The organism is Sphingopyxis sp. RIFCSPHIGHO2_12_FULL_65_19 (assembly GCF_001830555.1).
GTDB lineage: Bacteria > Pseudomonadota > Alphaproteobacteria > Sphingomonadales > Sphingomonadaceae > Sphingopyxis.
This window is the reverse complement of the sequence record NZ_MIAM01000023.1, coordinates 2,843-49,808: the sequence shown is the minus strand read 5'-3', so window position 1 is coordinate 49,808 and position 46,966 is coordinate 2,843. Positions and strand designations below refer to the sequence as shown.

General features: G+C 64.5%; 41 protein-coding genes and 1 pseudogene. 21 read left to right on the top strand and 21 right to left on the bottom strand.

The window, feature by feature from the left end; all coding sequences use genetic code 11:
- Nucleotides 1-8: 8 nt before the first annotated feature.
- From A3E77_RS06980 to A3E77_RS06970, 3 genes are all read right to left on the bottom strand, one after another.
- Nucleotides 9-1,298, bottom strand: coding sequence for an acyl-CoA dehydrogenase family protein (locus A3E77_RS06980; RefSeq protein ID WP_293644442.1), 1,290 nt, complete (start codon nt 1,296-1,298; stop codon nt 9-11).
- 110 nt (nt 1,299-1,408) lie between these two features.
- The gene (locus A3E77_RS06975; protein ID WP_293644440.1) at nt 1,409-2,869 is read right to left on the bottom strand and encodes an MFS transporter; all 1,461 of its coding nucleotides are present in this window, start codon (nt 2,867-2,869) and stop codon (nt 1,409-1,411) included.
- Entirely contained in the window at nt 2,866-3,738 is an 873-nt protein-coding gene (locus A3E77_RS06970; RefSeq protein ID WP_293644438.1) for an SDR family NAD(P)-dependent oxidoreductase, read from the bottom strand. The genes A3E77_RS06975 and A3E77_RS06970 overlap by 4 nt, the downstream gene beginning before the upstream one ends.
- A 171-nt stretch (nt 3,739-3,909) precedes the next feature.
- On the opposite strand from A3E77_RS06970, the gene A3E77_RS06965 reads away from it, so the two are divergent.
- The 4 genes from A3E77_RS06965 to A3E77_RS06950 all read left to right on the top strand — a co-directional run bounded on the left by A3E77_RS06965 (nt 3,910) and on the right by A3E77_RS06950 (nt 7,870).
- The gene (locus A3E77_RS06965) at nt 3,910-5,091 is read left to right on the top strand and encodes an acyl-CoA dehydrogenase family protein (protein WP_293644436.1); all 1,182 of its coding nucleotides are present in this window, start codon (nt 3,910-3,912) and stop codon (nt 5,089-5,091) included.
- Between the two features lie 3 nt (nt 5,092-5,094).
- The gene (locus A3E77_RS06960) at nt 5,095-6,213 is read left to right on the top strand and encodes an acyl-CoA dehydrogenase family protein (RefSeq protein WP_293644434.1); all 1,119 of its coding nucleotides are present in this window, start codon (nt 5,095-5,097) and stop codon (nt 6,211-6,213) included.
- A 154-nt stretch (nt 6,214-6,367) separates the two neighbouring features.
- Nucleotides 6,368-7,171, top strand: coding sequence for an SDR family oxidoreductase (locus tag A3E77_RS06955; RefSeq protein ID WP_293644432.1), 804 nt, complete (start codon nt 6,368-6,370; stop codon nt 7,169-7,171).
- Nucleotides 7,172-7,351: 180 nt separating this feature from the next.
- The gene (locus tag A3E77_RS06950; protein WP_293644430.1) at nt 7,352-7,870 is read left to right on the top strand and encodes a hypothetical protein; all 519 of its coding nucleotides are present in this window, start codon (nt 7,352-7,354) and stop codon (nt 7,868-7,870) included.
- Nucleotides 7,871-8,063: 193 nt separating this feature from the next.
- On the opposite strand, the gene ppc is transcribed toward A3E77_RS06950, so the two are convergent.
- From ppc to A3E77_RS06935, 3 genes are all read right to left on the bottom strand, one after another.
- The gene (gene ppc, locus A3E77_RS06945; protein WP_293644428.1) at nt 8,064-10,742 is read right to left on the bottom strand and encodes a phosphoenolpyruvate carboxylase; all 2,679 of its coding nucleotides are present in this window, start codon (nt 10,740-10,742) and stop codon (nt 8,064-8,066) included.
- Nucleotides 10,743-10,807: 65 nt separating this feature from the next.
- Nucleotides 10,808-11,230, bottom strand: a complete 423-nt coding sequence (locus tag A3E77_RS06940; protein ID WP_293644426.1) for a YbaY family lipoprotein — start codon at nt 11,228-11,230, stop codon at nt 10,808-10,810.
- Between the two features lie 81 nt (nt 11,231-11,311).
- Nucleotides 11,312-11,878: an HNH endonuclease gene (locus tag A3E77_RS06935; protein ID WP_037553138.1), complete on the bottom strand. Its 567-nt coding sequence runs from the start codon at nt 11,876-11,878 to the stop codon at nt 11,312-11,314.
- Nucleotides 11,879-12,048: 170 nt separating this feature from the next.
- On the opposite strand from A3E77_RS06935, the gene gluQRS reads away from it, so the two are divergent.
- The 7 genes from gluQRS to A3E77_RS06900 all read left to right on the top strand — a co-directional run bounded on the left by gluQRS (nt 12,049) and on the right by A3E77_RS06900 (nt 17,626).
- Nucleotides 12,049-12,900: a tRNA glutamyl-Q(34) synthetase GluQRS gene (gluQRS, locus tag A3E77_RS06930; RefSeq protein ID WP_458574424.1), complete on the top strand. Its 852-nt coding sequence runs from the start codon at nt 12,049-12,051 to the stop codon at nt 12,898-12,900.
- Between the two features lie 9 nt (nt 12,901-12,909).
- Entirely contained in the window at nt 12,910-13,134 is a 225-nt protein-coding gene (locus A3E77_RS06925; protein ID WP_293644422.1) for an HIG1 domain-containing protein, read from the top strand.
- Between the two features lie 12 nt (nt 13,135-13,146).
- Nucleotides 13,147-13,728: a cob(I)yrinic acid a,c-diamide adenosyltransferase gene (locus A3E77_RS06920; protein ID WP_293644420.1), complete on the top strand. Its 582-nt coding sequence runs from the start codon at nt 13,147-13,149 to the stop codon at nt 13,726-13,728.
- Nucleotides 13,729-13,855: 127 nt separating this feature from the next.
- Nucleotides 13,856-15,121 carry an ergothioneine biosynthesis protein EgtB gene (gene egtB / locus A3E77_RS06915; RefSeq protein WP_293644418.1) on the top strand — a complete coding sequence of 422 codons (1,266 nt, stop codon included), beginning with the start codon at nt 13,856-13,858 and terminating at the stop codon, nt 15,119-15,121.
- A gap of 1 nt (nt 15,122) precedes the next feature.
- Nucleotides 15,123-16,109 (top strand): L-histidine N(alpha)-methyltransferase, encoded by a 987-nt coding sequence (gene egtD, locus A3E77_RS06910; RefSeq protein WP_293644416.1) that lies wholly within the window; start codon nt 15,123-15,125, stop codon nt 16,107-16,109.
- A gap of 86 nt (nt 16,110-16,195) precedes the next feature.
- Entirely contained in the window at nt 16,196-17,062 is an 867-nt protein-coding gene (locus A3E77_RS06905; RefSeq protein ID WP_293644414.1) for a 3-hydroxyacyl-CoA dehydrogenase NAD-binding domain-containing protein, read from the top strand.
- A gap of 69 nt (nt 17,063-17,131) precedes the next feature.
- Nucleotides 17,132-17,626, top strand: a complete 495-nt coding sequence (locus tag A3E77_RS06900; RefSeq protein ID WP_293644412.1) for a hypothetical protein — start codon at nt 17,132-17,134, stop codon at nt 17,624-17,626.
- Between the two features lie 24 nt (nt 17,627-17,650).
- On the opposite strand, the gene A3E77_RS06895 is transcribed toward A3E77_RS06900, so the two are convergent.
- The 3 genes from A3E77_RS06895 to A3E77_RS06885 form a co-directional block, all read right to left on the bottom strand.
- Nucleotides 17,651-17,974 carry an MliC family protein gene (locus A3E77_RS06895; RefSeq protein ID WP_293644410.1) on the bottom strand — a complete coding sequence of 108 codons (324 nt, stop codon included), beginning with the start codon at nt 17,972-17,974 and terminating at the stop codon, nt 17,651-17,653.
- A gap of 11 nt (nt 17,975-17,985) precedes the next feature.
- A complete protein-coding gene (locus A3E77_RS06890) occupies nt 17,986-18,603 on the bottom strand; it encodes a beta/gamma crystallin-related protein (protein ID WP_293644408.1) in 618 nt (205 codons plus the stop codon).
- A gap of 115 nt (nt 18,604-18,718) precedes the next feature.
- Nucleotides 18,719-20,059, bottom strand: a complete 1,341-nt coding sequence (locus tag A3E77_RS06885) for a NupC/NupG family nucleoside CNT transporter (RefSeq protein WP_293644406.1) — start codon at nt 20,057-20,059, stop codon at nt 18,719-18,721.
- A 115-nt stretch (nt 20,060-20,174) separates the two neighbouring features.
- Between A3E77_RS06885 and A3E77_RS06880 the strand changes: the two genes are divergently transcribed.
- Genes A3E77_RS06880 through A3E77_RS06855 form a run of 6 tightly spaced genes read left to right on the top strand, consistent with a single transcriptional unit; the run spans nt 20,175 to nt 24,320 of the window.
- Nucleotides 20,175-20,867 (top strand): queuosine precursor transporter, encoded by a 693-nt coding sequence (locus A3E77_RS06880; RefSeq protein WP_293644404.1) that lies wholly within the window; start codon nt 20,175-20,177, stop codon nt 20,865-20,867.
- On the top strand, nt 20,864-21,772 hold the full coding sequence (gene argB / locus A3E77_RS06875) for an acetylglutamate kinase (RefSeq protein WP_293644402.1): 909 nt from the start codon (nt 20,864-20,866) through the stop codon (nt 21,770-21,772). The genes A3E77_RS06880 and argB overlap by 4 nt, the downstream gene beginning before the upstream one ends.
- A gap of 45 nt (nt 21,773-21,817) precedes the next feature.
- A complete protein-coding gene (locus tag A3E77_RS06870; protein ID WP_293644400.1) occupies nt 21,818-22,117 on the top strand; it encodes a YggT family protein in 300 nt (99 codons plus the stop codon).
- Nucleotides 22,118-23,023, top strand: a complete 906-nt coding sequence (gene folD, locus A3E77_RS06865; RefSeq protein ID WP_293644398.1) for a bifunctional methylenetetrahydrofolate dehydrogenase/methenyltetrahydrofolate cyclohydrolase FolD — start codon at nt 22,118-22,120, stop codon at nt 23,021-23,023.
- Entirely contained in the window at nt 23,023-23,697 is a 675-nt protein-coding gene (locus tag A3E77_RS06860; RefSeq protein ID WP_293644396.1) for a hypothetical protein, read from the top strand. Before folD ends, A3E77_RS06860 begins: the two co-directional genes overlap by 1 nt.
- Entirely contained in the window at nt 23,694-24,320 is a 627-nt protein-coding gene (locus A3E77_RS06855) for a MarC family protein (protein ID WP_293644394.1), read from the top strand. Before A3E77_RS06860 ends, A3E77_RS06855 begins: the two co-directional genes overlap by 4 nt.
- A 55-nt stretch (nt 24,321-24,375) precedes the next feature.
- Here the strand turns inward: A3E77_RS06855 and A3E77_RS06850 are convergent, their stop codons facing one another.
- Nucleotides 24,376-25,065, bottom strand: a complete 690-nt coding sequence (locus A3E77_RS06850) for an OmpA family protein (protein ID WP_293644392.1) — start codon at nt 25,063-25,065, stop codon at nt 24,376-24,378.
- A gap of 236 nt (nt 25,066-25,301) precedes the next feature.
- Here A3E77_RS06850 and A3E77_RS06845 point away from each other — a divergent pair, with 236 nt between their 5' ends.
- Nucleotides 25,302-26,624, top strand: coding sequence for a hemolysin family protein (locus A3E77_RS06845; RefSeq protein ID WP_293644390.1), 1,323 nt, complete (start codon nt 25,302-25,304; stop codon nt 26,622-26,624).
- 603 nt (nt 26,625-27,227) lie between these two features.
- Here A3E77_RS06845 and A3E77_RS06840 read toward each other — a convergent pair.
- Complete coding sequence (locus A3E77_RS06840) at nt 27,228-28,760, bottom strand: class I adenylate-forming enzyme family protein (RefSeq protein WP_293644388.1); 1,533 nt, start codon at nt 28,758-28,760, stop codon at nt 27,228-27,230.
- A gap of 102 nt (nt 28,761-28,862) precedes the next feature.
- Between A3E77_RS06840 and A3E77_RS06835 the strand changes: the two genes are divergently transcribed.
- A complete protein-coding gene (locus A3E77_RS06835) occupies nt 28,863-29,573 on the top strand; it encodes a response regulator transcription factor (protein ID WP_293644386.1) in 711 nt (236 codons plus the stop codon).
- Between the two features lie 539 nt (nt 29,574-30,112).
- Here the strand turns inward: A3E77_RS06835 and A3E77_RS06830 are convergent.
- From A3E77_RS06830 to A3E77_RS06810, 5 genes are all read right to left on the bottom strand, one after another.
- Nucleotides 30,113-32,917 (bottom strand): TonB-dependent receptor, encoded by a 2,805-nt coding sequence (locus A3E77_RS06830; protein WP_293644384.1) that lies wholly within the window; start codon nt 32,915-32,917, stop codon nt 30,113-30,115.
- A gap of 248 nt (nt 32,918-33,165) precedes the next feature.
- Complete coding sequence (locus A3E77_RS06825; RefSeq protein ID WP_293644382.1) at nt 33,166-35,970, bottom strand: TonB-dependent receptor; 2,805 nt, start codon at nt 35,968-35,970, stop codon at nt 33,166-33,168.
- A 159-nt stretch (nt 35,971-36,129) separates the two neighbouring features.
- Nucleotides 36,130-36,846 carry a ligase-associated DNA damage response endonuclease PdeM gene (gene pdeM, locus A3E77_RS06820; protein ID WP_293644380.1) on the bottom strand — a complete coding sequence of 239 codons (717 nt, stop codon included), beginning with the start codon at nt 36,844-36,846 and terminating at the stop codon, nt 36,130-36,132.
- 40 nt (nt 36,847-36,886) lie between these two features.
- Nucleotides 36,887-37,924 (bottom strand): retroviral-like aspartic protease family protein, encoded by a 1,038-nt coding sequence (locus tag A3E77_RS06815; RefSeq protein WP_293644378.1) that lies wholly within the window; start codon nt 37,922-37,924, stop codon nt 36,887-36,889.
- 69 nt (nt 37,925-37,993) lie between these two features.
- Complete coding sequence (locus A3E77_RS06810; RefSeq protein ID WP_293644376.1) at nt 37,994-40,414, bottom strand: ligase-associated DNA damage response DEXH box helicase; 2,421 nt, start codon at nt 40,412-40,414, stop codon at nt 37,994-37,996.
- A 53-nt stretch (nt 40,415-40,467) separates the two neighbouring features.
- On the opposite strand from A3E77_RS06810, the gene A3E77_RS06805 reads away from it, so the two are divergent.
- Nucleotides 40,468-41,397, top strand: coding sequence for a glutaminase (locus A3E77_RS06805; protein WP_293644374.1), 930 nt, complete (start codon nt 40,468-40,470; stop codon nt 41,395-41,397).
- A 2-nt stretch (nt 41,398-41,399) separates the two neighbouring features.
- Here A3E77_RS06805 and A3E77_RS06800 read toward each other — a convergent pair whose 3' ends face one another.
- Entirely contained in the window at nt 41,400-41,816 is a 417-nt protein-coding gene (locus A3E77_RS06800) for a septal ring lytic transglycosylase RlpA family protein (protein WP_293644372.1), read from the bottom strand.
- 132 nt (nt 41,817-41,948) lie between these two features.
- Nucleotides 41,949-44,525: a DNA topoisomerase (ATP-hydrolyzing) subunit B gene (gene gyrB, locus A3E77_RS06795; RefSeq protein ID WP_293644370.1), complete on the bottom strand. Its 2,577-nt coding sequence runs from the start codon at nt 44,523-44,525 to the stop codon at nt 41,949-41,951.
- A gap of 107 nt (nt 44,526-44,632) precedes the next feature.
- Between gyrB and A3E77_RS06790 the strand changes: the two genes are divergently transcribed.
- Nucleotides 44,633-45,067, top strand: coding sequence for a hypothetical protein (locus A3E77_RS06790; RefSeq protein WP_293644368.1), 435 nt, complete (start codon nt 44,633-44,635; stop codon nt 45,065-45,067).
- Between the two features lie 310 nt (nt 45,068-45,377).
- Here A3E77_RS06790 and A3E77_RS06785 read toward each other — a convergent pair whose 3' ends face one another.
- The 3 genes and pseudogenes from A3E77_RS06785 to A3E77_RS06775 form a co-directional block, all read right to left on the bottom strand.
- Nucleotides 45,378-45,887 (bottom strand): hypothetical protein, encoded by a 510-nt coding sequence (locus tag A3E77_RS06785; RefSeq protein WP_293644366.1) that lies wholly within the window; start codon nt 45,885-45,887, stop codon nt 45,378-45,380.
- 2 nt (nt 45,888-45,889) lie between these two features.
- Entirely contained in the window at nt 45,890-46,576 is a 687-nt protein-coding gene (locus A3E77_RS06780) for a nitroreductase (RefSeq protein ID WP_293644363.1), read from the bottom strand.
- Nucleotides 46,563-46,966 (bottom strand): annotated as a pseudogene (locus A3E77_RS06775) (RDD family protein); the annotation flags it as partial. The pseudogene A3E77_RS06775 and the gene A3E77_RS06780, both read right to left, overlap by 14 nt.

Here is a 46,966-nt window from a genome sequence, read left to right as displayed (position 1 = left end):
AGGGGAGCTTAACGCGAAACGCCGACGTCGCCCGACGAAAAGCCGGGATCGCTCGCCTCGCTATGCTTGGCGAACTCAATCCGCGCGATCGCGCGTTCATGGACCTCGTCGGGACCGTCGGCGAGCCGCAAAGTCCGTTGATGCGCATAGGCCTTGGCGAGCCCGAAATCTTCCGACACGCCGCCGCCGCCATGCGCCTGAATTGCGTCGTCGATGATCTTCAGTGCCATGTTCGGTGCCTGCACCTTGATCATCGCGATCTCGGCCGCCGCCGACTTGTTGCCGACCTTGTCCATCATGTCGGCGGCCTTCAGGCACAGCAGGCGCGTCATTTCGATGTCGATGCGCGCGCGCGCCAGGCGATGTTCCCAGATGCTGTATTCGGCGACCTTCTTGCCGAACGCGACGCGCGATTGCAGCCGCTTCGCCATCTTGGCGATCGCTTCCTCCGCGACGCCGATCGTGCGCATGCAATGATGGATTCGGCCCGGCCCAAGGCGCCCCTGCGCGATCTCGAAACCGCGCCCTTCGCCCAGCAGCATCGCCTCCTCGGCATTGACGCGCACATCCTTCAGCTCGATTTCCATATGGCCGTGCGGCGCGTCGTCATAACCGAAGACGGGCAGGTGGCGCAGGATGTTCACGCCCGGCGTATTCAGCGGCATCAGCACCATCGACTGCTGCGCGTGGCGCTTCGCCGCAAAATCGGTCTTGCCCATCACGATCGCGACCTCGCAGCGCGGATCGCCCGCGCCCGACGACCACCATTTGGTGCCGTTGATGACATAATCACTGCCGTCGCGCTCGATGCGCGTTTCGATGTTCGTCGCGTCGGACGAGGCGACGCGCGGCTCGGTCATCAGGAAGGCGGAACGAATCTCGCCGTTCATCAGGCGGCCGAGATATTTCTCTTTCTGCGCGCGCGTCCCGTAGCGGTGGAACACCTCCATATTGCCGGTGTCGGGCGCCGAGCAGTTGAACACTTCGCTCGCGAAACCGACGCGGCCCATTTCTTCGGCGCACAGCGCATATTCGAGGTTGGTAAGGCCGGGGCCCTCAAACTCGAACGTCTCGTCGACATGATGGTGCGCGGCCGACTTCGGCGGCATGAACAGGTTCCAGATGCCGGCCTCTTTCGCCTCGGCCTTCAGATCCTCGACGATCTGGATCACCTTCCAGCGATCGCCGGCCTTGTCCTGCTCATTATAGGTCGGGACGGCGGGGCGAACCTTGCGCTCGATGAAGTCGCGCACCCGGTCGCGCCAATAGACCTGCCGGTCGGTAAGATCGAAGTCCATCTGCGCTTCCTTTCCCTTTACGTTTACGTAAACCCTTGGACCGATTCGCTGGCCTTGCCAAGTCCCGCGGTCCGAAAATTACATCATCCCGCCGATTGGCGACATGATCGTTACGGATGCACCCCGCTCGCGTCGGGTTCGGCGCGCGCGGCATCGCCGAGCAACGCCAGCCGCGCCTCATGGTCGGCGCGCGAAATCGGAAAGCGCCGCATCACGATCAACCCCAACGTCCCGATGATCAGCACCGCGAGCGCATAGCCGAGTGCAAGATTGCCGAGCACGTCGCTGCCGACCTCGCCCGGCTTCGCATTCGCCGGAAAGGCCGCGAAGGACAGGATCAGTCCGGCGACGAAAATCCCGATGCCAGTGGCGCATTTCTGCATGAAGAAATAGCCCGCGAAGAAAAGTCCTTCGGAGCGACGTCCCGTCTCGCTCTGCGACGCCTCGACAACGTCGGCCATCATCGACGACGACAAGATCATCAGGATGATGGAGAAGCTGTTCGACACGAACACCAGCGCGAACATCGTCGCGACGCTGGGCTTGCCGGGCAGGCCGGGAAAGATGCCCTGGATCCACGCGAAATAGATGCCGCTGTTGACGAGCAGCGCGATCGCCCCCGCAAAAATCGCCCCGTCGCGTTTGCCAAGCCTTGCCGAGAGCGGCGCGACGAGCACGAAGGCCGCGATCATCGAGGCGAACAGCAGGAAGACATAGGCGACCATCTCGCCCTGCGTGAACTGCCAGAAAAAGCCGAGCAGATAATTGTTCATCGAAAAGGTGATGCCCTGATTGATAAAGCCGAACAGCGCCGCAAATATCAGCCACAGGAAGGCGCGGTTCGACAGCGTGTCGCGCATCTCGCCGAGCACCTGCCGCAACGTTGTTTTGGGCTTCACATCGGCGACGTTCGACACCGCGATGCGTTTATGCTGCCCCGCTGCCGAAACGAGCACCGCGCCGGCCATCATCAGCGCCCCGGCGAGCGCATAGGGGAAATAGCCCGCGGGATCGACAAGACCCTTGGCGCCGCCGAAGAAAACCCCATAGGCGAGCAACAGGATGAGCAGCCCACCGCCCCAGCCGAACAGGAAGCGATAGCGCATTACCGCCGTGCGCTCGTCATAATCGCCGGTCAGTTCGGGGACGATCGCGACCGATGGCACTTCGCAGCATGACACCAGCGACCGGACGATGATCGCAAAGCCGATCAGCCACGCAACCGTCATAGTGTCGCTCATCGCGGGCGGGCTCCACAGCAACATCCATGCAATTGCGAGCGGGACGGGAGCGAGATAGAGCCAGGGCAGGCGGCGCCCCCAGCGGCTGCGGGTGCGGTCTGTGAGTTCGCCGATCACCGGATCGACGAAGGCGTCGGCGATCAGCGCGACCATGATCGCGGCGCCGACGATGCCCGCGTCGAGCCCGATCACCTGGTTGTAGAAGAGCAGCAGGAAGGTCGAAAACCCGTTATCCTTGACGCCGTAAGCGATGCTGCCCAGCCCGTGGGTGGCCTTCAGCCAGACGGGCAGGCGCTCGGGGCGCGGAACCGCGACTGTCGCCGCGCTCACGCGGAGGCTCCGGCTTTCGCCGCTTCCTCCATCGCCAGCAGGGCGTCGAACATGCCGGGGGTTTCCTTGTCCCATGCGTGGCGCTGCCCGATCGTCAGCCCGCCGTCGACGAGCAGGTGGGTGCCGGTCATGAAGCTCGATTCCTCGCTCGCCAGATAAGCGACGGCATTCGCGATATCGTCCGGCTGGCCGCCGCGCGCGACGGGCTGCGCATTGGCGCTCATTTGCGCAATCACTTCATTCGCCTGCGTCTTCAGCTCGCCCGGCACCTCGAGCGAGGCGGTGAAGATATTGGTGTTGATGAAGCCGGGGCAGATGGCGTTCACGCGGATGCCATATTGCGCCAGATCGGTTGCCGCGACCTTGCTGAGGTGCAGTACCCCCGCCTTGGCGACGGCATAGGCGATCGGCGAATAGCCCGCGCCCAAGGCCGCGACGCTCGCGGTGTTGACGATCGACGCGCCCCCATTTTTCGTGGAGGGGCGGCCCTTCATATGCGGTGCGGCATAGCGGATGCCCATCGCAACAGACTTCAGGACAAGGTCCATCGTGCGGTCCCAGCCCTCGGGCGTGATCTCGTCGATCGGCGCGCGGTCGCCGCCCGCGGCGGCATTGTTGAACACGATATCGATCCCGCCCGCTTTTGCGGCCGCAGCATTCATCAGCGCTTCGATGTCCGACGGTTTCGTGACGTCGCAGCGGATGAAGTCGATCTTGCCGTTCGACTGTTCGGCGAGTGCGCGCCCACCTGCCTCGTCGATGTCGGCGGCGAAGACATGCGCGCCTTCGCCCGCCAGTTTCAAAACCGCTGCCTTGCCGATACCCGATGCCGCGCCGGTGACGACGGCAATCTTGCCTGCGAATCGCATGACCCATTCTCCCGTTTTCTTTTGCCACTTAGCTTAGGCGCCAAAGGGGGCGCGTCAACGGCGGCCTGACCGACGCTACGGCGCCGTAACGGCAGGTGCGCCCCTCCAAGTTGACGCTTGCGTAAAGCAGCGAAGCGGACGTAGGTTTGTGCGAGAAGAGGAGCCAAAAGGATGAGCGAACTGGACGCTTTCCGCACCGAGGTGCGCGAATGGCTGGAAGCCAATTGTCCCCCCGAAATGCGTGAGCCGATCCGCGACGAGGATGACGTCTGCTGGGGCGGGCGCAAATTCAAATTCAAGAATGATGCCCAGAAACAGTGGCTCGATGCCTGTGTGTCCAAGGGTTACACGGTGCCCGATTGGCCCAAAGCCTATGGCGGCGCCGGGCTGACCCCCGAACAGACCAAGATCCTCAAACAGGAAATGAAGCGCATCAAGGCGCGCTCGCCGCTGGACAGCTTCGGCATCTGGATGCTCGGCCCCGCGCTGCTGCAATTCGGCACCGAGGAACAGAAGGTCCATTATCTGAACCCGATCGCGCGCGGCGAAATCCGCTGGTGCCAGGGCTATTCGGAACCCGGTTCGGGCAGCGACCTCGTCAGCTTGCAAACCTTCGGCGAGGACAAGGGCGATCACTGGGTCGTCAACGGATCGAAGATCTGGACCAGCTATGCCGACAAGGCCGACTGGATTTTCTGTCTGGTCCGCACCGACAAGGCGAACAAATATCAGGGCATCACCTTCATGCTCTTCGACATGGAGAGCAAGGGCGTCACCACCAAGCCGATCCTGCTGATCAGCGGCAACAGCCCTTTCTGCGAAACCTTCTTCGACGATGTCGAAGTGCCGAAGACGCAGTTCGTCGGCGAGATCAACCGCGGCTGGGACGTCGCCAAATATCTGCTCGGTCACGAACGCGAGATGATCTCGGGCGGCGGGGCCGGCGGCGACATGGTCAGCATCGGCGGCGCTTTCGCCAAGGCGTTCGGCAAGAATGAAGCCGGCGAGCTCGACGATCCGATCCTGCGCGCCGAAATGGCGGCGTTTGACGTCGACGTCTTTGCCTATCGCGCGATGGGCGAACGCTTCATGGACATGTGGAAGACCGGCCGCGCGCATCCGGCCAGCTCGAACATGATGAAATATGTCGGGACCGAGCTCAACAAGCGCCGCCACGAACTCGTCATGTCGGGCGGCGGCAGCGAAGCGCTCGAATGGGACAGCGAAGAGACGAAGGGCGGCGCAAGGGCGCGCGGCTGGCTGCGCACCAAGGCCAATTCGATCGAAGGCGGAACGAGCGAAGTCATGCTCAACGTCATCGCCAAGCGTATCCTCGACCTGCCCGGAGCCTGACCCATGCCTTTGTACCACAATGACGACCAGGCGATGCTCAAGGACAGCGTGGCGCCCTTCGTCGCCGAACAGGCACCGGTGTCGCACCTGCGCAAGCTGCGCGACAGCGCCGACGCGACCGGATTCTCGCGCGACCTTTGGGCGCAATTCACCGAAATGGGCCTGCCCGGAATGCTCGTTCCCGAAGCCCACGGCGGGCTCGGCATGGGGCATATGGAGGCGGGCATCGTGCTCGAGGAAATCGGCCGCAATCTGACCCCGTCGCCCTTCCTGTCGACCGGCGTCGGCGCGGTCGCCGCGCTGGCAAAGGCGGGCGGCACACAGGCGGGGCGCTGGCTTCCGGCCATTGCGAGCGGCGAGGCAATCGTCGCGCTCGCGATCGACGAAGGCGCGAAGCACCGCCCCGACCGCATCGCGACGACGGCGACGCGCGCCGGCAACGGGTTTCGTCTGGACGGCAAGAAGAGCTTCGTCCTCCACGGCCATGTCGCCGACATGAGCATCGTCGCGGCCAAGACCGACGGCGGCATCACCCTGTTCGCGGTGCCGAAGGATGCCACGGGCGTCACCGCCGACCCGCGCCGCTTGGTGGACTCGAGCCTCGCGAGCCATGTCACCCTTGACGGCGTCGAAGTCGATGCCGACGCGGTGATCGGCGAAGTCGATGCTGGCGGCGACATCCTCGATGCGCTGCTCGCCGCCACCCGCACCGGCGCCGCCGCCGAAATGGTCGGCGTCGGGCAGGGCGCGATGGACATGACGGTCAATTACCTCAAGGAACGCAAGCAGTTCGGCAAGCTGATCGGCGAGTTCCAGGGCCTCCAGCACCGCGCCGCGCATCTCTATGGCGAAATGGAAGTCGCGCGCGCCACCGTGATGAAGGCGCAGCTGCTCTTGGACGAGGGCAACGAGGGCGCGAAGTTAATGGTCTCGGTCGCCAAGGCGAAGGCCGGCCGCGCCGCGAACCTCGCGGTGCGTGAGGGCGTCCAGATGCACGGCGGCATCGGCATGACCGACGAATATGACATCGGCCTCTATATGAAACGCGACCGCGCCTTGGCGGAATATATGGGCGATGTGCATTATCACATCGACCAGGTTGCGCGAATGAACGGCTATTGATCTGGTTACGCCCTCCCCTTCAGGGGAGGGCAGCGAGACTTGCCAGCTTGCTGGCTTAGTCGCAGCGGGTGGGGGCCAGAGGCCTTGCGCTACGCCGCGGGCCCCCACCCCCAACCCCTCCCCTGAAGGGGAGGGGCTTAGAAAGGATAACGCCATGAACCTCCAAGACATGTTCGGCCTCGACGGCCGCATCGCACTCGTCACCGGCGGATCGCGCGGCATCGGCAAGATGATCGTCGAGGGCTATCTCGCCGCGGGCGCCGCGCGTGTCTATATCTCGGCGCGCAAGACGCAGCAGATCGAAGAAGCCGTCGCCGATTTCGAGACGCGCTACCCCGGCAAGGTCATCGGCCTTCCCGTCGACCTGTCGACCGTCGAGGGCTGCCGCGCGCTCGCCAAGGAACTCGAAGCGCGCGAAGAACGCCTCGACATCCTCGTCAACAACGCCGGCGCCGCTTGGGGCGAACCCTTCGAGGGGTTTCCCGAGGCAGGCTGGGACAAGGTGATGGACATCAACGTCAAATCGCCCTTCTTCCTGACGCAGGCGCTGCACGGGCTGCTCAAGGCGGGCGGGACGCACGAACGGCCCGCGAAGGTTATCAACATCGGCTCGATCGACGGCCAGCGCCTCAACCCATGGGAAACCTACAGCTATCATGCGTCGAAGGCCGCGATCCTCTATTTGACCAAGCGCCTCGCCGCGCGGCTCGTCACCGATCATATCCTCGTCACCGCGATCGCGCCGGGCGCCTTCCAGTCGGACATGAACAAGGCCGCGCGCGACCATGGCGACGCGGTGGCAAAGAGCATCCCGGTGAAGCGCATCGGCGTGCCCGAGGATATGGCCGGCGCCGCGATCTTCCTTGCGTCGAAAGCGGGCGACTATGTCGTCGGCGACACGATCACCGTCGACGGCGGGCTGGTGCATGGGGACGTGCGGACCAGCATCGACGCGTAACACTAACTTCTCTCTCATCGTCACCCTCGAACGAGACATGTGGCTCGTTCGACTTGATCCGGGGTCCACAGCCGCGCTGGCGGAATGGGTGCCGGATCAAGTCCGGCATGACGATACAGGGAAATTGACTCACCCATCTCCAAGGTGTATTATATAACTAATGCACCAAGGAGATTTCCCATGCGCCTCGCTTTCCTGATCCCGCCGATGATGCTCCTCGCCGCTTGCGGGTCGGAGGAAAAGAAGACCGGCGAAGCGACCGAAGTGTCGATCAACGCCGAAGGCGACGGCGGCGGTATCCGGATCAAGGCCGATCAGGATGGCGGCAAGATCAAGATCGGCGGCGACGGCGCCGCGATCGACATCGACATTCCCGATTTCGTCGATCTCGATATCGAGAGCGATTTCGACATCGACGGGGTGAAACTTTATCCCGGCAGCAAAGTCACCAAGGTCGACGTGGATGCCAGCGACAAGAATGGCATCGACAAGGCGACGGTCAAACTCGGCTTTACGTCCCCGGCCGCGCCCAAAGTCGCGGCCGACTGGATGGCGGGCGAATTTGCCAAAAAGGGCGTCAAGGTTACGCGCAGCGGCGATACGCTTGCGGGCAAGGACAAGGACGGCGCCGATTTTCGCATAAACTTCGGCCCCGACGGCGCGAACGCCAAGGGCGAAGTGGTGATCACGAAGGTCTGAGGGGCAGCCCATCCTCCCCCTTGATGGGGGAGGCAGCGAGACTTGGAAGCTTGCTTCCTAGTCGCAGCGGTGGGGGTGCGCTCTCGCCCTGAAATGGTGGGTGCAAGGACGCACCCTCATCCCCATCCAACTCTGCCTGGCGCCAAAGGCGCAAGGCTTCGTATCCTTCCCCCATCAAGGGGGCGGGAAGCCCTTACCCGCTGTTCCTGAGCGCGGTCGCGATCGCGTTGATCGTCAGCTGGATGCCCTCGGCGATGCGCGGGTCGGTCTCGCCCGCCCGGTGCCGCTTCATCAGCTCGATCTGGAGCAGGTTGAGCGGCTCGATATAGGGCAGGCGCAGGCGGATCGACGCCTCGAGCGCCGGGTTCTTTTCCAGCAGCCGCGTCTGCCCGGTGATGTCGAGCAATCCGTCATGCGCGCGGTTCCATCCGTCGCGGATGCGACCAAAAATCGTGTCATGGCCGTCGACATGCGCGGCAAGCTCGGCGTAGCGCGCGGCGATTCCCATGTCCGATTTCGCCAGCACCATTTCCATATTGCCGAGCAATGCCGCAAAAAAGGGCCAGCTCGCCGCCATGTCGGCCAGCAGCGCCTTGTCCTCGAACGCGGCAAAACCTTCGCCGGTGCCATACCAGCCAGGCAGCATCGCGCGCGCCTGCGCCCAGCTGAACACCCAGGGGATCGCGCGCAGATCCTCGATCGCGCTCGATTTGGTGCGGCTCGACGGCCGCGACCCGATCTTCAGCGTCGCGATTTCGGCGATCGGGGTCATCGCGCGGAAGAAATCCTTGAACGCCGGGGTGTCGTACACCAGGCCGCGATAGGCCGCGAAGGCATCGCCCGACAATTGGTCCATGGCGGCGGTAAAGCGCGCCGCGTCGGCATCGCTCAACGCTTCGGGCTCAAGGCTCGCGAGCAGGCTCGCCGACACCATGGCCTCCAGGTTCGTCGCCGCGCTCGCCGCGGTGCCATATTTGGCCGCAATCACTTCGCCCTGTTCGGTGATGCGGATGCGCCCTTGCACCGTGCCCGCGGGCTGGGCGCGGATCGCGGCAAAGGCGCTGCCGCCGCCGCGCCCCACCGCGCCGCCGCGGCCGTGGAACAATTGCATCGCCGTGTCGGCCTCCTCGAACACGGGGGTCAGCGCCTGCGACGCCTGGTGGAGTCCCCAGGTCGAGGTAAGATACCCGCCATCCTTGTTGGAGTCGGAATAGCCGATCATCACTTCCTGATGCCCGCGCTGGCCGATCTGCGGGCCGATTTCGGGCATCGCGAAATAGCGCGCCATGATCATCGGCGCGCGATCGAGGTCGGCGATCGTCTCGAACAGCGGCACGACCATCAGGTTCGATTTCCCCGCCGCATCGCCGCTGCGCCACAGCCCGGCTTCGCGTGCGAGGACATGGACTTCGAGCAGGTCGGACAACTCTTGCGCCATGCTGATGATCCACTGGCAGATCGCGTCATGGCCCAGCCGCGTCCGCACATCGGCGGCGGCGTGGACGATCGCGAGTTCGCCCGCGGTCTCGTCGCTCCACTGGTGCCACGGCGCGGCAAGCGGCCGGTCGCTCGCCAGTTCGGCGGTGAGCAGCGCAACGCGCGCCTCCTCATCCAGTGCCAGATAGTCGGGGCACACGCCCGAAACGCTGAGCAGTTCGGCGAGCACGCGTTCGTGCACCGCACTGTTCTGCCGCATGTCGAGTGTCGCAAGGTGAAACCCGAACACCTCGACCGCGCGGATCAGCCGCCCGAGCGCGCCGATCCCGCCGAACTGTCCCTGGCTGTTCGCCGACAGGCCGTTTGCGATGGTGACAAGGTCGCGGCGAAAATCGGCCGGCGTGTCATAGGGTGTGCCGGTCAGCGCCGACGGGCGCGGCGGCGCTTTGCCGACGATCTGCCGATAGGTCCCGCACAGCCGCGCATAGATGCCCGACAGCGCCCGGCGATAGGGTTCGTCGCGGCGGCTCGGCGCGGCGTCGCCGCTTGCCTCGGCCAGCGCCTCGACCGCATCGGGCACCGCGGCAAGGCTCGCCGACACCGACAGTTCGGCGCCGAGGTGGTGAACCCCGTCGATATAATGGCCCAGCACCGCGGCGGCGTTGCGCGCGGTCGCCATTTGCATGGTTTCGGCGGTGACGAAGGGGTTGCCGTCGCGGTCGCCGCCGATCCAGCTGCCGACGCGCAGGAAACTCGCCGGGCGCTGTCCCAGCTCGGCTTCCCAGCGGGCATAAAGCTTGGGCACCACGGGCAGGAAAACGTCGCGCAGATAGGTCAGCGCATTGTCGATCTCGTCGGCGACGAACAGTTTTTCGGTGCGCAGCGGGCGCGTTTGCCACAGCAGGACGATCTGCCGCCGGATCGCATCCTCGACGACATCGCCTTCGGGCGTTTCGTCGGCGCCGCTGTCGCGCAGCAGCATCAGCTCGGCGATGCGGTTCTTGTGGTCGAGCATCGACTTGCGCCGCACCTCGGTCGGGTGTGCCGTCAGCACCGGCGCAACGAGCGAGGCGCCGAGCAGCGCCGCGATGGCGTCGCTATCGATCCCGTCGCCCTTCAGCTTCTCGATTGCCGCCGCAACCGTCGCTTCGGGCTCGGCCGCCACGCCCTGCCGATCTTCGGCCAGGTTGGCGAGCATCGAGAACAGCATGAAACCGCGCACGAAGGCGATCGTGTCGTCGAGGCTCAGCGCATCGAGCCCCGGATCGATCGCCTCGGCCCCCGCGATGCCGCGGTGCCGGTCGACGCTCGACGAGCGGATATATTCGGTCTGGCGGAACAATTTGTCGCCGCCATAAGCGCGAATGACGTCACCGAGAATCCGCCCCAGATAGCGGATGTCGGGATTTTGCGAGATCTGGATAGGCGGGCCCATGGGCCCAGCTTGCTGCACCTGCGAAGGTGCAGGGTCAAGCCGCGCATAGCTATGCGCGGCTTATTTCAGTTCGTCTTGACGAGGGTCAGCATGCCCATATCGATCGTGCGCCGACCGTCGAACGCAACAGAGTTGCGCGTGTCGGTGATGAACATCAGATTGCCCGCCGCATCGGTGATCCGCGCCGAAACCGCATAGCTGTGGCGCGGGTCGAGCGGGCGTTGGTCGACCGTCATCGTGAACGCAAAAGGCACCTGCCGCCCGTCGGCGGTAAAGGATTGCCGCGCGATCGTTTTCGACGGCGCATCCATCAGGCTGACGTCGGCAAGCGTGATTTCGACCTGCGCCGTCGGCGGCAACGCGATGCGCTCGCGATAGGCGATGCTGCCGGTGACCGACACGGGCTGCTCGGCTGGCGTGGTCGCGCAGGCGGCGAGCACCGGCGCGGCGGCCATGCCGACGGCGAGGATGCGGGTGATGCGAACCATGATGTGTCTCCTTTTTCGATGGTTGGCGCGCGCCTAATGCCATCGAGGTGAACCCATGCTGTCGCGCCCGTTGTGCCACTATCAGCCTTCGAGTTCGACATCCCAATAGAGCCAGTCGATCCAGCTCGTATGCAGATAATTTGGCGGAAACGCCCGGCCATTGTCCTGCAACTGCCAACTCGTCGGGCGCCACGGCTGGCGATAGAGCGGCATATGCGCCTGTTGCGGCGTGCGGCCGCCCTTCTTCAGGTTGCACGGGGCGCAGGCGGTTGCGACATTTTCCCACGTCGTTCGCCCGCCAAGCCGCCGCGGCACGACATGGTCGAAGGTCAAATCCTTGCCCGACCCGCAATATTGGCACGCGAAACGGTCGCGCAGGAACAGGTTGAAGCGCGTGAACGCCGGATGCTCCGACGGCTTCACATATTGGCGGAGCGCAATGACGCTCGGGATCGGCATCGTCCGCGTCGGCGAATGAATCTCGCGCTCGTAATTTTCGACGATGGTGACGCGGTCGAGGAATACGGCCTTCACCGCAGTCTGCCAGGGCCAGAGGCTCAAGGGGTAATAGCTCAGCGGCGTATAGTCTGCGTTGAGGACGAGGGCCGGACAGCTATCGGGATGCCGGGCAAGATCGGGATGGAACATGGCTTGGTAACGCTGCCCCCTTTGATCGCGGGATGGCGCGCCACTGCCGTTCCTGCATGACACCATCATTACATGCCGCATCAGATTCTGACGTCAAGGGGGCTTATGCCCGCAAGATATGGAATGATTGCCTTTGACTCGCCACCGCATATGGATTCATTGCCATGACGATGCTGACCCGTTTCGCTCCGAGTCCGACCGGCGAGTTGCACCTCGGCCACGCCTATAGCGCGGTTCTGGCGCATGACGCGGCGCGCCGGGCGGGCGGGTGTTTCCTGATCCGCATCGACGATATCGACGGCAGTCGCTCGCGGGAGGGGTTTGTGGATGCTTCGCTCGCCGATCTCGCCTGGCTCGGGCTCGACTGGGACGGCGACCCGGTGCGCCAGTCGTCGCGGCTCGGCGATTATGCCGCGGCGCTGGACAGGCTGCGCGCCCACGGCCTCGTCTATCCTTGCTTCTGCACGCGCGCCGACATCGCGGCGAGCCTTTCGGCCCCGCATGGTCCTTCCGGCGCCCTTTATCCCGGCACCTGCCGAAATCTGCCGGAGACGACGCGCGCGCGCCGGATGGCCGGCGAAGCGCATTGCTGGCGCCTTGACGTCGCCCGCGCGGTGGGCCGCACGGGCGCGCTGCGATGGGAAGAGGCCGGACAGGGCGTACGCGTCGCCGATCCGCTCGCCCACGGCGATATTGTCCTCGCGCGCAAGGATGCGCCGGCGAGCTATCATCTCGCGAGCACGCTCGACGACGCCGACATGGGGGTAAGCCATGTCATCCGCGGCGCGGACCTGATCGCATCGACCGACGTTCACCGGCTGCTCCAGGCGCTGCTGGACCTGCCGACCCCGCTGTATCGCCACCACGCGCTCGTCTGCGGCCGCGACGGAAAGCGGCTCGCAAAGCGCGATGCGGCGGCGTCGCTCGCCTCGCTCCGTGCGGCCGGGATCGACGGGCGGGCGCTCGCCGCCGATTTGGCTGCGGGACGGCTTCCTGCTGGCTATTTCCTGCAAAATCCCTAGATAGGGGTCATGGAAATCCTGCTCATCCTTGGCGTCGTGATCGCCGCCGGCTTCGTCCTCTTCTCGCTTGCGCGCGGACTCTTCTATTTCTCGCAAGGGCACAAGGCGCAGGTTGAGGGCACCGCGCACGAGAATCAGGTGATGCAGAACAGGATGATGATGTCGCGCGTGAAGTGGCAGGCGATCACCATCATCCTGCTCGTGCTGATCGGTCTGTTCGCCGCCGGCAAATAAGCACCGCCCGCGATGGTCAAGCTGAACAAGATCTACACGCGCACCGGCGACGACGGCACCACGGGGCTGGTCGATGGATCGCGCATCGCCAAATCGGACGCGCTGATGGCGGCAATCGGCGACGTCGACGAAGCGAACAGTGCGATCGGCATCGCCGCCGCCGCGCTCGATCCGGCGAGCGACGCCGCCGCCATGCTCGCGCGCATCCAGAACGAGATGTTCGACCTCGGCGCCGACCTTGCGACCCCGCCCGACATTCAGTTCGGCTTCGGCCCGCACGACATGGCGCTGCGCATCGTGCCAAGCCAGATTGCGCGGCTGGAGGACGAGATTGACGCGATGAACGGCGCGCTGGGGGCGCTCAAAAGCTTCATCCTGCCCGGCGGCACCGAAGCTGCGGCGCGGCTGCACCTCGCGCGCGCGGTCGCGCGCCGCGCCGAACGCGCCGCCGTGGCGGCGGGTGCGACGCGCGACCTCAACCCGCTCGCGCTGGCTTATCTCAACCGCCTGTCGGACCATCTTTTCGTGCTCACGCGGCACCTCAACGCCCCGGCGGGCGGCGATGTCCTGTGGAAACCCGGCGCAACGCGCTAACGCCAACATCGCCCCGGATTCCGTCCGACCGGCACTTGTTCTCCAAATGTTCTAGACTTTCCATCGCGGCGTAACCATAATCTGGGACGCAGCGAAACCGAATCGCACCCCGGGGAATTGTCTCATCATGGCTAGCCGCACCGACGCCCAGAATCGCTCCGATCCGCTTGAATCGCTGGCATCGCGTTTCGCCGCGACGCGGCAATTATCGCTCGATCTGGTGGCACCGCTGTCCGATGCCGACGCCAGTGCCCAGTCGATGGCCGACGCGTCGCCCGCCAAATGGCATCTCGCGCATACGACATGGTTTTTTGAAATCTTCATCCTGCGCGACCATGTTGCGGGCTATTGCCTGTTCGACGAACGCTATCCCTTTCTTTTCAACAGCTATTATGAAGCGGAAGGGCCGCGCCACGCGCGGCCGCGCCGCGGCCTGCTGACGCGCCCTGCGCTCGATGAAATCCGCATTTGGCGCGCGCATGTCGATGCGGCGCTGTGCGCCGCGCTGCCTGCGCTGCCGCCCGCGGCACACAAGCTGGTCGAACTCGGCATCCAGCACGAGCAGCAGCATCAGGAACTTCTGCTGACCGACCTTAAGCATCTCTTCGCGCAAAATCCGCTTGGCCCGGCGGTGTGGGAACCGCCGATCGCGAGTGAAGTTGCGCAGTTTTCCGCCATGAAATGGATCAAGGGGGGCGAAGGCGTCGTGCCGGTCGGCCACCGCGACGATGGCTTCGCCTTCGACTGCGAAGGCCCGCGCCACGCGGCGTTGCTGGCGCCGCACGCGCTCGCCAGTCGCCCGGTCAGCAACGGCGAATGGCAGGAATTCATCGCCGATGGCGGCTATCGCACCCCCTCGTTGTGGCTCAGCGACGGCTGGGCGTGGGTGCAGGGCGAGGCGGTCGACGCCCCCGCCTATTGGGATGACGACCGCCAGTTCACGCTGTCGGGTTGGCAGGCGATCGACCCAGCCGCACCAGTCACGCATGTGAGTTTCTATGAGGCCGATGCCTTCGCCAGTTGGGCGGGCGCCCGTCTGCCGACCGAGTTTGAATGGGAAGCGGCGGCGGCGGCCTTCGACCCGCATGGCGGCCAGCAACTCGATGCCGCGGGGCCGGTGCATCCGGCGGCGGTGGCCGATGACGCGGTTCTGCAACAGATGTTCGGCAGCGTGTGGGAATGGACCGGCAGCGCCTATCGTCCCTATCCGGGCTTTCGCGCCGCGCCGGGCGCGGTCGGCGAATATAATGGGAAGTTCATGAGCGGCCAGTTCGTGCTCCGCGGCGGCAGCTGCGCGACGCCGCGCGGCCATATGCGCGCCTCTTATCGCAATTTCTTTTACCCCCACCAACGCTGGCAATTCACCGGCGTGCGGCTCGCGAAGGATCTTTAACATGGGCGTAGTGCGTCAACTTCGGCAGATCGACGCCGATGCGGCGGGGGTCGACATCGCATTTCGTGCCGATGTTCATGCAGGGCTGGCCCAGCAGCAAAAGGCGTTTCCGGCACGCTGGTTCTACGATGCGACGGGTTCTGCCTTGTTCGAGGATATCACGGCCCTCCCCGAATATTATCCGACGCGCAGCGAAACCGACCTGCTGGCCCGCCACGCCGCCGCCATGGCGTCGGCGATCGGGGCGGGGCGTGCGTTGATCGAACTGGGATCGGGCAGCTCGACGAAGACCCCACTGCTGCTGGACGCGATTGCGCCCGCCGCTTATGTCCCGGTCGATATTTCGGGGGATTTCCTGCGCGACAGCGCGCTGGCGCTCGCCCGGCGTTTTCCGGGACTTCCGATCTACCCGGTCGAGGCCGACTTTACCCAGCGCGTCGAATTGCCGCGCGAAATCGTCGATCAGCCGAAGCTCGGTTTTTTTCCGGGCAGCACGATCGGCAATATGGTGGCGCGCACCGCGATCGACCTGCTCCGCAACTGGCGCTGTGCACTCGGCGAAGGGTCGCTCCTGCTGATCGGCATCGACCGGATCAAGGATGTCGCGACGCTCGAACTGGCCTATGACGACCCCGCAGGCGTGACCGCGGCGTTCAACCTCAACCTGCTCGAACGCATCAATCGTGAATTGGGCGGCGATATCGCGGTCGAGAATTTCGCCCATCGCGCGGTCTGGGACGAGGTTCATGCGCGCATCGAAATGCATCTGGTGGCGGCGTGCGACATGGATTTCACGGTCGATGGCCGAGCCTATCATATGGCTGCCGGCGAAACGATCCATAGCGAGAACAGCCATAAATATGGTCCGCGCGACGCCAATTTGTTGCTTCGCGCATCGGGCTGGACGCCCATTGCAACATGGGATGACGCCGACCCCGCTTTCGCGCTGATCCTTGCCGAGGCGACGCCCTTTCGCTCCGCGCCCTGACCTGCGCCGGCGCCGCGCACGGCTCTTGACGGCGGAAGCCCAGGGCCTAGGGCCACAGCCACGGGTTTTCAGCGAAAGGGCAATTTATGATCGTCGGCGTCATCGGGGCGGGGCAAATGGGCGCGGGCATTGCGCAGGTATCGGCAGGCGCGGGCCACGACGTGCTGCTGTCCGACATCGACCTTGCGCGCGCCGAAGCGGGTAAGGCCAGCATCGCCAAGGCGCTCGGACGCCTGGTGGCAAAGGAAAAGATCGGCCAGGACGATGCCGACGCTTTGCTTGGCCGGATCACGGCTGTCGCCGATCACGCCGCATTTGCGCCCGCCGACCTGGTGGTCGAGGCAGCGACCGAGCGGGAAGAGATCAAGCGCGCGATCTTTGCCAGCGTCGGGCAGCATCTGTCGGCGACCGCGATCCTCGCCAGCAACACCAGCTCGATCCCGATCACCCGGCTTGCCCAGGCCGCGCCCGATCCGGCGCGTTTCATCGGCGTCCATTTCTTCAACCCGGTGCCGGTCATGGGGCTGATCGAACTGATCCGCGGCCTCGCGACCAGCGACGACACGCTCGCCAAGGTCGAATCCTATGGCCGCGGGCTCGGCAAGGAAATCGTCCACGCCAACGACGCGCCGGGGTTCATCGTCAACCGCGTGCTGATGCCGATGATCAACGAAGCGGTGTTCGCCTTGGGCGAGGGCGTCGCGACGATGCAGGACATCGATGCCGGTTGCCGTCTTGGGCTCAATCACCCGATGGGGCCGATCACGCTTGCAGACTTCATCGGCCTCGACACCTGTCTCGAAATCATCCGTGTGCTTTACAGCGGCACCGGCGATCCCAAGTTTCGCCCGGCGCCCTTGCTCGTCCAATATGTCGATGCGGGCTGGGTCGGCAAAAAGGCCGGGCGGGGATTCTACGACTGGACCGGCGAGGCGCTGGTGCCGACGCGGTAGGCTTGACGGGCATCGACGCAGCCGAACGGCGTTTGATGCGTTGGAACCATGTGAACTCAGGGGATCGATATGACCATGCGTAACAAGGCTTTTTTCGTCATCGCCGCCATTTGCTCGGCGGCTGCCATGCCTACCCAGGCCCAGCAAGGCGCGCCCGAGGATTCGACGGTCGAGGATACCGCGAACAAGGTGACCGAGCCGTTCGACGGAAAGGAAGTGCCGCCCAAGCTGCTGCAAGTCCAGGAGGCGCCCTATTCGCTCGCCGGGCTCGGCAAATGCGCCGCGATCATCCGCGAAGTGCAGGAACTCGACACCGTGCTCGGCCCCGACGTCAATGAACAGGTCGACAAGAGCCGTGCCAAAAAGCGCGAGGAAACAGCGGGCCGCGTCGCTGGAACGATCGCGGGTTCGGTCATTCCGTTCCGCGGCCTGATCGGCGAGGTAACCGGCGCGAACGCCGAACGCCGCCGCTACGCGCTGGCGGTCTATGCCGGCACGGTGCGCCGCGGCTTCCTGAAAGGCGTCGGGCTCCAGCGCGGCTGCAAGGCGCCCGCCCGGCCCTGATCTGCCGGACCGGGCTTGCTGTGGTCAGCGCGGAACGGCGACCTGACGGCAGGTTTCGGGGGCAGAGCGTGCGGCGGTGTTCCACATCGCCTCATTGCCCTTGGTGTGCAGCCGCCATCCTTGGTCATTTTCATAGATGGCGCCGCTCGCCGCGGGTGTTTGCCGCATCGCGACCTGGCGCATGCCGTTCACGCCGACAAGTGCGCGGTCGCGCACGAAATCGACCTTCAGCCGCGTGCCGCGATCGCACTGATAAAAACTACTGACGCCCGGCCCGCCGACCGAGGCGCAAGCCGACAGGGCCAGCGCCGCGGCAGCGCCGACGACACCGAATTTCATCGCAATCATGGCCTGTCTCCTCAATATCCGGAGCGGACGCACAGCACGTCGGCGAGATAGACCCGCCCGCTGACGGTTTCCATATGTTCGCGCGCCGACCCGTTCCAACCGATCGAACGGCACCAATTGTCGGCGGCCTGCGCCGCGCAACTGGCCGTCGCCGAACCGCGGGTGCAGGCCAGCACGCGATAATTGCCCTCGGCCGGCTGTGTGTGGAATTCGGCGAAATTGCCCCGTGCGACCTGATCGTTGGCCGGCGGATTCGGGTTCCAGCCGCCGCCGTTCCCGACCGGACGGATCGACTGGATCGTCAGACCGCGCAGGACGTTGTTCAGCATCGGCGTGTCGCGATCGACCGTCCGGCAATTGCCGCGATAGCGCGTCTTTTCGCAAAGCTGCCAGCGTCCTTGGGCGACACGGATCGAATTGACCGGCCAGGCGAGGCCCAGATTGGCCTTGTCTTCGCCGATGAACACCGCCGGCCCGCGATAGCCGGCGTCGCGATAAATGGTGGCTTCGGGCGGGCGATCGGGGCGGAATCGTTCGGTTTCGACGGTCTGGGCGTTCGATGTGGCGAGGAAACCCGCCCCCATCGACGCCGCCGCGGCAAGGATCGACCAACGATAAACAGATTTCATGACAACCTCCCCTTGTGCAAACGCGGCCCGGGATTCGTTATATCTGCAAAGTTACGTCATTCGCGGGCGGCTTGCAAATTTTCCCCACCCGGTCGGGAGCCGATCTGGCGGCCGCTCAGGGCGCCTGGACAGGCTGCGCAGACGGCGATGCGGGCGCGGGCGCTTCGACGGCCGGCGCAACGGTGGGCACCGGCGGCGGGGGCGCCGCGAGCGGCGGGGCGATGCCCAGCATCAGCCCCGCGAGGGCCGCCGACATCAGGTTCGACAGGCTGCCCGCCAGCAATGCCTTCAGCCCCAGCTTGGCGATCACCGGACGCTGGTTCGGGGCCAGCCCGCCGGTCACCGCAATCTGGATGGCGATCGACAGGAAATTTGCGAAGCCGCATAGGGCAAAAGTGCCGATGGCAACCGAGGCCGGCGACAATTGCCCCTGCGCCGCGCCGAGGTCGATGAAGGCCACGAACTCGTTGAGAACGATCTTGGTGCCAAACAGCCCGCCGACGATGCGGCTTTCTTCCCAAGGCACGCCGACAAGCCACATCAAGGGAGCCATTGCAGCGCCGAGCGCGCGCTGGAACGACCAGCCTTCCTGGCCGAAAATCTCGCCCAGTCCGCCGAGCAGCCCGTTCGCCAATGCGACCAAAGCCACAAACGACAGGACCATTGCCCCGACCGCGACGGCAATTTTGACGCCGGTCTGGGCACCCTGCGTCGCCGCCATCAGGATGTTGGCGGGCTTTTCCTCGTCATGGCTTGCCTCGGGCATTATCACCGGCTCAATGCCCAGATCCTTGGGATCGTCGGGCATCATGATTTTTGCCATCAAGATGCCACCCGGCGCCGACATGAAGCTGGCGGCGAGCAGATAGGGCAGCAATTGTTCGCCGATCATGCTGGCATAGGCGCCCAATATGGTCCCTGCGACCCCGGCCATGCCGACGGTCATGATCGTGAACAGCTGCGGCGGGGTCAGCCCGGCGAGATAGGGACGAATGACGAGCGGCGATTCGGACTGGCCGACAAAGATGTTCGCCGCCGCGCCCAGGCTCTCGACCTTGGTGATGCCGGTTATTTTCTGGATCGCGCCGCCAACCCATTTGATCACCAACTGCATGATGCCGAGGTAATAGAGAATCGAAATCAGCGAGGCGAAAAAGACGATGACCGGCAGCGCCGCGATGGCAAAACTGCTCGCACCCATTTCGGGCGAGGCGAGCGGGCCAAAGATGAAATCGGTCCCCGCCTTGGCGTAGCCAAGCAGGTTCGACACGCCGTTCGACATCGCCTGAATGATGTTACGGCCCCAAGGGGTGCCGAGCACGAGCAGCGCAAAACCGGCCTGAAGCAGGAACGCGGGAATGACGACACGCAGGCGGATCCAGCGGCGGTTCGACGAAAACAGGACGGCAATCGCGAGCAGCGCGACAATTCCAACCAGACCAATCAGGCTTTCCATAAATTCGTGCGTCCCCCGCAAATTGTTGCGCCTTGTCTAGCGGGCTTTGGCGGTGGGGCAAGTGCCGGCGCCACGCCCATCTTTCCAGCGCCGATAAAACCGACTATCGGGCGGCATGACCGAACCGACTTCGGCGGCGCTGCCGCGCACGCTCTCGCCCTCCCTGTTCCTTTTCACGATCATCTATGGCGGCATGGTCGTGCTCGCCGGGGTGCTGGGGAACAAACAGGTTGCTCTGGGTGACTGGCTGGCGGTGGAGGCGGGGATCTTTCCGTTCCTGATCCTCGTCGCGCTGTCGAGTACGGTGTCCGAACTTCACGGCCAATCGACCGCGAACCGGCTCGTGCTCTGGGGTTTCGTGCCGCTGATCCTGTCGATCATGCTCACCGCGCTGGTTCTCGCGCTGCCCGCGTCACCCGAAATGCAAGCCGACCGGCTTTCAGCCTTCAACACCGTGCTCGGTCAGAGCCCGCGCCTGATGGCGGCAGGGATCGTCGCTTATGGCACCTCGCAATTCCTCAACGTCACGATCTTCAGCAAGCTGCGCGGGCGTGCCGAAAATACATTGGGGGGTGCGGGCACAGGATCAACCTGGCTGGCGATCCGCGGCGCGATCGCCAGCGCCTTGAGCCAGATCGTCGACACCTTGCTGTTCGTCACCATCGCCTTTTATGGCGTGTTCCCGATTGCCAACCTGATGGGCGGGCAGATGCTTGCCAAGGTCGCCCTGTCGGTGCTCGTCATTCCCTTCGTGATCACCGGGCTGGTGGCGCTCGGCCGCGGCCTCGATACGAAGGACGCCGGATGATGTCCGTGACCGATCCTTCAAAAATGCCCGACCTGCTCGCCAAGGCCGAAACGCTCGTCGAGGCGCTGCCCTATCTGCAGCGCTACGCCGGCGAGACCTTCGTGATCAAATATGGCGGTCATGCGATGGGCGATCCCGAGGCGCAGCGCGACTTCGCTGAGGATGTCGTGCTGCTGAAAGCCGTCGGTATCAACCCGGTCGTCGTCCATGGCGGCGGGCCGCAGATCGGCGCGATGCTGAAACAGCTCGGGATCGAATCGACTTTTGTCGGCGGGCTGCGCGTCACCGACGCCGCAACGGCCGAAGTCGCCGAAATGGTGCTGGCGGGCAAGATCAACAAGGAAATCGTCAGCTGGATCGCTGCGCTCGGCGGCCGCGCGGTCGGCATTTCGGGCAAGGACGCCAATCTTGTGCTCGCCGAAAAGGTCAGCCGCACCCAGCCCGACCCCAATTCGGGGATCGAGCGGCATGTCGACCTGGGTTTTGTGGGTGAGCCGGTCGCGGTCGATCCGACGATCCTGGTCAATCTGACGAAGGACAATTTCATCCCGATCGTCGCGCCGGTTGCGCTGGGCGCCGATGGCGCGACCTATAATATCAACGCCGACACGATGGCGGGCGCGATCGCGGGCGCGCTGGGTGCGAAGCGTTTCTTCCTGCTCACCGACGTTGCGGGCGTGCTCGACAAATCGGGGGCTTTGCTCACCGACCTCGACCGTCCGGCGATCGACGAATTGAAATCGGACGGGACGATTACCGGCGGCATGATCCCCAAGGTCGAAACCTGCGTCGCGGCGGTCGATGCGGGGGTCGAGGCGGCGGTCATCCTCGACGGGCGCATCCCGCACGCGATGCTGCTGGAAATTTTCACCGCGAGGGGTGCAGGCACGCTCATTCACCGCTAAAGGCACACAATCCACTTTTACTTTGGGAGAATATTCTTGTTCCTGATGCTTCTAGGTATCATCGCCATTCTCCTTCAGGTCGCGCTCTGGATCATCATTGCGCAGGCGGTGATATCGTGGCTAATCGCCTTCAATGTCATCAACACGCACAATGATTTCGTCGCGCAGCTGTGGAATGTGCTCGAACGGATCACGGAGCCGCTCTATCGCCCGTTCCGGCGCATCATGCCGGATTTCGGCGGGCTCGACCTGACGCCGATGCTTGTCATCGTCATAATCTGGGTCCTGCAAGGTCCGGTTATGAAATACCTTGTGACCTTCGCCTACGCCAACGGGCTCGCCTAAATGACGGTTGAAACCGCGGCGCAGGTGATTGACGGCAAGGCGTTTGCCGCGGGCTTGCGCGCACGGATCGCCGATGCGGTTCCGGCCTTCCGTGCCGCGGCGAACAGGGCGCCCGGCCTCGCCGTCGTGCTCGTCGGCGACGATCCGGCGAGTGCGGTGTATGTCGGGTCGAAGGGCAAGGCGACCGTCGCCGCGGGCATGGAAAGCTTCGAGCATCGCCTGCCCGCGACCGCGACGCAGGACCAGGTCGAAGCGTTGCTGGCGCAGCTTAACGCCGACGATGCCGTCGACGGCATCCTGCTCCAGCTGCCGCTGCCCGGCCATCTCGACGAACAGGCCGCGGTTGCGACGATCGACCCCGACAAGGATGTCGACGGGCTCACCCCGGTCAGCGCGGGGCGCCTCGCGCTCGGCATCCCCGGCATGGTGCCTTGCACCCCCTATGGCTGTTTGCTGCTGTTGCAGGACCGGCTCGGCGATCTGTCGGGCAAGGACGCGATTGTCGTCGGCCGATCGATCCTTGTCGGCAAGCCGATGGGACAGTTGTTGCTCGGCGCCAATGCGACCGTGACCATGGCGCACAGCCGGACGAAGGATTTGCCCGATCTGGTCCGCCGCGCGGATATCGTCGTCGCCGCCGTGGGCCGCGCCGAAATGGTCAAGGGCGACTGGATCAAGCCTGGCGCGATCGTGATCGACGTCGGCATCAACCGCCTGCCGCCCGTCGAGGGCGCTGCAAAGGGGCGGCTGGTCGGCGATGTCGATTATGACAGCGTGATATCGGTCGCCGATGCGATCACGCCGGTTCCCGGCGGCGTCGGCCCGATGACCATTGCCTGCTTGCTCCGCAACACGCTCGTCGCGGCACATCGCCGTGCGGGTCTTGCCGATCCGGAGGGCTTTTGATGCGCCGTCTGCTGATCGCCGCGCTTGGGTTGTCGATGCTTGCGGGCTGCGCGGGGCCGGGGGATGAGTTCCGCAACCGGCCGCTGGCGGCCAATCCCAGCGCCTTCGTCGCCGCCGAAATCGGTTTCGCGCGGCTGGCGCAGGACAAGGGCCAATGGACGGCGTTTCGCGAAACCGCGCATCCCGACGCGGTGATGTTCGTTCCGCAGCGGGTGAAGGCGCGCGACTGGCTGGCGTCGCAAAAGGACCCCGTCGAAGCGGTGAAGTGGCAACCCCATGCGGTCTATGTCAGCTGCGACGGCAATATCGGCGTCACCACCGGCGCGTGGCAAAAGGGCCAGGAAAACGGCTATTTCACCACGGTCTGGCAGCGCGATCCGATGAAGGGCAAGCTCAGTTGGGTTCTCGATCATGGCGATGCGCTCGGGGCACCCCGCGAAGCGCCCGAGTTTATCGAATCGAAACAGGCGGTGTGCGGATCGCGTCCCGCGGTGCCAATCGAAGCGGGCGGCGAGGGCGATTATATGGCGGTCGGCCTGGCAGCCGACCAGACGCTCAGCTGGACATCGACCGTTCGTGCCGACAAGTCGCGCCGCGTCACGGTCCGCCTGTGGGATGGCAAGGACATGGCAATCGTAATCGACGACCAGGTCGCGGCGCCGAAACAGCCATGATCGACCTTTTCATCTCTGCCTTTGTCACGCTGTTCGTCGTGATCGATCCGCCGGGGTGCGCGCCGATCTATGCCAGCCTGACGACCGGCGCGAGCGCGGCGCAGCGCCGTTCCATGGCGATCCGCGCAACGATTATCGCGGGCCTTATCCTCGTCTTTTTCGCGATGTTCGGCGAAGCGTTGCTCAGCTTCCTTCACATCGACCTCGACAGTTTCCGCATCGCCGGCGGGATCATGCTGTTCATCATCGCGATCGACATGGTGTTTGAAAAGCGCACCGAGCGCCGCGAACAACGTGCTGAAAAGGTCATGGCGACCCCCGAAATCGAGGATGTGTCGGTGTTCCCGATGGCGATGCCGATGCTCGCCGGGCCGGGATCGATCGCGTCGGTGATGCTGCTCGTGTCGCAGAACAACGGGATCGACCGCGCCTTCGTCATTTTCGGGGCTTTGCTGCTCGTGCTGTTGTTGACGCTGGGCGCGCTGCTGGCGGCCGGACCTTTGATGCGGATTATCGGCAACAAGGGTGAAGCGGTGATCACCCGCCTGCTCGGTGTCCTGCTGGCCGCGCTCGCCGCGCAGTTCGTCATCGACGGGGTGAAGGCGAGCTTCAACCTCGGCTGATGCGAAAAGGGCGCCGCCTTCCGGCGACGCCCTTTCGTTTCCACGGGAATGGAACTTACTGTGCCGCGTTGACGTCGGCCTGCGTCACCGGCGCAATGCGGATTTCGACGCGGCGGTTGCACTGATAATCGGCTTCGCTCTGTTCGGGCGCGCATTTCAGCTGCGATTCGCCATAACCCATCGTCGCCATGCGCGCGCGCTGGATACCGCGACCGCCCAGATAGTCGGCGACCGACGCGGCACGGCGTTCGGACAGGCCCTGGTTATAGCTCTCGCTGCCGGTCGAATCGGTGTGCCCATAAACGTCGATATAGGTGCTCGGATATTCGGCGAGCGTCGATGCGACATTGTCGAGCGCGCTGCGGAACTGCGACTTCACCATCGCGCTATTCAGGTCGAAGGTGACGTCGCCGGGCATGTTCAGCACCAGCTGGTCGCCCTGGCGTTCGACGTCGATGCCGGTGCCCGCGGTGCGTTCGCGCAGCTTCTTTTCCTGCTGGTCCATATAATAGCCGACGCCGGCGCCCGCGACGGCACCGATGCCAGCGCCGACGATTTCCTCGGTCCGGCTGTTCTTGCCGCCGATCAGGTCGCCGAGCAGATAACCGCCCAATGCGCCGCCGACGCCGCCGATCGCGGCCTTCGATATCTTGCGCTCGCCCGTCACCGGGTCGGTGACGCAGCCGGTCAGCGCCATGGCGCCGATGCTCGTCAAAATCGTGAGCTTGATCATCTTGCTGTTCATTCGTTCGCTCCCTTTATCCGGCGGATGCCTCTGGTCCTCTGCACGCCGCCCTTGCTTGCCGATAACATATGGCCGACGATCTGGTTCCAGAATTTGACTGAATGACGGCTGAGCCGGGCGTTCAGGCGCGTGCCATTGTGCAATGCGACGCCTTTCGCTTATAGGGGGCAAATGACCGAAGCTGACAGGGGCCGGGCGCCGACGCGCCGCATGACCGCCCCGCCCACGACTCCCTCATGACCGCTTTTCCCTGGTCGGATGTGGTGATCATCCTGATCCTCATCCTCCTCAACGGCGTTTTCGCCATGTCCGAACTTGCGATCGTCTCGTCGCGTGCCCCGCGTTTGCAGGCTGCGGAAAAGCGGGGAAGCCGCGGGGCCAAGATCGCACGGCAACTCGCCTCCGATCCCGGACGATTCCTGTCGACGGTCCAGGTCGGCATCACCTTGATCGGCGTGCTGACGGGCGCCTATTCGGGGTCCAGCCTGGGCCAGCCGGTGGCGGAGCGGCTGCAGGCGCTGTTCGGCCTCGACGCCGAGACGGCGCTGTCGGTCGCCTTTGCCGTCGTCATCGCGCTCACCACCTATGCCTCGTTGATCGCGGGCGAACTGGTGCCCAAGCAGTTCGCGCTGCGCGCGCCCGAACGGATCGCGATCATCGTCGCGCCGATGATGTATTGGCTGTCGAAAATCGGCGCGCCGCTGGTCTGGCTTCTCGATGCCAGTTCGGCGCTGGTCTTTCGTATCCTGGGCCTCAATCGCGAATCGGAAGATCGCGTGACCGCCGAGGAATTGCACCTGATCGTCGCCGAAGCGTCGAAATCGGGCGTGATCGAAGAAAGCGAGCGTGCGATTATTTCGGGCGTCGTGCGCCTGGCCGACCGCCCGGTGCGCGAAGTGATGACGCCGCGCAAGGATGTCGACTGGATCGACGTCGCGCTTGACGCGCGCGGGGTGCGCGACAAGCTGGTCGAATCGCCGCACAGCCGCCTGCCCGTCGCGCGCGGGTCGGTCGATGATATCGTCGGTGTGGTGCAGGCGCGCGATATCGCATCGGCGCTGTTTCGCGGCGAGCCGCTCGACCTTGAACAATTGATGCGGCCGACGAAGGTCATCCACGACCAGATCGACGCAATGGACGCGCTCGAGGCGCTGCGCGCCGCCGACGTGCCGATGCTGCTCGTCCACGACGAATATGGGCATTTCGACGGGCTGGTGACGCCCGCCGACCTGCTTTCGGCGATCGCGGGCGAATTTGCGTCGGACCAGGATATCGGCAGCGAACCCTTTGTCGTCGAGCGCGAGGACGGCAGCCTGTTGATCGCGGGGTCGATGCCCGCCGATCAGATGGCCGAACGGCTGGGGATCGAGCTTGGCGACGATCGCGATTATGCGACGGCAGCGGGCCATGCGCTCGCGATCCTGAAGCATCTGCCCAAGGAAGGCGAGCGCTTTACCGACAAGGGCTGGCGTTTCGAGATCGTCGACATGGACGGGCGCAAGATCGACAAGCTGCTCGTCACCGAGATCAGCAAGCCGAAGGGCGATGAGGCCGAATAGGCAGGGCTTGAAGCCACAAAATCCCCTTAAGGACACTGCCAAACCGAGTCCTTTGTGGCTTTAAGGCTTTAAGCGGCGCCGCATCGTCGCGGCGCGCCGAATGGACGATGTCCAGATCCGGGCCGCCGACCATGTCGACCGCGCGGATGCAATATTCCTGGGTCGTCGGTGTCTCGCCGTCGGCACTGCATGGGGGATGCGATTGGTTCCGTCCACCAGTTTGGAGCACCGCGGCGCAATGCAGGAAAGCGGATTTTCAGCGGGGCCGGTGTCCGCTTTGGGGTGGGGAGCGGACGTTGAGGTCCTCCCCATCGACTTGCGATGGGGAGGGGGACCGTCCGCGAAGCGGATGGTGGAGGGGCCGCAACGTCGCGCCAATAGCCCCTCCGTCAGCGCTGCGCGCTGCCACCTCCCCATCGCAAGTCGATGGGGAGGATCTTATGTCCACAACCGGTCGCTAGCCGACAAACCTCTCTGTCCGTTCGTGTCGAGCGAAGTCGAGACACATATCGAAAGAGCGCGACGTCGAAGGGCATCTGGACTTCGCTCGATGCGAACAGGTCAGGATAGGCCAGACCATCTACTTTCGGCCGTTATCGGCAGCTACCGCGCATAAGCATCTCGCAATTCGCGTTTCAGCACTTTGCCGATCGGGCTGCGCGGCAATTCGTCGACCGTTGTAATTGCGCTCAATCGCTGCGTCTTGCCGACCTTCGCATTGCAATCGGCGCGCACGGCCTCTGCATCGGCGCCGGGTTTCAACACGACAAAGGCGACCGGCGTTTCGCCCCACTCTTCGCTCGGCATGCCGACGACGGCGGCCTCGACGACGCGGTCGTCGGCGATCAAGATCGCCTCCAGATCGCTCGGAAAGATGTTGAACCCGCCCGAAATGATCATGTCCTTGGCCCGGTCCATCAACGTCAGAAAACCGTCTTCGTCGATCCGGCCGATGTCGCCATGGCGATAGAAAAGATGCCCGTCCGCATCGTGCCAATGCATCGCCTTGGTCGCGTCGGGGCGGTTATTATATCCCGTCATCATCGCCGGGCTTCGGCCGACGACTTCGCCGACCGAACCTTGCGGCAACTCGTTGCCTTCCTCGTCGATCACCTTTGCGACGTGCCCGGGGGCGGGCTTGCCGACGGTATGAAGCTTGTCGGGGAATTGATGCGCTTCGAGGATGAACGCGGCGCCGCCCTCGGTCATCCCATAGATTTCGACGAGTCCGCCGGGCCAGCGCTGGAGCACATCGGCCTTCAGCGCGGCGGGGAAAGGAGCCGATGTGCAATATTTCATCACGAAGCTCGACAGGTCGAAGCTGCCAAAATCGTCGAGCGCCATGATCCGGCGATACTGGACGGGAACCAGCATACAATTTGTCGCGCGCTCGCGCGCCGCGAGCTCCAGGAAGCCGCGGGCGTCGAATTTCTTCATCAGCACGACCTGCCCGCCCGAACCGACGGTCGGCATGAAACTTGCCATCGTCGTGTTGGAATAGAGCGGGGTCGACAGGATCGTCACCGCGTGGGGGCCATAGGCGGGTGCGCCGCGAACGATATGCTGCCAGCGCATGGCATGGCTGTGGACGATGCCTTTGGGCGTGCCCGTGGTGCCGGACGAATAGATGATGTTGAACCCGTCTTCGGGCCGGATGTCGACTGGCACCGGGCGGGACCCCGCCAGCGACAACCAGGCGTCGAGCGGAGTCCCTGCATCGCTGCCATCCATCGCGATCAGGCTGCTCGCCGTGATGACCTGGCCTTCGAGACTGGCTCTCGCGGCGCCGTCGAGGAATAAATGGCGCGCGCCGGTATCGGCGATCATCGCCGCCATCTGTTCGCCCGTTGCGCTGTTGGTCACCAGCCCTGCGACCCCGCCGGCACGCAGCGTGCCCAGAATCACCGCCATTTGTTCGACGCTGTTGAGCCCGGCGATGGCGGTGCGGTCGCCCTTCGCAAAGCCATCCTGCTGTAACCGTGCCGCGATTCGGTCGGTCAATTGATCCAGTTCGGACCAGCTAAGCCGCCGCAATGCATCGGCAGCCGCTACGGCATCGGGACGTTCCGTCGCGTGGGCGCGGACGAGGTCGGGCAGGGTGGCGAAGTCGCCGTCAAGCATTTCGATACTGGTCATGGCCTAGGGTTAGCACAGCCGAAAGGCGGTGCAATGCCGGTGGGGCGGCGGCGCGACAACATGTTGCGGCGACGGCGGGGATCGGGAATGGCATCATCGGATATGACCGGGATGGGTGACAGGAAGTTGCTTGTCGCGGTCTATCACCCCCGGGCGGCACGCGCGGATGAACTGGGCGCGATGGTCGAAGCGACCGGATTGGCGGTGCAGTTGCTGCCGGCGCATGTCCACGGCCTGCGGCCATGGGTCGACAGCTGTTTCGACCTGCTGCTCCTCAACCCCTTCCTCGATTGGCAAGACCCTTTTGAATTTGTCCGGCTGGCGCGCTCGATCGCCGGGCGGCGCCCGCTGCTCATCCTGTCGGACCGCGACTCGCTCGACGACCGGATGGTGGCACTGGGCGCGGGCGCCGACGACGCGGTCGGGTGGACAGGCAATATGCCCGAGGTGCTGGCACGGATCGCCAGCCTGCTGCGGCGCAGCCGGATCGCCGCCGGGCAATTGGGCGAGGGCGAGCTGCGAATCGACCTGATCGACCGGCGGGTCGAACGTGCCGGACGCCTGATCCGCCTGCCGCTGCGCGAATTCGACCTGCTCGCCAACCTCGCGCGCGTGCCCGACCGGCCGCTCTCGCGCGCCGCGCTTTTGCGCGCCGTCTGGCGGATCGATTTCGACCCGGGCACCAACCGGGTCGAGGTGCATATGTCGCGGTTGCGCGCCAAGATTGACCGCGGGTTCGACTGGCCGATGCTGCATACGGTCAAGGGCGTAGGTTACACGCTCCGCTCGCGCCCCGAAAATGCCCCGTCTTGAAGAGGGCAGGTATCGGCGGCGTGGGGGTGAGGGGCTGACGTTTAAATCCTCCTCATCGCAATTCGATGGAGAGGATCTTATCGCCGCTATCGGCCGATAGCGGCCGCCCGGCTTCCAGTGCTTCGTCATGCCCGTGATGACGAAATGGGGGTTATTCGTCCCCCATTCCAAAGCGGACATCTATTATATGGAAAAGGCGCTTTCCTACATTATTCGGCTGTGCCAGCGTTCGTCTCGGCTCGGTCAATTTCGGTTCAAAAGCGGTCGCTGTCCGGTTTCGAGCAAGAACAGGGCGCGGCATGTCGGCCGAGCGCGACAAATCGGGGACTGCGTAGGGCTGACCTTTCCTGAACTTTGGAATGATTGCGCGGCGCATGGGCCGCACCCCTCGCGGGCCCGGCCCGGAAAATCGAAGATGGCAACGTCCGCTCCCCATCCCAAATTGGACATCCTCAAAGGAAAGGGCCTGACGCGACAGTGCCCGGCCGCGGCAGGCCCTCCCTACGCCCTCCCCGAATGCGGGGAGGGGGAGAGATGGTTCAGAACTGGCCGCGCAATGTCACGCCATAGGTGCGCGGTTCGCCGGGGAAGCCGACGAACAGCTGGTTCGCGGTCCCCGCCAGCCCGGACGAAGCCGGTGCGGCGACGGCGCGAAAGGTCCCGCCCCCTTGCAGCGGCATGTCGGCGCCGATCTGGTAATAGGTCTTGTTGAACAGGTTCTGGCCCCACAGCTCGACCCCCCAGCGCCGCTCGGGCCCATAGAGGCCGATGCGGCCGTTGAAGATCGCAAAGCCGTCCTGGATCTTTTCGACGTCGAGGTCGGACCCCGTATTGGTGTCGCTTTGCAGGCGCGTGTCGAGGTAGACGAGTGCGGTCATCCCCGAGCTGCCGATGGGCGGCGTCCAGCTGATCCCCGCGGTCGCGACGTAGCGCGGGGCGTTCGATACGCCGCGTCCGGGCAACTGGAACAGAACGGGCGACAGGGCTCGCCCGCCCGTGCCGACCAGGTTCCGCCGATACAGCGTGTCGACATAGGTCAGCCCCATATTGACCGACACATGGCGCGCGGGGCGCAGGAAGGCTTCGATCTCGATCCCCTTTGACCGCACGCCGGGTTTCAGTCGGTCCGGCGCGCAGGCGCCGGTCGCGGCCGATCCGTCGGCGTCGGCGCCGTTCAGATCGTCCTTGCACGCCTGGATGTTCGTGACCTCGAAATTGACGCCGTTGAAGGTGTTGAGCTGGTAATTGCTATATTCCTGATAGAAAGCGGCGACATTGACGTCGATTCCGGGGCCGTCCCATTTGATGCCGAGTTCATAGGCATCGACCTTTTCGCTCGCGAATTGCAGGTCGCTCGCCTCGGGGCGGCCGTTGCCGCTGCTATTCGCGGGCAGCGCCAGCCGCGCCGCGCAGGCCGCGTCGAACGTCACGTTGCAGGTGCGGTCGAGCGCCGAGAAGTCGAGGTTGAACCCGCCCGCCTTATACCCCTTCGACGCCGATCCATAGACCAGCCATTCGGGCGCCGGTTTCCAGCTCAGCACGGCGGTCCCGGTCCATTCATTATCCTTGAACTTCGTCCCGGCACTGCCGCGCGGCAGGTCGGGCGCGGTGCCGTTGATCACGCAGGGCAGGGTCGCCAGCGACTGGAACGGCGAGTTGACGATCAGCGGGCAGATCGCATTGTTGAAATTCGCGTCGGCATCCAATGTCTTGCGCTCGCTGGTATAGCGCGCGCCGATGGTCAGCGTCAGCACGTCGGGGACGATGTCGAAGCTGTTGTGGGTGAAGACCGCGAAGTTGCGGCTGCGCTGCGCAAAGGTGGAACCCTGATTGCCGGTGCCGTTGATCGCGAGCGCGGGTTGCCCCAGTGCCGCGGCGAGCGAACCGAAGCCGGGGCGGGCGGGGTTGGCGATCAATGCCGATAACAATGGGATCGACGCGCGGCGCGGGTCGCCGACGGGCAGCCCCGACAGCGCGGTGATCGTCCCCTGCACGACCGGCACATTCACGCACGATGCGTTGGAAGGCAACACAGCGGTGGGCAGCGCGCTCGCAAAGAGCAGGCAGTTGGCGAATTGCTCGTAATTATCGCCATAAACAATGTCGTCGTCGACATCGAGTTTCTCGTTCGCATAATAGCCGCCGACCAGCCAGTCGAGCCGGCCGTCGAACGCTTCGCCCTGCAAACGGACCTCCTGCGTGAACAGCCGGAACCGGCGATCCAGGTCGGTGCGGCGCAAGATGTCGAGGGCGCTGAAATCGGCGTCCTGGCCTTGGGCGTTCCGGTAATCGCGATAGGCGGTGATCGAGGACAGCGTCGCCGCGCCCAGCTCCCAGCCCAGCTCACCCGATACGCCCCAGTCCTTGGTGTCCGACCGATAGGTCACCCCCGGGGTGGTCGCCTGCCGCCTGACAAGGGGCGTGCCCGTCGGTGGAACCTGATGATTGGCCCCCAATGCCTGCAGGATAGGGAGCAAGCTGTTCGCCGACGCGACGGGGAAGCCGTCGGCTCCGCGCGTCAAGTTGCGGACGGGGTTCAGCAGGACGCCGCCGCAGCAATTTTCGTTGCGCTTGCTGTAATCGGCGATCAGGCGGAATTTCAGTGTCTCGCTCGGCTCGAACAGCAATTGCCCGCGCACCAGCCAGCGGTCGCGGTCATTGATGTCGGGTTCGCCGGGCGTGGCATTGTCGATAAAACCGTCGCGCTTCTGCCAGACGCCGTCGATGCGCGCCGCGACCTTGTCGCCCAGCGGCGCGTTGATCATGCCGTCGACGCGCCAATAATCGTAATTGCCATAGGATATCGAACCCTTGGCCCCGAAGGCGCCGAGTTCGGGGCCTTTGGTGACGATGTTGATCAGCCCGGCGGTCGAGTTGCGCCCGAACAACGTGCCCTGCGGGCCGCGCAGCACCTCGACGCGTTCGATGTCGCCGAGTTCGGACAGGCCGACCCCGGTGCGGCTGCGATAGACGCCGTCGATGAACAGGCCGACCGACGATTCGAGGCCGGGGTTTTCACCGACGGTGCCGATGCCGCGGATGCGGGCAGAAAAATTGACCTCGCTCGTCGCCCCCGACACGAGCAGCGAGGGGGCAACCTGTCCCAGCGCGCGGACGTCGCTCGCCCCCGTTTTTTCCAGCGTATCGCCGGTGACCGCCGAAACCGCGATCGGCACGTCGGACAATGCCTCGCTGCGCCGCGTCGCGGTGACGATGATCGTTTCGTCGTTCGTTTCGGTGCCGACGTCCTGCGCTGTGGCAGGGGCGGTCCATAGGGCGAAGACAAGCGGCAGACCCGCCGCGCTGGCACGCAGCAGGCAGGTACGGCGGTGATGGTTTCTCATGGTTATGGCCCTCCTCCACAGGATCATTGTGCGGGAGAGCGTCGCGATTTTCTATTTGCGGGCATTCTATCACGACCAGGCCGCGACAAGCCAGCATTAGCCCGTGCCGTAACGTCATTGCGACGTGCGGCGCGGCATTTATGTCACAGCTGCCAGATGTGACGGGTTGACGGATTTGGGCCGGCCGCCGGGACAAAAAAGGGGCGGAGCCCATGGCTCCGCCCCCATCATTTTCGATTGGCGCGACCTTAGAATTTGCCGCGCAGCGTCACGCCATAGGTTCGCGGTTCGGCAAGGAACTGCGAGAAGATCTGGCGCCCGCCCGGATATTGCGGATCGGCGAAAGCGGTGGTCGCCGACGTGCCGCCTTCCTGGAACGGCGAGTTGAACGCGACCTGGGCATATTGCTTGTTGAAGATATTCTGCCCCCAGAATTCGATGCCCCATTTTTCGTCGGGGCCGCGAATGCCGATGCGCGCGTTGAAGATCGCGTAGCCGTCCTGCGCCTTCTGCGGGAACAGGTCCGAACCCGTGTTATAGTCGCTGGTCATGCGACCATCGAGGTAGACGAGGCCGGAAAGACCGCTGCTGCCGATATCGGGCGTCCAGGCAACGCTGCCGGTCGCGACCAGCTCGGGCGCATTCGACAGATTGTTGCCCGGCAATAAGCGCAGCGCCTGGTCGAGCGGCGCGCCCGAATTGTTGCCGACCAGTTGACCCCGATATTTGGTCTGCGCGTAGGTCAGGCCAGCAGTCATGCGGAAATCGCGCGCCGGGACGAGCGACGCTTCGAGCTCGAAGCCTTGCGACCGGACGCCATGGCTGACGTCGTCGGTCGGGCACGCGCCGGTGGTCGCCGCCGCCGCATTGAAGTTCGGCGCGCCGGTGAACTTGCTCTGATCGCGATCACCACCATTCAGGTCGCTGTCGCAGCCGTTGATGTTCTGGACAAGGAAGACCGTGCCGTTGAACGTGTTGAGCTGGAAGCTGGAGAAATCCGACCGGAAGAAGGTCAGGCCGAGGCCGAACGGGCCGGTCGAATATTTGGCGCCGATTTCATAGCTGTCGACCTTTTCCGGATCGAACTGCAAACTTCCGACAAGTGCCTGTGCGCCGCCCGGCGTCGCCGCGAACGGCAGGATCGGCGATTTCAGGGCAGACCGGTCGAGGTTGAAACCGCCCGCCTTGTAGCCGCGCGAATAGCTCGCATAGACCATCAGGTCGTCGATCGGCTTGTACGACAGGATCGCGGTGCCGGTCCATTCGTCCTCGCTCCGCTTGTCGCGGATCGACACACCATTAAGTTCGGCGGTCGAATTGCCCTGGCAGCCGAGCCCGATCAGGCCGCCCGCGACAGCGCGGATCGTGGCGTTTGTGCTCGACAGATCGTCGAGCAACAGCCCCTGGATCGTGGTGCAGGCCGTGTTGTCGTTGGTGAAGGTCGCCGAAAACTTCTTCTTGTCGTTCGTGTAACGAACGCCGAACGTGAAATCGAGCTCGTCGGTGATGTGGAAGATATTGTGCGTGAACAGCGCCCAATTCTCGCCATTTTGGCGATAGCGGTCGTTGATGCTGCCGCGATCGCTGATCCCGTCGAGCGCCGACAATCCCGCGACAATGTCGGGACCAGCCGGGCCAAAGGCACCGAGCAGCGTAGCCTGGCCGACGCCCGGAATGACGCACGACGGGCTCGTCGGCGAATAAAGTCCCGCAAGTGCCGTTCCGGTAATCAGGCGGCAGGCCGCGAACCGCCCATAATCTTCGCCGAAGCGCAGATTGTCGCGGACGGTCAGCTTTTCATTGGCGTAGAAACCGCCGACGAGCCAGTCGAGCTTGCCGTCGAACGCTTCACCCTGCAGGCGCAATTCCTGCGTGAAGGTGTGGAACTGGCGATAGCTGTCATCGCTCGGCGCACGATAGAGGATATCGACCGTGCCGTAATCGACGTCGCCTGCCTGGCTCGACCGATATTCGCGATACGCGGTGATCGACGTCAGCGTCGCGCCGCCGAAATCATAGTCGATCTGGCCCGAGAAGCCATAATCCTTCGTCTTGCCGGCAAAGCTGCGCCCCGGGGTCACCGAAATGTCGCGGCTGTAGCCCTGATTGAACGCACCAACCGATTGGCCGAGGTCGCGCAGCACGTTGATGATGTTGTTCGACGTGGGCGTTGCGCCTGCGCCGGGGCTCGACGGCGTGTTAAGATTGCCGATATATTGGTTGACCGAGGGGCCGACGTAGGTTGCCGCGCAGCATTCCTCGTCGCGCGAGGTATAGTCGGCGATCAGTCGAACCGACAGCGCGTCGGTCGGCTCGAACAGCAATTGCCCGCGCAGAAAATAGCGATCGCGGTTGTTGACGTCGCGGTTGTTCGCGGTGTCGTTGTAGAAACCGTCGCGCTTGACCCACACGCCGTCGAGACGCGCGGCGAGCGTGTCGGTGATCGGGCCGGTGACGCTGCCGCCGAGGCGCCAATAGTCGTAATTGCCGTAAGTTACTTCGCCCGTGGCACCGAAATTGAAATCGGGCTTTTTGGAATAGATGCTGATCAGGCCCGCCGACGAGTTGCGACCGCCGAGCGTGCCCTGCGGGCCGCGCTGAACTTCGATGCGATCAAGTTCGCCCAGTTCGTTGAGGCCGATGCCCGAACGCGAGCGATAGACGCCGTCGATGAAGACGGGGACCGAGCTTTCAAGGCCGGGGTTATCGCCGACGGTGCCGATGCCGCGGATACGCGCCGAGCCATTGGCTTCCGAACCCGTCGAGGAGACGAGCAGCGACGGCGCGACCTGGTTCAGCTGGCGGATGTCGTTCGCGCCGCTGTTCTGCAATGTTTCGGCGCTGACCGCCGAAATGGCGACCGGCACATCGGAAAGCAGCTGCGAACGGCCCTGCGCGGTGACAATGATCGGGGTGTTGTCGCTGTCGTCGGTCGCGGTGTCGGCCGGGGCGTCCTGCGCAAAGGTGGGGGCTGCTACCGTCGCGAGGGCGATCGAGACGCCGAGTGCGCTGGTGCGCAGAAAGCGGGCAGCACGAAGGGAAGATGATTTCATATCGGGCACTCCTCTCAACATTTCATTATTTTTGTTGCGGAGCGAGCATAACTCAATTGCGCGGCCAATCCAGCCGAAGCCACGCTTTTGCGTCGTTTTTGATCGGGTGATGCTTTTTGGTCACAGGCGGAAAAGCGCCTGTTCGGTGAGGCTTAGGGCCTAGTTGGTCGCGTCGGCGGGGGTTGCCGTAGCGTCATCGACGCCGCGACCGGGGCACGGGAAGCGGAGATGCCGACCGCGCGCGACGAGCATCGCGGCATAGGGTCCGGGAAAATTTGCCGCGATCACCGGGTCTTCGGCGGCCAGGCCGCCCGTCAGGCTGCCGAACGCCGGCAGAATCAATCGCTGCGCATCGCCCGCGAAACAGGGCCGCGAAATCGTGCGGCCGCGGACGTTGAGCCGCAGTTTGGGGTGGAAATGCCCCGAAATTTCGGGCCGCTTCTCGTGGAGCTTGCTCTGATGGCGAAAAACGATGCCGTCGACGACCAGTTCGTCGGCGACCTCGCCGCCCCATGCGCCGCCGGTGAGCCCGTCGTGATTGCCCGCGATCCACAGCAATTTCGCTGCCGCCGCCTGCCCCGCCAATCGTTCGGCCACTGCGGGAACGATTCGTTGGGCCGCATCCCGGTCGTGGAAACTATCGCCGAGGCACCAGATCGCGCGTGCGCCGGTTTCGGCGGCGAGCGCCGCAAGCCGGTCGAGCGTGTCATGGCTGTCATAGGGGGGCAGGGGCTGGCCCAAAGAGGCATACCAGCTCGCCTTTTCCAGATGCAGGTCGGCAACGATCAGCGCGCGGTGGCGCGGCCAGAACAGCGCGCGGTCGGCCAGCATCCGAAACGGCTGGCCCGCAAAGTCAAAGGTCGGCGCGGCGGACATGGCGCCGCTATGCCGGTGCCGTCGGCGCCCCGCAAGCGCCCTAACTGCCCCGCATCACCATGTTTGCGGCGAAGCGTTGGTTGGCCCGGTGGCTCGCTTCGTCGGGCAGGTCGAACACAACGCGCTTGTTCGGGAAATCGATCTCGACCCGGTCGAACAGCGACAGGCTGTCCATACCGAGCAGCAGCGCGGGGCGCTCGTGCAGGCCCAGCGCGCGAAAGGCCTGACCGTCGGCGAAAGCGACGGGCAGGTCGTTGACGTCCATGCCGTTGATCACGATGCGTTTGATCGCGGTATGCAGTGCTGGAACGTCTTCGCCGGTCACCGCACCCAAGGTTGTTGCGGTAAAGGGAAAGCGGTTCGCGCGCTTGGCCGCGACCAACCGTTGCAGCGCCATGTTGCCGACGCTTGTCTGCGCGCCGGTGTCGACGATGACGTCGATGCGTCTGCCGTTCAGCCGCGCGTCCGACAGGATCAGCCGCCCTGCCGAATTGCGCGCGGTAACGACGATCGCGTCATCGTCGCGAATGATCGGCTGGGCGCGGCGGCGAGTTTGCAATATCTGCATGCTTTCCTTGCGGAAATCGATCAGCACACGGCGTTCCTCGAGCATGTCGACCCCGATCAGCCCCGCGGCGCCGATATGCCGCCCGAAAAAGGCGGGCGCCTCAACCGATGCGAGGTGGAGCTTGGACATCTGGAGCGCCGCGACGCGGTAGCTCGGAACGGTGGCCGATCCGCCGATCGTTGCGAGCCGCAGCTTGGCGCCCTCGGTCAGCCCCAGCCGCTGTGCCAGTTCGCGCGCGATCACCGTGCGTTCGGCGCCGGTGTCGACCAGGAACGAAAACGGCCCCTGTCCTCCGACCATCACCTTCACCGCCATGCGCCGCGACGCATCGAGATCGAAAGGCTCGATGAATGGGGCGACGATCACGGGCGGGGCAACGAGCTCGCCCGCGGCAACTGGGGAAGCGGCGGGAATGGACGCCGGGTCGGCCGGCGCCGGCGTCGCGCCGACCAGCGCGGGGGCGGCGAACAGCAGCGCACACAGGGCGGACCGCTGGATAGCTTTGGTCATCGCTGGCATCCTCTTTATGTTTGACAGTAATCTACGCTTGATCGGCCTTTGCGGCAAGCGAAACGCCGGTCATCGGTCGACGCGCATGGCCTGTTCGGCGAGTGTGTCGGCGAGTTCGCCGAGCAGCGCGTCGTCGATGTCGGCAGCGGCGACATTTTCGCGCCCGATCAGCACGAGCACCGGAATTGCCAGCGGGCTGATGCGGTCGAGCCGCTGGTGGAGCATCGTTCCTGCCGCGCGGTCGAGCAGGTCACCCAGCCGCGCGACGTCGGTCAGCCGCTCGCGGGCGTCGGCCCATGCGGCCTCCAGCAACAGATGGTCGGGTTCATATTTGCGCAGCACGTCAAAGATCAGGTCGGTCGAAAAAGTGACCTGCTTGCCCGTCTTGCGCTTGCCGGGATGCTGGCGCTCGATCAGCCCGCCGATCACCGCAACCTCGCGGAAGGCGCGTTTCAACAGATGCGATCCCTCGACCCATTCGACAAACTCGTCCTCGAGGATCGCCGGGTCGAACAGGAGCGCGGGATCGGTAACGGGGCGGAGCGACCAGATTGCAAGCGCATAGTCCGAGGCAACAAAGCCCAGCGGCTGGAGCCCTGCGCGCTCCATCCGTTTGCTGATCAACATGCCGAGCGACTGGTGGGCGTTCCACCCCTCGAACGGATAGGCGACGAGGTAATGCGCGCCTTCGTGCGGAAAGGTTTCGACGAGCAGTTCGCCGGGGCGCGGCAGCACCGACCGCAGCGCCTGCATCTCCAGCCAGAAGCGGACATCCTCGGGAAAGCGTTGCCAGCTTGTCGGATCGCCGAGGAAGCCTCGCACCCGGTCGGCCAGCCGCGTCGAAAGCGCCATCCGTGCGCCGACATAGGAAGGGATGCGTGCCGGCTTCGTCGTCGCGCGGACAAGGATATCGCTGTCGCGGATACCCTCGACCTCAAGGCTGAGGCCGGCAAAAGCGAAAGTGTCGCCTGGGGTTAGCGTGCTTGCGAAATATTCCTCGACGCTGCCGAGGCGCCGGCCGTTTTTGAACCGCACGTCGAGCGTCGGTGCGTCGACGATGATTCCGGCGTTCAGCCGGTGCTGCGCGGCGAGTCGCGGGTGTGCGATGCGCCAACCGCCTTCGCCATCGGGCGCGAGTCGGCGGAACCGATCGTAACTTTTGAGCGCATAGCCACCGTCGCGGACAAAGCCGAGCAACCGTGCGAACATGTCCGCATCGATCCAGCGATAGGGCGTCGCCGACCGGATTTCCGCGAGCAGTTCGGCTTCCTTGAACGGAGCGGCACAGGCAAGCGCCATGACATGCTGCGCGAGCACGTCGAGCGCACCGGGGCGAAAGCGGTCGGCGTCGCGCTCGCCCGCGTCGACCGCATCGAGCGCCGCCTGCGCCTCCAGATATTCAAAACGATTGCCCGGCACGATTAGCGCCTTGCTCGGCTCGTCAAGCCGGTGGTTGGCGCGGCCGATGCGCTGGAGCAGTCGCGACGACCCCTTGGGCGCCCCCATCTGGATCACGCAATCGACATCGCCCCAGTCGAGCCCCAGGTCGAGGCTGGAGGTTGCCACCAGCGCGCGCAATCGCCCCTCGGCCATCGCCGCCTCGGCACGCTGGCGCGCCTCGCGGTCGAGGCTGCCGTGGTGGATCGCGATTGGCAGTGACAGGTCGTTGACCTTCCACAGCTCCTGAAAGATCAGCTCTGCGAGGCCGCGGGTGTTGCAAAAGATGATCGTGGTGCGGTTCTTCGCGACCTCCTCCATCACCTGGTGAACGGCATAGCGCCCCGAATGCCCCGCCCATGGCACCGCGCCCTCGGGCAACAGAATGTCGATGTCCGGATCGGCACCCGCCTCGCCTTCGACCAGCGTCACCGCGTCGACCTCGCCTTTGGGAGCCAGCCAGCTGCGATAGGCGGCGGTATCGGCGATCGTCGCCGACAGGCCGACACGGCGCAGCCCGGGCGCGATCATCTGAAGCCGCGCGAGCGCAAGGCTGAGCAGATCGCCGCGCTTGCCCGGCGCAAAGGCGTGGATCTCGTCGATCACCACCGTCTTCAAATCGGCGAACATCGTGAAACTGTCCGGATAGGACAGCAGCAGCGACAGCGATTCGGGTGTCGTCAGCAGGATGTTGGGCGGCCGACTGCGCTGCCGCGCCTTCTTGTCCGAACTTGTGTCGCCGCTGCGGCTTTCGACGCTGATGTCGAGGTCCATCTCCGCGATCGGGCCGAGGAGGTTGCGTTCGACGTCGGCCGCGAGGGCTTTCAGCGGGGAGACATATAGCGTGTGCAGCCGGTCGGTGGGGTGCCGCGCCAGGTCGACGAGCGTCGGCAGGAAGCCCGAAAGGGTCTTGCCCGCCCCGGTCGCGGCGACGAGCAGCGCACTCTCGCCGCTCTCGCCCGCGCCCAGCATATCGACCTGATGCTTCCTGAGCCGCCAACCGCGCGCGGCGAACCAATCGGCGAAAGGGGCGGGAAGGGCGGGCGGCGGCATGGCAATGTCGTGTCACAGGCGCATCGCGTGAGCAACTGTGCTAGGCGGATGCGATGACCGACGATCTGCGGAGCCATATCGACGAGGCCATGACGCTGGCCGCCGCGCAGCTCGGCAAAGGGCGCGTTGCCGATTATATTCCGGCGTTGGCGAAGGTCGATCCGGCCAAGCTCGGTTTTGCACTCGCGCTGCCCGACGGCACCGTCCACGCCTCGGGCGACGCCGACGAACCTTTTTCGATCCAGTCGGTGTCAAAGGTGTTCACCCTGGCGCTTGCGCTGCGCCGTGTCGGCAGCGACCTGTGGACCAGCGTCGGGCGCGAGCCGTCGGGCAGCGCGTTCAATTCGGTCGTTCAGCTCGAAAGCGAACAGGGCATCCCGCGCAACCCGCTGATCAACGCGGGCGCGATCGCGACCACCGACCGGCTGATCGACGGGCGAGCCGGCGATGCGGTGGCCGAAGAAATTGTCGATTTCATGCGCGCGCGGGCAGGCGACGACAGGGTCGAAATCGACTTCGACGTCGCCTTTTCCGAATCCGAAACGGGCGCCCGCAATCGCAGTCTGGCGCATTTCATGGACGCGTTCGGCAATCTTACCCATCCGGTCGAAACCGTCGTCGGGGTCTATTTCCGCCAATGCGCGATCGCGATGAGCTGTCGCCAGCTCGCCCGCGCCGGACTGTTTCTGGCGATGGAAGGCCGCGACCCGTTCACCGGCGAACAAATCGTCGAGGCGCACCGTGCGCGCCGTATCAACGCGATCATGATGCTGTGCGGGCATTACGACAACAGCGGCGAATTTGCCTTTCGCGTTGGCTTGCCGGGCAAGAGCGGCGTCGGTGGCGGCATCCTCTGCATCGCGCCGGGGCAGGGATCGATCGCGGTCTGGTCGCCCGCGCTCAACGAGGCAGGGACGTCACTCGCGGGCGCCGTCGCACTCGAACATTTCGCTTACGCCGCCGGCTGGTCGGTGTTCGACTAAACCTAGTCGTCGTTGAGCAGCGCCAGCTTCACGCGCGCGGTGCCGCTGCGGTGCATGCCGATTTCGCGCGCGGCGGCGTGGCTGACGTCGATCACGCGGCCGCGCGAAAAGGGACCGCGGTCGTTGATGCGGACGATCACGCTGTCGCCGTTCGACATATTGGTGACGCGCACCATGCTGCCAAAGGGAAGCGAACGATGCGCCGCGGTGAGCTGGCCGGGATCGAAACGTTCGCCGCTGGCGGTGCGGTTGCCGGCGAGTTCATTGCCGTAATAGCTCGCCATGCCGCCGTCGATTTCGGTTTCGATGCTGGTTGGCTGAACGATCTCGGCGATCGGATTGCTGGTGATTTCGACTTCTTGCGCAGCGGCCGAAGCCGTCAGCAGAAGCGGTATCATCATCGCAGAAAAGACCCGCATGACATCATCCCCTTGTCAGAGGAGCGCCAAAAGCAGCGGCGGCCTGACAAGGCAAGCCGCCGCGCGTTGGATTGCAGTGATTTTACGCCCGGATGTGCGATTTCTACGCTTCGGGTGGAACCGTGACTGTAATTATACGTCGAGATTCGCCACCGACAGCGCGTTGGTCTGAATGAAATCGCGCCGTGGTTCGACTTCGTCGCCCATCAATCGTTCAAAGATTTCATGCGCGACATCGGCTTGTTCGGCCTCGACCCGCAGCAGCGAGCGGTTCGACGGATCGAGCGTGGTTTCCCACAATTGCTCGGCATTCATTTCGCCCAGCCCCTTGTAGCGGCTGATCGCAAGGCCCTTGCGGCTGTGCGCGAAAATCGCCTCGAGCAATTCGGACGGGCGCGTGATCGGCGTGACTTTTCCGGTGGCGGCGGCGGGCAGGTCGCTGTCGTTCGCTTCGGCGTCGTTATCCGCGGTTTCAGCCGCGGCGACCGCGGCGGCCTCCGCAGCAATGGCTGCGGCGCTGCTGCCCTTCACCAGACGGCCGGGATGGGCGTAGGTTTCGGCCTGCTCGCCCGCAAGCTTGTGGAGGCGGCGTGCTTCCTGGCTGGCGAGGAAGGCGGCGTCGATCGCATGATGATCGCTGACCCCACGCCAGCGCTTTTCGAGCGTATAGCCGCCGCCCGCCGCGACGATCGTCCATTTCGCTTCGGCACCGCCGGTCAGCGCGCGTTCGGCGGCGTTGAGCCATTCGGCGGCTCGCGCGCCCGCAGCGGTGCGGCCGGCGCTGTCGAGTTCGGGGTCGAGCGCGCCGTTCAGGGCCAGGGCTTCGACAAGATCATAATTATGGCCGCGCGGGACGTAGCGCATCAGCGCGCGCAGGCGGCGGCCATGCTCGATCAGGTCGCGCAGGTCCGCGCCCGACCGCGCGCCGCCCGTGGTCTCCAACATCAGCGCGTCGATACCGCCATCGACAAGGTAATTTTCGAGCGCGGTGTCGTCCTTCAGATAGACCTCACTCCGACCTTTCGCGACCTTGTAGAGCGGCGGCTGGGCGATGTAGAGGTGCCCACCCTCGATAATCTCGGGCATCTGGCGATAGAAGAAGGTGAGCAAGAGCGTGCGGATATGCGCGCCGTCGACGTCGGCGTCGGTCATAATCACGATCTTGTGATAGCGCAGTTTTTGGAGGTTGAACTCGTCGCGGATGCCGGTCCCGAGCGCCTGGATCAAAGTCCCGACTTCCTTCGACGAGATAATACGGTCGAAACGCGCGCGCTCGACGTTCAAAATCTTGCCCTTCAGCGGCAGGATCGCCTGTACATGGCGGTCACGGCCCTGCTTGGCCGATCCGCCTGCCGAATCGCCCTCGACCAGAAAGAGTTCGCATTTGGTGGGGTCGCGTTCCTGGCAGTCGGCGAGCTTGCCGGGCAGCGAGGCGATATCCATCGCGCCCTTGCGCCGCGTCAGTTCGCGCGCCTTTTTCGCGGCTTCGCGCGCCGCGGCGGCGTCGATGACCTTCTGGATCACCGCCTTGGCATAAGCGGGATTTTCCTCGAGCCATTCGGTCATCCGGTCGGCCATCAGGCTTTCGAGCGGCTGGCGCACTTCGGACGAAACCAGCTTGTCCTTGGTCTGCGACGAGAATTTGGGATCGGGCAGTTTGACCGAGACAATCGCGGTCAGCCCTTCGCGCATGTCGTCGCCGGTCAGCGAGACTTTCTCTTTCTTGAGAATGCCCGACTTGTCGCCATAACCGTTGATCGTACGGGTCAGCGCGGCGCGGAAGGCCGCCAGATGCGTGCCGCCATCGCGCTGAGGAATGTTGTTCGTGAAACACAGCACATTTTCATAATAGCTGTCGTTCCATTCGAGCGCGACGTCGATGCCGATGCCGTCGCGCTCGCTGCTGATCGCGATCGGATCGGGCAGCAGGGCATTTTTGTTGCGGTCGAGATATTTGACGAACGCGGCGATTCCGCCCTCGTAGAACAGGTCGTGGCTCACATGTTCGGCATGACGCGCGTCGACCAGCTTGATCCGGACCCCCGAATTGAGGAAGGCCAGCTCGCGATAGCGATGCTCGAGCTTCTCGAAATCGAACTCCAGCACATTTTTGAACGTCTCGGTCGACGCCTGAAAGGTGACGCGCGTCCCCTTCTTGCCAGCCGGGGCGGGACCGTTGACCTTCAGCGGCGCTACCGAATCGCCATGCTCGAAACGCATCCAATGCTCTTCGCCGTCGCGCCAGATCGTCAGCTCAAGCCATTCGCTGAGCGCGTTGACGACGCTGACGCCGACGCCGTGGAGGCCGCCCGACACCTTATACGCATTGTCGTCGCTGGTGTTCTCGAACTTCCCGCCGGCGTGGAGCTGGGTCATGATGACCTCTGCCGCCGAAATGCCTTCCTCGGCGTGAATGCCGGTCGGGATGCCGCGGCCATTGTCCTCGACGCTGACCGATCCGTCGCTGTTCAGTGTGATCAGGACCAGGTCGCAATGCCCCGCGAGCGCTTCGTCGATCGCATTGTCGCTGACCTCGAACACCATGTGATGCAGCCCCGACCCGTCGTCGGTGTCGCCGATATACATGCCCGGCCGCTTGCGCACCGCATCCAGGCCTTTGAGAACCTTGATCGAATCGGCGCCATAGGCATTGGCGTTGGGCTGGTTGGAAGGTGCGCTCGGCGCGTGATTTTCAGGCGTGTCCGTCATAGCGATTATATAGGGTCGAAGGCGCAAAAACCCAAGCGAAAATGCGGCTCTCGGCCATATCGCGACGAGCGTTGCGCGCACGCGCTGCGGCGGCTAGTTTCGGGGGTATGAAACATCGTCTCTTCCTGCCCATCGCCACCCTTTTGTTCGCTTCGCTTGCCGGATGCAGCCAGCCTGCGCCGCCCGCCGACAATGCGCCCGCCGTGGCGGGCGAACCGCTGGCGACGCGAGCGGTGATGATCGGCACCGAAGGGCCCAGCCTGCCCGCCTGTTCGAGCATCAGCCGGGTGCGTGAAGGTGGAACCGACGTCTATTGGGCGCCGAACGAGCTGCGTGCGGTCAAGGCGAAGCTTGCGGGCGGCGCCAACGTGTCGCTGTGCGAAGCGGCCGAAAATGACGCCTGGTTCGGCATCGTTTTTGCCGCACCCGGCACCGATCCGGACATGTGCGGCGTCGGCAGGTCGGTGCAGAGCGCGCGCGAATATCAGGGCCCGTGCCGCTGGGGCTGGATCAAGGGCGGGACCGTGCAACTCGGCGGTTAAGGCCACAAAAGCCCCGTATGTGCGTGTTCGATTTGTGTCCTTTGTGGCCTTAGGAACCATGCCGGCTATTGCGCGCGCATAGGGAAGGTCGACGATCCAAAGAACCCGTTCAAAGGCCGGCACCGCCGGATAATGTAGGAAAGCATTCCTTTTTTGTCTCGAAACGACCGGTTGCGGACATTTTTTCTTCGTCATCCCGGACTTGATCCGGGATCCATCACGGCGCTGAAATCATGGACCCCGGATCAAGTCCGGGGTGACGAGAGGGCGGAGCGGACGTCCCCTCTCCACCCCAAAGCCGTCCCGCCAATTATCCCCGGCAATCCTCGATCACCCGGCCGATCTCCGACTGCACGGGCAGCGTCATGGCGCCGCCGCCCGGCGTCTCCAGCGCGAAACGGCCGCGGCTGAACGCGATGCGGTCGAGCCGCGGGTCGCGGGCCGCGAGGTTCGCATTGCCGCCTTCGAAGCGGACCTGGTCGGTGCCGGCGCTGGTGCGCAGGCTGACATTCCCGACAAGTGCCGAGGTCATGCGGATCGCCTCGCCGCTGCACGTCATCGTCAATAGCGGATTCGCGCTGCCTGTCGGGACAAAGGCTGCGGTGCGGCTGGCCGCATCGTAACGCCACGCACCGGGATCGACCGCGCGGTCTTCCCAGCCTTTGGTCGACGTCGGCAGCGGTGCGGGGGTCGGCGCCGGGGCGACCGGCCGCGGTGCCGGGGGCGGGGCTTCGGGCTGCGGGATCGCGGCGCAGCCCGCGACGATGAGCATCAACGCCCCCCCGATGCCATAGCGAAAACCCGCCTGCTTGCCTGTCATTGTCAAAATCCCTGCCAATCAATCACTTCGTCCAGCGGCGCGCGCGGCACCGCCCATTGGTTCACCGCAGCAGCGGGATCGGCGTGGCCGATCGCCAGCCCGGTGAACAAAATCTGTCCGTCGTCGAGCGCCAACGTACGGCGCACCGTCGCCCCGTACATCGCCCAACATTCCTGCGGGCAGCTTGCGAGCCCATGTTCGACGAGCAGCAGCATCACCGATTGCAGCCACATGCCCATGTCCGACCATTGCGGTGGACCCATGATGCGCGAACAATGGAGGAAAAGCATCACGGGTGCGCCGAAACCACGGTAATTGTCCATGAACTGAGCGAGGCGCCCCGCCTTGTCCTCGCGCGGGATGCCCAGCGAGGCGTAGAGCGCCTCGCCGACGCCGAAGCGGCGGGCGTCCCACGGTTCGGTCAGCCCCTTGGGATAGATGTCATATTCGGGCTCATACCCTTCGCGTCCCATCGCGATCCGGACCGCGACTGCGTCCTTCACCGCCTGCCAGGGCGCCCCGGTCAGCACCGTGGCCTGCCACGGCTGGAGGTTGCCGCCCGAGGGCGCGCGCTGCGCCGCGGCGAAAATCTCTTTGAGCAACGCGGGGTCGACGGGCTTGTCTGTGAAAGCCCGCACCGAACGGCGCGCGTGCAACGCTTGCGTCACATTGATGTCAGTCGCTGGCATATTTATCCTCTCGCCGTTTCCCGAACAGCAGCTTGCGTTCGAGCCGGGCTTTCAATTGGCGGTAATAGGAAAGCAGGAACACGTCATCCTCTTCGGCGACGGGTCGTCCAATCTTGGCGCGGATCGTGTCGGCGACGTCGCGCATCGCGCGCGGGTCGCGCCCGCGCAAGACACGCTCCAGTTCCTGCAACTCGAAAATGCCGTAGACCGCGAGCTCGGCCTCGCTGAACGTCATCGCATCGCCCAATGCATCCGTCGCGATATCGGCGTCGAGCTTGACGCGCTGCGCCATCACCACCCACGTCCCGGCAATCAGGTCGCCCATCCGCATCCGATCGCGATTGAACAGCAGGAACAGGCTGAGCGTCAGCGACCAGAGCACGCCCGCCA

Coding starts and splice junctions, on each gene's coding strand:
- A3E77_RS06980 (WP_293644442.1), bottom strand. CDS start 1,298: ATGGACTTCGATCTTACCGACCGGCAGGTCTATTGGCGCGACCGGGTG.
- A3E77_RS06970 (WP_293644438.1), bottom strand. CDS start 3,738: ATGCGATTCGCAGGCAAGATTGCCGTCGTCACCGGCGCGGCATCGGGT.
- A3E77_RS06965 (WP_293644436.1), top strand. CDS start 3,910: ATGAGCGAACTGGACGCTTTCCGCACCGAGGTGCGCGAATGGCTGGAA.
- A3E77_RS06960 (WP_293644434.1), top strand. CDS start 5,095: ATGCCTTTGTACCACAATGACGACCAGGCGATGCTCAAGGACAGCGTG.
- A3E77_RS06955 (WP_293644432.1), top strand. CDS start 6,368: ATGAACCTCCAAGACATGTTCGGCCTCGACGGCCGCATCGCACTCGTC.
- A3E77_RS06950 (WP_293644430.1), top strand. CDS start 7,352: ATGCGCCTCGCTTTCCTGATCCCGCCGATGATGCTCCTCGCCGCTTGC.
- ppc (WP_293644428.1), bottom strand. CDS start 10,742: ATGGGCCCGCCTATCCAGATCTCGCAAAATCCCGACATCCGCTATCTG.
- A3E77_RS06940 (WP_293644426.1), bottom strand. CDS start 11,230: ATGGTTCGCATCACCCGCATCCTCGCCGTCGGCATGGCCGCCGCGCCG.
- A3E77_RS06935 (WP_037553138.1), bottom strand. CDS start 11,878: ATGTTCCATCCCGATCTTGCCCGGCATCCCGATAGCTGTCCGGCCCTC.
- gluQRS (WP_458574424.1), top strand. CDS start 12,049: ATGCTGACCCGTTTCGCTCCGAGTCCGACCGGCGAGTTGCACCTCGGC.
- A3E77_RS06925 (WP_293644422.1), top strand. CDS start 12,910: ATGGAAATCCTGCTCATCCTTGGCGTCGTGATCGCCGCCGGCTTCGTC.
- A3E77_RS06920 (WP_293644420.1), top strand. CDS start 13,147: ATGGTCAAGCTGAACAAGATCTACACGCGCACCGGCGACGACGGCACC.
- egtB (WP_293644418.1), top strand. CDS start 13,856: ATGGCTAGCCGCACCGACGCCCAGAATCGCTCCGATCCGCTTGAATCG.
- egtD (WP_293644416.1), top strand. CDS start 15,123: ATGGGCGTAGTGCGTCAACTTCGGCAGATCGACGCCGATGCGGCGGGG.
- A3E77_RS06905 (WP_293644414.1), top strand. CDS start 16,196: ATGATCGTCGGCGTCATCGGGGCGGGGCAAATGGGCGCGGGCATTGCG.
- A3E77_RS06900 (WP_293644412.1), top strand. CDS start 17,132: ATGACCATGCGTAACAAGGCTTTTTTCGTCATCGCCGCCATTTGCTCG.
- A3E77_RS06895 (WP_293644410.1), bottom strand. CDS start 17,974: ATGATTGCGATGAAATTCGGTGTCGTCGGCGCTGCCGCGGCGCTGGCC.
- A3E77_RS06890 (WP_293644408.1), bottom strand. CDS start 18,603: ATGAAATCTGTTTATCGTTGGTCGATCCTTGCCGCGGCGGCGTCGATG.
- A3E77_RS06885 (WP_293644406.1), bottom strand. CDS start 20,059: ATGGAAAGCCTGATTGGTCTGGTTGGAATTGTCGCGCTGCTCGCGATT.
- A3E77_RS06880 (WP_293644404.1), top strand. CDS start 20,175: ATGACCGAACCGACTTCGGCGGCGCTGCCGCGCACGCTCTCGCCCTCC.
- argB (WP_293644402.1), top strand. CDS start 20,864: ATGATGTCCGTGACCGATCCTTCAAAAATGCCCGACCTGCTCGCCAAG.
- A3E77_RS06870 (WP_293644400.1), top strand. CDS start 21,818: ATGCTTCTAGGTATCATCGCCATTCTCCTTCAGGTCGCGCTCTGGATC.
- folD (WP_293644398.1), top strand. CDS start 22,118: ATGACGGTTGAAACCGCGGCGCAGGTGATTGACGGCAAGGCGTTTGCC.
- A3E77_RS06860 (WP_293644396.1), top strand. CDS start 23,023: ATGCGCCGTCTGCTGATCGCCGCGCTTGGGTTGTCGATGCTTGCGGGC.
- A3E77_RS06855 (WP_293644394.1), top strand. CDS start 23,694: ATGATCGACCTTTTCATCTCTGCCTTTGTCACGCTGTTCGTCGTGATC.
- A3E77_RS06850 (WP_293644392.1), bottom strand. CDS start 25,065: ATGAACAGCAAGATGATCAAGCTCACGATTTTGACGAGCATCGGCGCC.
- A3E77_RS06845 (WP_293644390.1), top strand. CDS start 25,302: ATGACCGCTTTTCCCTGGTCGGATGTGGTGATCATCCTGATCCTCATC.
- A3E77_RS06840 (WP_293644388.1), bottom strand. CDS start 28,760: ATGACCAGTATCGAAATGCTTGACGGCGACTTCGCCACCCTGCCCGAC.
- A3E77_RS06835 (WP_293644386.1), top strand. CDS start 28,863: ATGACCGGGATGGGTGACAGGAAGTTGCTTGTCGCGGTCTATCACCCC.
- A3E77_RS06830 (WP_293644384.1), bottom strand. CDS start 32,917: ATGAGAAACCATCACCGCCGTACCTGCCTGCTGCGTGCCAGCGCGGCG.
- A3E77_RS06825 (WP_293644382.1), bottom strand. CDS start 35,970: ATGAAATCATCTTCCCTTCGTGCTGCCCGCTTTCTGCGCACCAGCGCA.
- pdeM (WP_293644380.1), bottom strand. CDS start 36,846: ATGTCCGCCGCGCCGACCTTTGACTTTGCGGGCCAGCCGTTTCGGATG.
- A3E77_RS06815 (WP_293644378.1), bottom strand. CDS start 37,924: ATGACCAAAGCTATCCAGCGGTCCGCCCTGTGTGCGCTGCTGTTCGCC.
- A3E77_RS06810 (WP_293644376.1), bottom strand. CDS start 40,414: ATGCCGCCGCCCGCCCTTCCCGCCCCTTTCGCCGATTGGTTCGCCGCG.
- A3E77_RS06805 (WP_293644374.1), top strand. CDS start 40,468: ATGACCGACGATCTGCGGAGCCATATCGACGAGGCCATGACGCTGGCC.
- A3E77_RS06800 (WP_293644372.1), bottom strand. CDS start 41,816: ATGCGGGTCTTTTCTGCGATGATGATACCGCTTCTGCTGACGGCTTCG.
- gyrB (WP_293644370.1), bottom strand. CDS start 44,525: ATGACGGACACGCCTGAAAATCACGCGCCGAGCGCACCTTCCAACCAG.
- A3E77_RS06790 (WP_293644368.1), top strand. CDS start 44,633: ATGAAACATCGTCTCTTCCTGCCCATCGCCACCCTTTTGTTCGCTTCG.
- A3E77_RS06785 (WP_293644366.1), bottom strand. CDS start 45,887: ATGACAGGCAAGCAGGCGGGTTTTCGCTATGGCATCGGGGGGGCGTTG.
- A3E77_RS06780 (WP_293644363.1), bottom strand. CDS start 46,576: ATGCCAGCGACTGACATCAATGTGACGCAAGCGTTGCACGCGCGCCGT.